This is a genomic window from Streptomyces sp. NPDC016469 (assembly GCF_040632905.1).
GTDB lineage: Bacteria > Actinomycetota > Actinomycetes > Streptomycetales > Streptomycetaceae > Streptomyces.
On sequence record NZ_JBEYCQ010000006.1, the window covers coordinates 248,175 to 302,301 of the forward strand.

Genomic DNA, 54,127 nt, shown 5'->3' on the forward strand with positions numbered 1-54,127 from the left:
TAGAAGGACACCTCGTAGCGGAAGTCGATCCGGGGCTGGACGAGCAGGGTGCCGTCGGCGCCGGGATCGAGCTCGGGCGTCGGCACGAAGCGCAGTCCCACCGAGTCCGCGCCCAGCTTCGGCTTCACGGCATAGCCCTCGGCGTGCGGCAGCAGCCCGAGGTCCGCCGCCCGGTCCACAGTGGGTATCACCGGGTATCCGGCCCGGCTCAGGTCCACGAGGTACTGCTTGCCCGCCATGTCACCGCGCCCGGTCAGCGGGTTGTAGACCCGGGTGCCCAGCTCCAGGGCCCGCGCCCGGAACGCCTCGTACGCCTCCTGGTAGTGCAGGACCGGACCGCTGTTGCGTACGACGACGGCGTCGAAGCCGTCCAGGAGGGCGGCGGCGTCGCGCGGGTGGCAGAGCGCGAGGTCGAAGTCCTCGCGGAGGCGGCCCGTCAGGCGGATGTCCTCGTCGCAGTAGCGCCGGCCGCGCGCCTCGTAGGCGAGGTCGGTGACGAAGAGGACGGACGGGCGCGGGACGGCGGGCATGGCGTTTCCCCCGGGGGCGGCGGTGGTACGGGACCCGCCCATCCTCGCTGGCCCGGCCCCGTACCGGCTCGCCGCCCCCGTCCTCAGCGGATGTGGCGCCCCGAGATCGCCCGCGCGATGACCAGGCGCTGGATCTCGCTGGTCCCCTCGAAGATCGTGTAGATCTTCGCGTCCCGGTACATCCGCTCCACCGGGTGCTCCCGGCTGTATCCGGCGCCGCCCAGGATCTGGACGGCCTTCTCCGTCGCGGCCACCGCGAGTTCGCCCGCACGGAGCTTGGACATCGAGCCCTGACCGGCGTCGAAGGTGCGGTCGTTGCGGGCCATCCACGCGGCCTGCCAGATCAGCAGCCGTACGGCCTCGATCTCGGTACGGAGGTCGGCCAGGGCGAACGCGATCGACTGGTTCTCGATGATCGGCCGCCCGAACGCCTCGCGCTCCCCGGCGTACTCCAGCGCGTATTCGTACGCGGCGCGCGCGATGCCCAGCGCCTGGGCCCCGACCGTGGGGCGGCTGACCTCGAAGGTGGCCATGGCGGCCTGCCCCTTGGCGGTGGAGCCCTCGCGGGCGCGGGCGAGGCGGGCGTCCAGCTTCTCCTTGCCGCCGAGCAGGCAGTGTCCCGGCACCCGTACCTCGTCCAGGAAGACGTCCGCCGTGTGCGAGGCACGCAGCCCCAGCTTCTTGATGGTGCGGCTCGCCGCCAGGCCCTTCGTGCCGGGCGGCACGATGAACGCGGCCTGCCCCCGTGCGCCGAGTGCCGGGTCGACCGAGGCGACGACCACATGGACCTCGGCGATGCCGCCGTTGGTGATCCACGCCTTCTGGCCGGAGATCACCCACTCGTCCTTCGCCTCGTCGTACCGGGCCTTCGTGGTCATCGCGGAGACGTCGGAGCCGGCCTGCGGTTCGGAGACGCAGAACGCCGCGACCTTCGGCTCGTCCTCGTCGCCGTAGCACTGGGGCACCCACTCGGCGAGCTGGTCCGGGGTGCCGGACGCGAAGATCCCGGCGACGGCGAGCGAGGTGCCGAACAGGGCCATGCCGATGCCGGCGTCGCCCCAGAACAGCTCCTCGTTGGCAATCTGGAGGGAGAGCCCCGACGGGTCGCCGTACATGTCGGCCAGCGACTCGAACCCGTAGAGGCCGATCCGGGCCGCCTCCTGGATGACCGGCCAGGGCGTCTCCTCGCGGGCGTCCCACTCGGCCGCCGCCGGGCGCACCACCTGGGCGGCGAAGCCGTGCACCCAGTCGCGCAGGTCCTGCTGCTCCTCGGTGAGCGCGAGGGAGAAGTAGCTCATCGGCTCACGCCTTCGGGATGTCGAAGTAACGGGTGAGCCCCGAGGCCAGGCCGACGTCACCGGCCACCTTCAGCTTGCGCATCATGAACATCGTGATCGGGTTGCCGTTCCCGGAGACCAGTTTCAGGAACTCCGCGTCCGCCATGACCAGTGTCGTACGCGGCTCCGCGTCCGAGCGGCCCTCGCTGACGGTGCAGGTGCCGTCCGCGATCGAGGTCTCGTAGACCACCTCCGTGTCACCGGTGATCTTCCAGCGGATCAGCGCCTTGAGCGCCCCGGCCGCCTCCGGGCGGAACTGCTGCCTCATCCGGCCGAAGACCTCGCCGAGCACCCGGGCGCGCAGCTCCCCGTGCATGATCTCGGCGAGCTGCTTGGCTGACAGCCCCTTCACGATCCTTGCGAACTCCTCGGGGGAGACGGCCGCGAAATCGAGGGCGGCCAGTTCGTCGGTGACCTTGCCGCTGCTGTTGTCGGCCACGCCAGTTCCTTACTCTGGAGTAAACTTACTTTTGAGTAAGGTAAGGGCGCGGCGGTCTCTTCGCAAGGTGCGCGAGCGGGCCGTTCCGCGGGGTCACCAGGCGGAACCGGGGCGCACCACGAGCCGGGGATGGTGGGCGGCGAGCACCTTGTTGGCGCGGGCCAGTTCGGACAGGGCCTGCTCGCGGTCGGCCTGGTCCTCGACCTCCAGCCGGGGGCCCCGGAACCTGCGCACCTCCCGCGCGGCGCACTCGGCGTCGAACTCGGCCTGGAGGATGTGCGCGGGGGTGCAGGCGCCGATGAGCGCGGCGATGCGGTCCGGGATGGGGACGGGGACGAGCAGGTGCGAGGCGGTCATGGGGGGTTCCCTCTCGATGGTGGCCAGGAGGTCGGGCGCCGGCCCGCCGGGTGGGCGGACCGACTCCACTCCATATAACGAGACGCAGTTCCTGGTTTCTCGTTGAGTACGTCTCCGTGTGGCAACCGTTTGGGAATGACCGGCTATTTCCCCTTACCAGCAAGTAGGTTGACTTCGCGTGAAGTGCTCGTCGGGACGAAGGTGCGTCGCGCGCTGTTCAGATGGGTGTGTCGTTGCTGCGGGCACGCAGCTGCATGGCGCGGAGCACGGTCTCCGTCGAGAACCGCGCCTCGGGATCGACCAGTTGATCGCCGAAGATCGATTCCAGGTTGCGCATCCGGTAGCGGACGGTCTGGGGGTGTACGTCGAGCAGTTCGCCCATCTGGGCCGCCGTGCCGCGGGTGTCGAGCCAGATCCGCAGCGTTTCGATGAGCCGTTCGCGCCGGTTGGCGCTGATGTTGGCCATGGGGGCGAGTTCGCGGCGCGCGAGCTGGTCGAGGAGGACCGGATCGGAGAGCAGCCACAGAGTGATGAGGTGGTCGTCGCAGAGGATGGCCGGCGCGTCGTCTATGACGCCCGCGTCCACGAGTTCCAGCACCCGCCGGGCCCAGCGGATCGAGTCCGAGGCCAGCGACGAGGGGACGGTCAGGCCGATGGCGGCGCGGACGCCCGGAAGCGCGTGCTCCAGCATGCGTCTTCGCATGTCGTCGAAAGGGCCCGGGATCAGTAAGTGCGGCTGCGGATCGGCGAAGTCGACGAGTACGTCACGGTCGATCGCCAGCCGGTCCAGATCGGGGGACGGGCGCACGGCGACGAGCGTCACCTCGTCCGGCAGCGTCCAGCCCGTCTGCTCGCACAGCTCGGCGATGGCCACGCGCGGCACCGGGCGCCCGGCGAGGATCAGGTGCAGCAGCCTGCGCCGCAGGGTGTCCGTGTGGTCGTCGGAGGCCGACCTCACTTCCAAGTACCCCTCGCGCGACAGGGCTTCCAGCTCGTCCACGTAACTGAACAGCGCGTCCGCGAACGTCAGCATCATGGTGGGGGAGAGGTTGTAGCGCCTGCCGATCTTCTTGGCCCGGCGCAGAGCCACGCGGGCGCCCAGCCGGTACGCCCCCTGCAGCTGGTCCAGGCTGCGCCCTTCGTACGCCTCGAACCGGCCGAACCTGCGGCACATCTCGTCGCGCAGGGCGGAGGGGGCGGCCGGCTCGGCCACCTGGTCCACGAACACGGAGATGCTCTGCTCGACACCGACCCGGATGCCCTGGCCGTACGGGCCGTCGAGGAGTCGCGCGTACTCGGGGTAGGCGCGGGTCACCTCAAGGCCGATCTCCTTGATGAGGCTGGGAAGTTCGGGCCGCACGATCGTGGCGAACTCCTGCGGCAGCGGTCCCAGCGGCTCTCCCAGCTCCGAGGGTTGCGCGACTCCCGGCATACCTTGACCCCTTCTTGCTCTTCGGCGCCCGATGGGGGGTGACGGACGGAGAGCGCTCCCACCCGTTCTCAGGTGCGTACCAACGTCGGCTGCCGAAGATAGTCCACGTATGTGGCTCTGAACACAGGCAGGACAAGACGAAATGTATGGGCCATGTATCGGTTGTTTTCGGCCACCGTTACGGTGGGCCTCCGCGCTCGCGACCGACTCGCGGATCACTCGTGCGGTGCTGATGCGGGGGCCCGGATTCCGGTAATGCGGCGGTGGCTCCGCCGCATGGTCCCTGCTCCCCGAACAATTTCGTTCTCGCTATTCGCGGTGAATTCCGCTGGGCCGGCGGGGGGAAGTCAAGGGCGTGGCGGGGCGACCGGTGCGCGGAGCGGAGGTGGCGGGGGAGGCCGTACGGTAGGGCCGTGACGTGGGGCGTTGGGTCGAGCGGGGTGCCCTTCCGTCATCGGGTGAGCAGGAGTGGGCACCCCGGCTCCGGGAGAACTGCTCACTTCTCGATAAAAAATCCACGCGCCGTACTCGCCTCGCAAGCAATTTCTGAGGGAGAGCGATGATTGTGGAGATTCTTTGTTCCAGCATGTTGCGGAGCGACATTACTCGCCCGTAGCGTCATCGCCGAACGCAAGAGGTCGAGCAGTCCGTCAGGCCGGACTGCCACATTCCTGTCTCGTGACCCCCCACTCCGGGAGCGCCGCTTACCCGGCCGGAAGTGGCCCCCCGGTGTAGGTCACACACCCTCGAAGGGAACCGGATTCCGTGAACACCCTTGCACGTAGAGCCGCCATCATCGCCACCGCCGCCGGCGCCGCCCTCGGTATGGCGGCCACCTCGGCCTCCGCCGGCGCCACGGCCTCGTGGTCGGCCACCCCGAACGGCGCGTACACCGCCAGCGCGAGCAACCCCACGCTGACCGTCCCCGCCGCGACCCTGACGTGTGCCTCCTCCAGCGTGACCGCGGGCAACGTCGCCGCGACCAGCGCCACGGGAGCCAACATGGCGACCATCGGCACCATCGGCTTCACCAGCTGCACGGTCGGTGGCATCAGCTTCACCGTCTCCATGACCGCGACGCCGTGGACGATCAACGTCACCGGGGTGGATCCCTCCAACGCCAACCGGGTCAAGGGCAACGTCACCGGCATCTCCGCCCACATCAGCGGCTTCGGCTGCGCCGCCGACTTCAAGGGCAAGGCGTACGGGTACTACGACAACAGCACCGGCAGGCTGGTCATCGACGGTTCGGGCACGGAGCTGAAGGCGTCCAACGCCAACTGCCTCGGCCTGATCAACAACGGCGACGTGGCCTCCTTCAAGGCCTCGTACCTCGTCAAGGTGACCTCGACGGGCACCTCGCCGAAGATCACGACGCCGTAAGGCGTAGCAGCACACGGGTACGGGCCGGCCGCGGAGCCTCTTCGCGGCCGGCCCGGCCTTCGTGATACCGGCGCTCGCGGGCGGGCGCCACAGCAGTTGTACTACCGATCGCACCCGTGGAGGACAGGCCCGATATGCACACTCAGATACCCGTGGCCCGTGCGGGGCGTTCCGTGAGGGTCGCCTCCGTCGCCGGTCTCGCCCTGCTCGCAGGCCTGTTGTCCGGCGGAGGTTCGGCCGCCGACGAGAGCACCGGGCCGGCCGGCTTCTCAGCATCCTGTGGCGCCGAGGACGGCGACGCGGGCACCGTCACGGCAGCGGTCGGCGTCTCGGTGGACGTCCCGGCCACCGGTGAGGCCGGCCGGCCGGTACAGCCGGGGCCGGTGACGCTCACCGTCACCCTCTCGCGGGCGGATCTCGCCGGCCTCTTGCCGGAAGGCGCCGAGGCGTTCGTGAGCCGCGCGTCGCTCAAGGTGATGGTCGCCCAGAACGGCGACTCGGCAGAGGCCTCTTGGGAGCTGCACGCGCCGAGCACTCTCCTTCCCGCCGACGGTGACGTAGTGCTCGTCCACTCCGGTGATGTCCCCTACGTGACGCTGGGGTCTGCGGGCGACGTCGACTTCTCGGTCAAGGAATTGAAGATTGAGCTGCGGTCCGCCACGGCGGAGCCCGAGAAGACCACGCCGCCTCTCACCACCATGACGTGCCGACTGGACGAGGGCGAGGACGGACACCTCGCGACCACGCGTGTGACTGACGGCCCCGGTACCGGGCCGTCGGGCACCCCCGAGACGTTCCCCACTCCGGCAGGTGGCTCCGGCCGGGCGAAGGACAAGGACATCGCGGTCGAACCGACGGACGCTGAGGACGAAGCGGACCCCGACTACTGTCCGGTCGAACCGCCGGTGGGAGAGATGGACTCCAGCAAGGCACCACAACCCTCGCCAGGCCGTCCTGTCAATGTGATCGAGCTCCCGGGTGCTTTCATGTGTGCCAACGTGCTGGGTCTCGCCAATGTACAGAAGCTGAATGGGGCCATGGTCGTCAATGATCCCGATCACCCGGCGCTCATCTCTGTGCTGTCGACGAAGCGCATATCAAGCCGAGAGGCGGACGACTGGGAGGATCCGGAGGGCCGCGGACGCTACCTCCGCATCGACAACCTCGCGAACATCGATCTCCCGGACGCCGATTCCACCTTTCTCACCTTCGGCTTCCAGCCGGTGACGGCGAAGGTGTCCTTCGAAACCGGACCCATGACCATCTCCATAGGCAACATCGGTTACGACCTCGACGCCGCGTTCTCCACGGTCTACTTCAAGCAGTCCCTGCGCATCCACGACGTCAAAGTCAACGGCACGCCGTTGGACGTGGGAAACAATTGCAGGACGGTGAAGCCGTTCGAGGTCGTACTGAACGGCGGGTCAGCGTATACGAACGTGGCCCTGGGCGGACGCCTGGACGGCGAGGTCACCATCCCGCCCTTCTCCGGCTGCGGCACGGGCGGCGAGGACTTGAACCCGCTGTTCACCGCCGCGATCTCGGGCCCGGGCAACCGGATCTTCATGAACCAGGCTCCGACCTGCTATCCCGCTTTCCCCGAGAGCTCCTACTGCCCGCCCGCTCCGGCGGAACTGCCCGGCACGAAGCCCAAGTCGTAGCCCGCCGCCCGACTGCCTCATGCCGAAGGGGCCACCTCCGCGAGGGAGGTGGCCCCTTCGGGCTCCGGTCGCGAGGACGGCTACCGCGCCGCCGAGTGCCAGTACTGCGACATGACCTTGCCCGCGTTCGGGGCGATGTCACCCGGGGCGCCCATCGCCGCAACGTCGGTCTGCGCGTTGTTCAGGGTGACGCTGTTCTTGCCCGCGGCCGACGGCAGGCCCGTCTTGAGGTTGACCGCCCAGTTCAGCGAGCCGAGGAGGCCGCAGCCGTTGGTCCCGGGGACCGCGTACGTCGTGTCGGTCTGAGTGGCGCCCTGGAGGCTGAGCCGGCTCATCGGGCCGTTCGGATCCGGGGTTCCGTCACCGGCGAAGTTCTCGCTGGTGACGGCCGGCTGGCTCAGGTTCTGCGGTTTGAGCAGGATCGGGTCCGAGGAGGAGCCGATGTAGCACTTGTCGCCGAGGAGCGGGTTCTCCAGGTGGATGCGGACCGGGAGGGTGATGATCGGCTTGCCGGTGGTCGCGCCCGCCAGGAGCTGGAAGCCGGTCGGAGTGTTGACCGACTCGATGGTCGCCGTCACCCGGTTCAGCTTCACATCGGTGAGCGTGTTGCAGATGCCCGTGATCACGGGGATGTCGCTGGGGCACATCAGGCCGAGCAGGCCGCCCGGGACCTTCGCGGAGTCCGCGACGAGTGCTCCGTCCTTCGGGGAGACGACGGTCGAGACGGCGCCCGGGTGGTTGACCACGCCGATCTGGAGGTCGCTGGCGCCGAAGGGCACCACGGTGTTGCCCAGCTTGATGGAGCCGCTCGCCGAGTGCGAGGAGACGCAGATGGCGATGTCCGTCGCCCCGTCGGCCGCCAGCATGGCCGGGTCGTCCACCGGGCAGCGGCTGAAGGGCGCCCAGTCGCCGTTCAGCGTGGTGGCGGCAGTGGCCGACCCGATGGAGGCGACGGCGGCGAGAGCGGTGAAGGAGGCCAGCAGCCCCACACGTACCCGGTTCGAGGTTCTCATGTCTTCCCCTTGTTTCCGATGTGCGCAGCGAATTGAGCACGGAATGCGGAATGCGGGTGCCGGGACGCGTCGGACGGGGCCGGAACGAAATCCCATTCACCGAGCCGTGAGGTTACTGGCGGGAAACACCGGGACACAATCCCGCCGTATGAGAATCTATGAACGGGACCCGCATCTCCGTAAGGGATGAGTACGGGACCCGGCCTTCTTGTCACTTGGTGCGCAGGCCCTCGTGGGTGCCGCAGCGACTCCGGCCGGCCGGACATGCGGAATCCCGGCTGTCACTTGTGCATTCGAGCCGGTCCCGAGCGCTTCTCGATGCGCCGGCCGGCGTACGGGGCGCGTCGATCGACCCCGGAAGTTGTCACTCTGCGACAGTTTTTCCGGCCGACCTGCTCAGTCGATGAGAAATAACCAACCCCTTCACGCTCTCGCGCGAAAACTTGATGACCTGGTATTGCGGCCCAGGTTACTCACCCGTAGCGTCGCCTCCGTCAGCAACTCCTCCGGCGCGTCCGGAGATTGCTCACCCGTCGGCAGGGAGCCCGGACACGCGTCCGGCCCCCTGGGCCGCGGGGTTCCGGCCTGCACCGACGGACGGCAGTGCGCAGTACTTCACAAGATCGGAACCGGAATTTGTCATCCGATGACAAACGGTCCGGATCTTTGCGAACGGGCTGCTCAAGGGCTTGTCCTGGCGGTGCCGGTGAACTTAACGTGCGCCCCTCAGCGCATTTCTGTCACTTCGTGAGCGCACGCAGGAGGTGGGATGGGAATCGAAGTAGTGGTCGAAGGACTCACCAAGTCTTTCGGCAAGCAGAACATCTGGCAGGATGTGTCGCTCACGCTTCCCGCAGGCGAGGTCAGTGTCATGCTCGGCCCGTCCGGGACGGGGAAGACAGTGTTCCTCAAATCCATCATCGGCCTCCTCAAACCTGAGCGCGGGCGCGTTCTCGTCAATGGCGTCGACATGGTGAACGGCTCCGAGCGGGACATCATGGAGACCCGCAAGCTCTTCGGTCTCATGTTCCAGGACGGCGCCCTTTTCGGGTCGATGTCGCTTTTCGACAACATCGCGTTCCCGCTCCGGGAGCACACCCGCAAGAAGGAATCCGAGATCCGCCGCATCGTCATGGAGCGGATCGACGTCGTGGGCCTCCTGGGCGCGGAGAACAAGCTCCCCGGTGAGATATCCGGCGGCATGCGCAAGCGCGCCGGCCTCGCCCGCGCCCTCGTCCTGGACCCCCAGATCATCCTCTGCGACGAACCGGACTCCGGCCTCGACCCGGTCCGCACCGCGTACATCTCCCAGCTCCTCGTCGACCTCAACGCGCAGATCGACGCGACGATGCTCATCGTCACCCACAACCTCGACATCGCCTCCACCGTGCCGGACAACATGGGGATGCTGTTCTGCCGCAACCTCGTCACCTTCGGGCCGCGCGAGGTCCTGCTCACCAGCGACCTGCCCGTCGTCAACCAGTTCCTCGCCGGCCGCTGCGAGGGGCCCATCGGCATGTCCGAGGAGAAGGACGCCGCCACCCTCGCCGCCGAGGAGCTCAACGGCTACGGCCAGGGCATCAGCTCGGCCAACGCCCCGCGCACCGTCGTCCCCCAACTGGAGCCCACGCCCGGCCTGCCGGTGCGCCAGGGCGCCCTGCGCCGCCGGGAACGCGTCATGTCGATGCTGGGCGAGCTGCCGGAGGCCGCCCGTACCGCCATCCTCAACAGCTACAGCCCCGCCATGGGCGGTGGACGCCGGTGACCGCCCCCATGCCCGTACGGCCCCCCGACGAACCGGAGCCGGTGGACCGGGCCCCGGAGCTCGCGAAGACTCCCGAGGCCCCGCGCCCCAGCAAGCTCGCCGCGCCGTTGCGCGAGACCGGGCGGCTGTTCGCGCTGGCCGGCACGGTGACCCGGGAGACCTTCCGACGGCCTTTCCAGGTCCGGGAGTTCATCGAGCAGTTCTGGTTCGTCGCCAGCGTGACCATCCTGCCCGCCGCCCTCGTGTCCATCCCGTTCGGCGCGGTCATCGCCCTCCAGGTCGGCTCGCTCACCCAGCAGCTCGGCGCCCAGTCCTTCACCGGCGGCGCCAGCGTCCTCGCCGTGATCCAGCAGGCCAGCCCGATCATCGTGGCCCTGCTGGTCTCCGGGGCCGCCGGGTCCGCGATCTGCGCCGACCTCGGCTCGCGGAAGATCCGCGAGGAGCTGGACGCCATGGAGGTCATGGGCGTCTCTCCCGTGCAGCGCCTGGTCGTCCCGCGCGTGCTCGCCACCATGCTCGTCGCCGTCCTGCTCAACGGCCTGGTCTCTGTCGTCGGAACCCTCGGCGGCTACTTCTTCAACGTGATTCTGCAGCACGGCACCCCGGGCGCGTACCTCTCCAGCTTCTCCGCCCTCGCCCAGCTGCCCGACCTCTACGTCAGCGAGGTCAAGGCGCTGATCTTCGGCTTCATCGCCGGGATCGTCGCCGCCTACCGCGGCCTCAACCCGCGCGGCGGCCCGAAGGGGGTGGGCGACGCGGTCAACCAGTCCGTGGTCATCACCTTCATGCTGCTGTTCTTCGTGAACATGGTCCTCACGGCGATCTACCTGCAGATCGTCCCCGCGAAGGGGAGCTGACCCATGTCAATGCTCGGCTGGCTCGACAGATCCGGTGACCAACTCACCTTCTACGTACGGGCACTGATCTGGATTCCGCGCACCCTGCGCCGCTACCTCAAGGAGGTCCAGCGGCTCCTGGCCGAGGTCGCCTTCGGCAGCGGCGGCCTCGGGGTCGTCGGCGGCACCATCGGCGTCATGATCGCCATGACCCTGGCCACCGGCACGGTCGTCGGGCTCCAGGGATACGCGGCCCTCAACCAGATCGGCACCGCCGCGTTCACCGGCTTCATCTCCGCGTACTTCAACACCCGCGAGATCGCCCCGCTCGTCGCCGGACTCGCCCTCTCCGCGACCGTCGGCGCCGGCTTCACCGCGCAGCTCGGCGCCATGCGCATCAACGAGGAGGTCGACGGCCTCGAATCGATGGGCGTGCGCTCGATGCCCTACCTCGTCACCACGCGCATCATCGCCGGGGTCGTCGCGATCATCCCGCTCTACGCGATCGGGCTGCTCTCCTCGTACGTCGCCTCCCGCTACGTCACCGTCCTGTTCAACGGACAGTCGGCGGGCACGTACGACCACTACTTCAACCTCTTCCTGTCCCCGACCGACGTGCTCCTGTCGGTGCTCAAGGTGCTGATCTTCAGCGTGATGGTGATCCTCGCCCACTGCTACTACGGCTTCCACGCCACCGGCGGGCCCGCCGGGGTCGGGGTGGCCGTCGGCCGGTCCGTACGGAACGCGATCGTGCTGATCAGCGTCACCGACTTCTTCCTCTCGCTCGCCATCTGGGGCGCCACGACGACGGTGAAGGTGGCCGGCTGATGACCTCACGCGCCGCCCGGGCCACCGCCCGCAGAACCGCCGGAGTCGCCCTCTTCCTGGTGCCCGCCGTCCTCATCTGGGTCTCCGTCTCGGTGTACGAGAAGGACTTCACGCACGACGCGACCGTCACCGTACGCACATCGAGCGTCGGCAACGAGATGCACGAGAACGCCGACGTGAAGCTGCGCGGTGTGGTCGTCGGCCAGGTCCGAGACATCGCCGCCGACGGCGACGGGGCCCGGCTCACCCTCGCGATCGAGCCCGACAAGCTGGACCGCATCCCGGCCGACGTCTCCGCCCAGATGCTGCCCACCACCCTCTTCGGGGAACGGTTCGTCGCCCTCGTACCGCCCCCCGTGCCCTCCACGAAGACGCTCGGCGCCGGCGACGTCATCCCGCAGGACCGGTCCAGCAACGCCATCGAGCTGGAACAGGTCCTCGACAACGTCCTGCCGCTGCTCACCGCCGTGAAGCCGGAGAAGCTGTCCGCCACCCTCAACGCGGTCTCCACCGCACTCCGGGGCCGGGGCGAGAAGCTCGGCGACACCCTGGTGAAGCTCGACGCCCACCTGATGCGGTTCAACCCGCAACTCCCCACGCTCAACGAGGACATCAAGGAACTCGTCAAGGTGAGCCGGCTCTACGCCGACTCCGCCCCCGACGTCCTGGACGCCCTCACCGACTTCACCACCACCAGCGGCACCCTCGCCGAACAGCAGGCGAACCTCGCGAACGTGTACGGCTCCACCACCGCGTCCGCCCGCGATGTCACCGCCTTCCTCCAGCGGAACAAGGACAACCTCATCCGGCTCGCCGCCAGCGGCAGGCCCACCCTGGAGACCCTGGCGAAGTACTCCTCGGAGTTCCCCTGCACCCTGCGCACCGTGGCCAACTTCGTGCCGGCCATGGACAAGGCGCTCGGCAAGGGCACCGACCAGCCCGGCCTGCACGTGACCCTCAAGACCGTGCCGTCCAAGGGGAAGTACGTCGCCGGCAAGGACACCCCGGTCTACAACGCCACCGGCGGACCGCACTGCTACTCCATCCCGTACGTCGGCCAGACCGTGCCCACGGCCGACGCCAGGACCGCCGCCGACACCCCCGGGGCGGACCCGGAGCCGGCCACGCCGGTCGAGGTCCCCGCGGCCGACCCGTCGCTCGGCATGCCCAACTCGCCGCAGGAGAGCCGCCTCGTCAACGAGCTGGTCGCTCCCTCACTGAAAGTCCGGCCGCAGGCCCTGCCCGAGTGGAGCAGCGTGCTCATCGGCCCGGCCTTCCGCGGTGTGGAGGTGAAGCTCAAGTGAAGCGCCGTTCCCTCGCGGGACCGCTCGCGAAATCGATCGTGTTCATCGTGGTGACGAGCCTGGCCACCACGGTCCTGGCCCTGTCCATCGCCAACTCCGGTGTGGGCGAGACCCGTTCGTACAAGGCCCGGTTCACCGACGCCACCGGACTCATCGTCGGGGACAGTGTCCGCGTCGCCGGAGTCAAGGTCGGCCAGGTCGAGTCGGTGAAGGTCGCCGACCGCCGGGTCGCCGAGGTCTCCTTCAGCGTCCGCAGGAGCAAGAAGCTCCCGGCCTCCGTGACCGCGTCGATCAAGTACCTCAACATGGTCGGCCAGCGCTACATCGACCTGGACCAGGGCGCGGGCCCCGTCGGCGAGAGCTTCGCCCCGGGTGCCACCATCCCGCTGTCGCGGACCACTCCGGCGCTCGACCTCACCCAGCTCTTCAACGGCTTCCAGCCCCTCTTCGAAGGGCTCTCGCCGCCCGACGTCAACGAGCTGGCCGGCTCCATCGTCCAGGTGCTCCAGGGCGAGGGCGGCACCGTCGACTCCATCCTCCAGCACGTCGGCTCGCTGACCGGCACGGTCGCCGCCAAGGACAAGGTGATCGGTGAGGTGATCAAGAACCTCAACTCGGTCCTGAAGACCGTCAACGACCGGGAAGCAGGCTTCAACGACCTGGTCGACACGCTCCAGGCTCTCGTCACCGGCTTCGCCGGGGACCGCAAGCCCCTCGGCGAGGCCGTCACCGCGATGGGCGCGCTCACCACGGTCACCGCGGACCTCTTCGAGGACGGCCGCAAGCCCCTCAAGGACGACATCAAGCAGCTCGGCCGGCTCTCCGGGAACCTGGCCGACAACACGCCGGAGATCGAGAACTTCCTGCGGAAGACCCCGGCCAAGATGGAGGCCATCAGCCGCCTCACCTCGTACGGCTCCTGGCTCAACCTCTACCTCTGCGAGGCCAGGATCAGCGGCGTGACGACGAGCGACGGCAGCACCCCGCCGACCGGCATCGAGATCACCCAGCCGAGGTGCCTGTCATGATCAAGCCGATACGCCACCGCAACCCCGTCGCCGTCGGCATCGTGGGCCTGCTCCTGCTCGCCCTCCTCGGCTTCGGCGCCTACCGGGCCGACTCGCTCCCCTTCATCGGCGGCGGCACCACCTACAGCGCCGACTTCACCGAGTCCGCCGGACTCGGTGAGGGCGACGAGGTCCGCATCGCCGGCGTCAAGGTCGGCAAGGTCACCGGCGTCTCCCTGGACGGCGCCAAGGTGAAGGTCACCTTCAAGGTCAAGGACGCCTGGATCGGCAACGCCAGCACCGTCGGCATCGCCATCAAGACGCTCCTCGGCGAGAAGTACCTCGCCGTCGACCCGCTCGGCGACTCCCCGCAGGACCCGGACGAGCGCATCACGGCCTCCCGCACCACATCCCCGTACGACGTCACACAGGCGTTCAACGGACTGGGCGAGACCATCGGCGAAATCGACACCGAGCAGCTCGCCAAGAGCTTCGAGACGATCTCCGCCACCTTCAAGGACTCCCCGCCCGACGTGAAGAGCGCCGCCAAGGGGCTCTCCGCGCTGTCGAAGACCGTCTCCGAACGCGACGCCCAGCTGGCCACCCTGCTCAAGGGCAGCAAGCAGCTCACCAAGACCCTCGCCAACAAGAAGAGCGGCTTCGAAACCCTCCTGGACGACGGCAACCTGCTCCTCGGCGAGATACAGGCCCGCCGCGACTCCATCCACCTGCTGCTCACCGGCACCCGCGACCTGGGCACCCAGCTCACCGGTCTCGTCTCCGACAACAACAAGCAGCTGAAGCCGACCCTCAAGGCCCTCGGCTGGGTCACCGCGGTGCTCAAGAAGAACCGCAAGAGCCTCGACCAGGTGCTCGCGCTCGCCGGCTCCTACAACCGGCTCGTCGGCAACACCCTCGGCAACGGCCGCTGGTTCGACAACTACGTCTGCGGGGTCGTCCCGAAGAACTACCTGCCCGCGAACACACCCCCGGCGACCGGCTGCATGCCTCCGAAGCAGGAAGGCGGGCACTGAGATGAGACTCACCCGCGTCATCGGCATCGGCGCCGGCCTCGTCGTCGTGGCCGTCGCCGCCACCTCCGGGGTCTCGGCCCTGGAGGAGCAGGGCGGCACGACCGTCACCGCGTACTTCGACCGGGTCACCGGTGTCTACGCCGGGTCCGACCTGCGCATACTCGGCGTGCGCGTCGGCCGCGTCGAGTCCGTGGAGCCGCGCGGCAAGGACGTCAAGGTCGTCCTGCACATCGACAAGGGCATCAAGGTCCCCAAGGGCGCCCACGCCGTCGTCGTCGCGCCCAGCCTGGTCGCCGACCGGTACGTCCAGCTCGCCCCCGCCTACACCGGGGGAGCAGCCATGGAGGACGGCGCCCAGCTCCCCGCCGCCGACAACGCGGTCCCGGTCGAGGTCGACCAGCTCTACGCCTCCATCACCGAGCTCTCCACCGCGCTCGGCCCCGACGGGGCGAACGCCGAGGGGGCCTTCGCCGGTCTCCTGGACACCGGGGCCAAGAACCTCAAGGGCAACGGCAAGGACATCGGCGACTCCATCGAGCAGTTCGGCAAAGCCACCAAGACCCTGGACAAGTCGAGCGGCAACCTCTTCGACACGCTGTCCTACCTCCAGACCTTCACCACCATGCTGAAGGACAACGACGGCAACGTCCGCGCCGCCGAGGAGCAGCTGAACTCCGTCACCGGCTTCCTCGCCGACGACAAGAAGAACCTCGGCGCCGCACTCAAGGAACTCGGCACCGCACTCGGCCAGGTGAAGACCTTCATCAAGGACAACCGGGGCGAGCTCAAGAAGAACGTGGACGCCCTCGTGCCGATCACCCAGGCCCTCGTCGACCAACGCGCCTCGCTGGCCGAATCGATGGACGTCCTGCCGCTCTCGGCGGGCAACGTCCTCAACGCGTACGACCCCGAGCACCGCACGCTCAACGGCCGGACCAACCTCAACGAGCTCAGCATGGGCGGCCCGCTCCTCGAACCCACCCTCGCCCTCCAGGGGCTCTCCCCGGTGGACGCCGAACGGCAGAAGGCCCTGCCCGCGCTGCCGCTCCCGGCCGTGGGCACGGTCTACGGCACCCCGAAGGACGCCGGAGACGCCAAGGGCGGCGAGGACGCCACGGACACGAAGGGGGCGAACCGATGAACCGGAGACCGCGCAGACCCGCGGCCCTCGGGACCACGGGCGGACCGGCACTCGTCGCGCTCGGCCTGTGCTGCACCCTGTTCGTCACCGGATGCGGAGCCCCGCACTTCTCCGGCATCGAGGACCTTCCGCTGCCCGGCGGGGCCGACCTCGGCGACGACCCGTACGAGATCACCGCGGACTTCGGGGACGTGCTCAGCCTGTCCCCGCAGTCCTCGGTCAAGGTCAACGACGTCCCCGTCGGCCGGGTCACCAAGATCTCGCTGGCGCCCGACGGCTGGCAGGCCCGGGTCACCATGAAGGTCAACGGGAAGATCGACCTGCCCGCCAACGCCTACGCCCATCTGGAACAGTCCAGCCTGCTCGGCGAGAAGTACATCCAGCTCACGCCGCCCGCCAAGGGCAAGGAGCAGGGCACCCTCGCCGACGGCGACCGCATCCCGCTCACCCGTACCAACCGCAACCCCGAGGTCGAAGAGGTCTTCGGCGCCCTGTCCCTGCTCCTCAACGGCGGCGGCGTCCAGCAGCTCAAGACCATCACCACCGAGCTCAACAAGGCCCTGAGCGGGCGAGAACCCCAGGTCAAGTCCATGCTCCACCGGGTCGACAAGCTCGTCACCAACCTGGACGACCACCGCGGCGACATCACCGCCGCGCTCGACGGCGTCAACCGGCTCTCCAGCACCCTCGCCGGCCGCAAACAGCAGGTCGGCACCGTCCTCACCAAGCTCAGCCCCGGCATGAAGGTCCTGGAGAAGCAGCGCGGCTCGCTCATGACGATGCTCCGCTCCCTGGACACCCTCTCCGACGTCGCCGTCACCACCATCAACCGGAGCAAGGCGGACACCATCGCCGACCTCAAGGCCCTCGCCCCCACCCTGCGCGCCCTCGCCGACTCCGGCAACGACCTGCCCGACTCCCTCCAGGTGCTGCTCACCTACCCGTTCACCGACGAGGTGCTGCGCGGGGTGAAGGGCGACTACCTCAACGTGTACCTGGACCTGACGGCCGAACCCGGCACCCGGATCATCCCCGCCTACGACCCCGACGCGGAGACCCCGCCCGTTCCGCCCCAGGCGGTCGCCGGCGCCGGACTGCCACTGCCCCTTCCCGCGACGTCGGCGCCGACGACGAGCCGGCCCACGGACCCGAAGGGAAGCAACTGATGATCACCCTCGCCACCCGGCTCAAGAACATCGCCTTCCTCATCATCTCCGTCCTGGTGCTCGGCTACCTCGGCGTGCGCTACGCCGACCTCGGCCATTACGTCGGCATGCGCGACTACTACACCGTCAACATGCAACTCCCGCGCACCGGCGGTCTCTTCACCCACTCCAACATCACCTACCGAGGGGTGTCGGTCGGCCGGGTCGGCGCCATCGAACTCACCGACGACGGCGTCGAGGCCGAGCTGCGGATCAACAAGTCCGCACCCCGCATCCCCGACGACCTCAAGGCGGTTGTGGCCAACCTCTCCGCCGTCGGCGAGCAGTACGTCGACCTGCGGCCGACCCGCACCGAGGGCCCCTACCTCGCGAACGGCTCGGTCATCGACGAGGCGGAGACCACCGTCCCGGCGCCCGTGACCAACGTCCTCACCAGCGTCAACGACCTCACCTCCTCGGTCGACCTGGAGTCCCTGCGCACGGTCGTGGACGAGTTCGGCACCGCGTTCAGCGGGCGTGGCGACGACCTCCAGGTCCTCCTGGACACCGGCAGCGAGTTCGTGGACGCCGCCGACGACGCGCTGCCCGTCAACACCAGACTGATGGAGGACGGCAGGACCGTGCTGCGCACCCAGGTCGAACAGGGCGAAGCGCTCAAGGGGTTCGCTTCCGGCGCCAAGGAACTGGCCGCCCAGCTCAAGGGGTCCGACACCGATCTGCGCAAGCTGATCGCCGCCGCCCCCGACGCGACGAACCAGATCAGCGGCCTGCTCCGGGACGTCGAACCCAGCTTCGGGGTCGTCGTCGCCAACCTCCTCACCACCTCCGACGTCGCCGTCACCCGCCAGCGCGGCCTGGAGGAACTGCTCGTGAAGCTGCCCGCCGTCACGGCCGCCGGAGCCAGCGCGGTGGACGAGGACGGCGCCCGGTTCGGCATGTCGGTCACCTTCTTCGAGCCGCTGCCCTGCACCGCCGGCTACGAGGGCACGACCTACCGCAACGGCCTCGACCTCTCACCCGCCCCCGCCCTCAACACCAAGGCCCGCTGCACCGCCTCGCCCGGCACCGGCGTCGACGTCCGGGGCAGCGCCAACGCCCCGACGGGCGGCCCGCTGCCCGAACCGGCGACGGCCGGCGCGCTGACCCTCGGGGCCACCGCGGACGAACGGCTGCCCGGAGCGCTCGGCGCCGTGACCGAAGCGGCACCGGAGGCCCGGGGCATGGCCGGGCTGCTCGGCCTGGGACAGGAGGACGGCGAGTGAACCCCCGTACGCGAAGCCTCGGCGGCTGGGCCCTCCTCCTGATCGCCGCCCTCGTCTGCGCGCTGGGCGGCTGGTCGTACGCCCAGGCGCGCGGCGACGGCGACCTGGCCTATGCCAAGAGCCGCGACGCCGCCCTCGCGGACGGGCGGCAGGCCCTGGCCCGGCTCAACACCCTGGACGGCAAGGACGCGACGAGCGTGGACGCGGGCCTCGCCGGCTGGCTGGGGTCCGCCACGGGCCCGCTGTACGACCAGCTGAAGCGGACCCGGAAGAAGGACGCCGCCGACCTCGAGAGGTCCGGCGCCACCGCGCGCGGCAAGGTCACCGACGCCGCGCTCACGGAGCTGGACGAGCGGACCGGCACCGCGCTGATGATCGCGACCGTCGACGTCGAGGTCACCCCGCGCACCGGCAAGGCCGGCACCGAACGCAAACGCTTCGAGGCCACGCTCGCCCGGACCGGGGACGGCTGGAAGATCAAGGCGCTCACGGCGCTCGGCATAGGGAGCGGCGCATGAGCACGAACGCGGACGTCGAGGAGAAGCCGGAGACCGCGGCCGTCGAGCCGCCCGAGGACACCGACGACACCGGCACCCGCCCGGCCCGCCGGTGGCCGCGCGTCCTCGCCGGTGTCCTGGCCGTCGCCCTGCTCGCCGCCGGGGTCGTGATGTACGTGGCGGGGAGGCAGCTGCGGGACACGCCCGCCACGTCCAACCGGGCGCTCACCGACAGCGCGGCGACCGCCCAGGTGGCCGGCGAGGTCACCAACGCCCTCGACAAGGTCTTCTCGTACAGCCCCGAAGGCACCGCCGCCACCAAGGCGTCCGCGCAGAAGCTGCTCGCGGGCAAGGCGCTCCAGCAGTACGCGGCGCTGTTCGGCCAGGTCGAGAAGCAGTCGGCCGACCAGAAGCTCACGCTCACCACCCATGTCGTGCGCGCCGGGGTGACCCGGCTCACGCCCGACAGCGCGCACCTGCTCGTCTTCCTCGACCAGGTCTACGAGCGCGAGGGCAAGGCGGCGAGCAAGGCGGCCGCACAGCTCTCGGTCACGGCCCAACTGCGCGAAGGGCACTGGACGATCGTGGAGATCACCTCCCGGTAGCCCGCGGAAAGCACCACCGCACCACGGAGCACGGACAGCACAGCACGGCGGGACCGCCGGCAGGGAGAGGCAGCGATGGCACGGGTAGCGATGACGAGGAATCCGCTGGTGGCGGCGGCGATCGTGCTGACGGTCGCGGCGGCCGGCGCCGCGGGCTGGGGCGGGGTGTCCCGGTACCAGGCGGGGCACGACAGCTCGGCTGCGTACGCCCAGACCCGCGACGAGGTCCTGGCGGCGGGGGAGCAGGCCGTGCAGAACATGAACACACTCGACCACGCGCAGCTGGAGAAGGGGCTCGACAGCTGGGAGGACTCCACCACCGGGGACCTGCACCAGCAACTGGTCGAAGGACGGGGCGGGTTCGAGAAGCAGATCCAGGAGGCGAAGACCGTCAGCACCGCGAAGGTGCTGGCCGGCGCGGTCACCGAGCTGGACGACCGGGCCGGGAAGGCCGGGGTCATGGTGGCGCTCCGGGTGACCGTGACCGCGCCGAAGGGCAAGCCCGCGGTGAAGGAGAGCCGGATGCTCGGCCAGCTCACCCGCACCTCCGACGGGTGGAAGCTCAGCGCCCTCGGCCAGGCGCCCGTCGGCAACACCGCCGGCTGACACCCCCGCCCCCCGCACCGAGAGGAACCCGGACATGTCGACCACCCGTCACCTGGTCAACCGTCAGCGCCGCCTGGCCACCGTCGCCGCCGCCGAACGCGCCGCGACGGCCGCCCCGCCCCGCCCCCGCACCGGGCGAGGCCCGGACCCGGAGAAGCCCGACGCCACGCGGGACACGGTGGTCCCGGAGGGCGAGACGGACGAAGAGGACGAAGAGGAGGGCGAGCCGGAGACCAGGAAGGCCACCGCCCGGCGCCGGCCGCGCCTGCCCGCCGTCCTCTGTGTCCTCACCCTGCTCCTCGGCGCCGTGGCCGCCTGGGCGTTCACCTCGGCGGCGAGCCTGCGCGACGATCCCAGCCGGCAGAACACGGCCCTGACCGACATCAGCCGCACCAGCGAGGTGAAGGGCCAGATCACCGAGGCCGTCGGCGCGGTCTTCTCGTACGACTACGCCTCACCCGCCAAGTCCGAAGCGGCGGTGACGAAGTACCTGACGGGCAAGGCGGTCCAGCAGCACGAGGACATGCTCGCCGAGGTCCGGGCACAGGCGCCGAAGCAGAAGCTGGTCCTCACCACGACCGTCACCGACAGCGGCGTGGAGATGCTCGACGGCGACCGGGCCCGGCTGCTGATCTACGCCGACCAGCGCAACACCCGTACCGGCAAGTCCGAGGAGACCACGTACGCGGCGGCCATGTTCAGCGTGGACGCCGTCCGCAAGGGCGGCAGCTGGCGGATCTCCGCGATCGACACGTTCACCCGGTGACCCAGGCGACCCACCAAGGAGAGCACGCATGAGGTTCAACGGCACCATGCGCCGAGGACTCGGCAGCACCGCCGCGGCCGTCGCCGCGATGGCCGCGCTCACGGCGTCCCAGGCACCCCAGCTCGTCGCGCACGAGGGCACCCCGAAGCACCGTCAGAAGACGGACGACGTCGTCTGGTCGGAGGTCCCCAACGACGACTCGTACCACACCGAACTCCCGCCGCTGAAGAGCCCGAAGCCGCCGAAGAAGGGCGAGAAGCAGAGCCCCGCGGCCAGGCAGTCGTGGGCCGAGGCGGGCATCCCGGCCACCGTGCTCGCCGCCTACCGCAAGGCGGAGGCGACGACGCGGCGCAGCGACCCCGGCTGCCGGCTGCCCTGGCAATTACTGGCGGCGATCGGCAAGGTCGAGTCCGGGCACGCGGCCGGCGGCCGGGTCGACAAGAAGGGCACGACCGTCTCGCCGATCCTCGGTCCGGTCCTCAACGGCGCCGGATTCGCCAACATCGCGGACACCGACGGCGGCGCCTACGACGGGGACCCGACGTACGACCGGGCGGTCGGCCCGATGCAGTTCATCCCCTCGACGTGGGCGCACTGGGGCCGTGACGGCAACGGCGACGGGCGCCGGGACCCGAACAACGTGTACGACGCGGCGCTCGCGGCCGGGGCCTACCTGTGCGCGGGGACGCGCGATCTGTCGATCCCCTCCGACATGAACCGGGCGGTCCTCAGCTACAACCACTCGGAGACGTATCTGCGTACGGTGCTCTCCTGGTACGAGTTCTACCGCAAGGGCATCCACCCGGTCACCGACGGCATCGGACCGATCCCCAGGAGCCCCGGCGCCGGCAGTCCCGGCAAGCCCGAGCACCCCGTGGGCAGGTCCGGAACCGATGACGGCGGTGGCATCGAGGTCGGCCCGCAGCCCACTCCCAGCACCCGCCCGACCGCACCCGGCACCCACGACCCCGGCCCGGGCACCACGCCCGACCCCGACCCGACGGACACCACCGGTCCCTCGCCCGACCCCACGGACACCGGCTCCGCCACCCCGGACCCGAGCACCACCCCGGACCCCGGCCCGACCACCACGAAGCCGGACCCGGGCTGCACGGCCACCCCGACGCCCGACCCGACCGACACCACCGAGCCCACCGGTTCCCCCTCGCCCGGCCCCACGGAGACCGCGGCCCCCTGCACCACCCCCACCCTGCCGCCCACGGCGGACTGATACCCGGGCGGCGGCCGGGTGTTCCGAAGGGCTCAGCCGCCGCCCGCCAGCACCTGGCCGAGGTCGTAGCGCACGACCTCCTCCAACTGCGCGTACGTGCAGCCGGCCGGCGTACGGTCGGGCCGCCAGCGGCGCCACTGGGCCGTGTGCCGGAAGCGGTCGCCCTCCATGTGGTCGTACGCCACCTCGCACACCCGCTCCGGCCGCAGCGGCACCCAGGACATGTCCTTCTTGCCGGACCAGCGGCTCGGGGCGCCCGGCAGCCGGGCGCCCAGGTGCGCCTCGGCCTCGGCCCAAGCGCGCCACGGGTGGTCGTCGGCGTCGGTCAGGAGGGGTTCCAGCTCGGTGACGAGTTCCGCGCGGCGCTTCATGGGGAAGGCCGCGCACACCCCGACGTGCTGGAGCGCGCCGCCGTCGTCGTACAGGCCGAGCAGCAGTGAGCCGACGACCGGGCCGCTCTTGTGGAAGCGGTAGCCGGCCACCACGCAGTCGGCGGTGCGCTCGTGCTTGATCTTGTACATGGCCCGCACATCCGGCCGGTACGGCGCGTCGAGCGGCTTCGCGACGACCCCGTCGAGCCCCGCCCCCTCGTACCGCTCGAACCACTCCTCGGCGCGGGCCGGATCGGTCGTGGACGGGGCCAGGTACACCGGCGCCGACGCCCCGGCGAGCGCCGCCTCCAGTACCCTGCGCCGGTCCGCCTGCGGGGTGTCGAGGAGCGAGTCGTCGCCCAGCGCCAGCAGGTCGAAGGCGATCAGCGCGGCCGGGGTCCGCTCGGCCAGCAGCCGCACCCGGGAGTCGGCGGGGTGGATGCGCTCACTGAGCCGGTCGAAGTCGAGCCGGCCGTCGTGCGCGACGACGATCTCGCCGTCCACCACACAGCGCTCCGGCAGATTCTCCCGCACGGCGGTGACCACTTCGGGGAAGTACCGGGTCAGCGGCTTCCCGGTCCGGCTGCCGATCACCACCTCGTCACCGTCCCGGTGCACGATCGCCCGGAAGCCGTCCCACTTCGCCTCGTACTGCATGCCCGGCGGGATCCGTTTCACGGACTTGGCGAGCATCGGCTTCACGGGCGGCATCACCGGCAGGTCCATGGACCGATTGTGAACCGTACGGCGACCGGAGTCTCCCGATATGCGGCATATGTGTGCCCGGCCTACCGTGGCCGACATGGCAGCAGCGGGCACAGCGGTGGAGCTGGACGCGGCCGGGCGGGCGGTCCGGCTGTCCCATCCCGACAAGGTCTACTTCCCGGAGAAGGGCTACACGAAGAGGGACGTCGCCGAGTACTTCCTCGCGGTCGGCCCCGGCATTCTGCGCGCCCTGCGCAACCGGCCCACGACCCTTCAGCGGTTCGTGGACGGAGTGGAGGGCGAGTTCTTCTACCAGAAGCGCGCCCCCAAGAACCTCCCCGACTGGATCCCCACCACCGAGATCGCCTTCCCGAGCGGGCGGTCCGCCCGGGAGATGTGCCCCACCGAGGTGGCCGCCGTCCTCTGGGCCGCCAACCTCGGTACCCTGACCTTCCACCCCTGGCCGGTCCGGGGCGGCGACACCGACCACCCCGACGAACTCCGCATCGACCTGGACCCGCAGCCCGGCACCGGTTACGCCGACGCGGTCCGCGCCGCCCATGAGCTGCGCGGCGTCCTGACGGAGCACGGGCTGCGCGGCTGGCCCAAGACGTCCGGCGGGCGCGGCATCCACGTCTTCGTGCCCATCGAGGCGCACTGGACGTTCACCGAGGTGAGGCGCGCGGCCATCGCGGTCGGGCGCGAGCTGGAGAGCCGGATGCCGGACCGGGTGACCACCGCCTGGTGGAAGGAGGAGCGCGGCGAGCGGATCTTCGTCGACTACAACCAGACCGCCCGCGACCGCACGATCGCCTCCGCCTACTCCGTACGGCCCTTCCCGCACGCCCCGGTCTCCGCCCCGCTGCGCTGGGAGGAGCTGGACGACGCCGAACCCCGCGACTTCGACCTCCGCACCATGCCCCTGCGGTACGCGGAACTCGGCGACGTGCACGCCGACATGGACCAGGAGGCGTTCCGCCTGGACTCGCTGCTCGAACTCGCCGACCGCCACGCGAGCGACGGCGGCCCCGGCGACCTGCCGTACCCGCCCGAGTACCCGAAGATGCCGGGCGAGCCGAAGCGCGTGCAGCCGAGCCGCGCCCGCCGCGAGGAGTCCTGAAGATGAGTGACGGGCCCGGCGCGGAGCACGGGGCGCACGGACGGCCGCTGACCCGGAGCCAGAAGTGGCAGGGCTTCAAGGAGTCCCCGTACTTCCCGGCGATCGTCCTGCTGTTCATCCTCTCGGCCGCCGCCGGGCTCTTCGCCGGCTCCTACACGTACGCCATGGCCAACCCGACCCCGCACCGCATCCCCACCGCCGTGGTCAGCGAGCCGGACACCGCGCGCGGCCGGGAGTTCGTCGCCGGGATGGACAAGGCCCTCGACGCCTCCCTGGTCATCCGCGTCTACCCGACGGCGGCCGCCGCGCGCGAGGCCCTGGAGGAGCAGGAGGTCTTCGCCATCGTGCGGTCCGGTGCCCGGGGCGTCTCCCTGGACGTGGCCGCGGCCTCCGGGGCGGCCGTCGCCCAGCTGCTCGCCGAGTCCGCCGTGAAGGTGGGCGACGCGCTCGGCATCCCGGTGGCCGTGCAGGACGTCAAACCGCTCCAGAAGGGCGACCCGCGCGGGCTCGCGCTCTTCTACATCTCGCTCGCCGCCGTGATCGTCGGCTTCGTGGGTGCCATCCAGCTCAGCGTGCACGCGCGCACGCTGATCCCGCTGGAACGGATCGGCTTCACGATCCTCTACTCGCTCCTGGGGGCCTTCGCCATCGCCGCCGTGGTCGACTGGCTGCTGGGGGCGGTCGACCTGCCCTTCGTGGAGTCCTGGCTGATCCTCGCGTACACGATGTTCACCTCCGGCATGGTCTTCACCATGTTCAACACGTTGATCGGCCGCTGGGCGATGCTGCCGACCTGGGGCGTCATGGTGCTCCTGGGCAACCCGTCGTCCGGCGGAGCCGTCTCCTGGCCGCTGCTGCCCTCACTCCTCGGGCACATCGGCCGCTGGCTGCCCCCGGGCGCCTCCGTCAACGCCCAGCACACCGCCGTCTACTACCAGGGGCACCAGCGCGTCTTCCCCTACCTGGTGCTCGCGGTCTGGGCACTTGTCTCGTGCACCGTCTTCTGGGTGTGGCGCCACCGGCACCCCGGCGGCCGCGAGCACATGCCGCAGCACGCGGCGACGGTCACCTGATCGGGTAGGCGTATTTCGCGACTCGCCCAGAGGCTTTGCGGGCCGGGCCGGACTTTTTCCTTACTGTGGGTAAGCGATTGCGCCGGGTCCGTCACGGACCGTCGCCGCATCCTCGGCAGCACCCGTCAGCAGTGGGGAGTTCGACATGGACCGCAGAAGTTTCAGCCGGCGGATGCTGATGGGCGGCGGGGTCGCGGCGGCGGCGGGGGTGACATCGTTGTCCCTCCCGGCTCCCGGCGCCGCCGCTCTGCCCCACCGGCTCCGCCGGGCGCCCGCCGGGGGAGTGGTCCGGCACATCCGCATGTACGCGGAGAAGCTGCCGGACGGCCGGATGGGCTACGGGCTGGAGAAGGGCAGGGCCACCGTGCCCGGCCCGCTCATCGAGCTCAACGAGGGCGACACCCTGCACATCGAGTTCGTCAACACCCTGGACGTGCCGGCCGGGCTCCACGCGCACGGGGTCGACTACGACATCGCCAGCGACGGCACCCGGATGAACCACAGCACCGTCGAACCCGGCGCCACCCGCACGTACACCTGGCGCACCCACACACCCGGCCTGCGCCGCGACGGCACCTGGCAGCCCGGCAGCGCGGGCTACTGGCACTACCATGACCACGCCGTCGGCTCCGACCACGGCACCGGCGGCATCCGTGAAGGGCTCTACGGGCCGCTGGTGGTCCGGCGCCGGGGCGACATCCTGCCGGACAAGACGATCACGATCGTCTTCAACGGCATGTCGATCAACAACACCCCGGCCGGGAAGAGCCCGGACTTCACGACCACGCTCGGGGACCGGCTCGAGGTCGTCATGATCACGCACGGCGACTTCTACCACACCTTCCACATGCACGGTCACCGCTGGGCGGACAACCGTACGGGCATGCTCACCGGGCCGGACGACGCGAGCCGGGTGGTCGACACGAAGATCGTCGGCCCGGCGGACTCCTTCGGCTTCCAGGTGATCGCGGGCGAACACGTGGGCGCCGGCGCCTGGATGTACCACTGCCATGTGCAGAGCCACGCCGACCGGGGCATGGGCGGCATGCTCCTCGTCGCCGACCGGGACGGCACCGTCCCCGGACACCACGGGTAGCACCCTCAGGGGCGGGCCGCGGTGCCGAGGCGCCGCTGCTCCTCCTCGACGATCCGGCGGGCCAGCTCGCCCTCCGAGACGTCCACCGCGTCCGGCGTCGCCTCGGCGACATCGCTGCGCCGTGCGTACGCGTCGAACAGCCGCTCCTTGCGGGCCACGATCTCCAGCATGCGCTGGTCGATGCTGTCCGTGGCGAGCAGCCGGTGCACCCGGACCGTCCGTATCTGGCCCATCCGGTGGACCCGGGCCACGGCCTGGTGCTCCGTCGTCGGCTTGATCTGCGGTTCGCACAGGATGACGACGGACGCGGCCTGCATGTTCAGCCCGACTCCGCCCGCCTGGATCTGGCACAGCAGCACCGCGTGACCCTCCGCCGCCGCGAACGCGTCGACCATCTCCTGGCGCCGGGCCGCCGCCACGCTCCCCGACAGCGGTCCGGACACCCCGTCACCGAGCGCCCCGCGCACCGTCTCCAGGACCTCGCGGAAGTACGAGAACACCACGACCTTCAGACCGTTGCCCGCCGCCTCCGCGACCAGCTCGCGCAGCCGGTTCAGCTTGGCGGAGGTCTCCGGCCGGGCGTACGCCGCCCGGCGCATCCGCATGAAGTGCCCGGCGGCCACCGCCTCCCGGTACGCCGGCAGGTCCCCCTCGCTGAGCTCCTCCCACTCGTCCACCTGGACCACGGCGGGCAGTTCGGCGAGGACGTCCTCCTGATTGCGCCGCAGATAGGCGGGGGCCACGGCGCGGCGGAACGCCTGCGAGCCCGCCGCCCCGTGGCCGGCGCCGACCGCAGGGGCCAGCTCGGGCCGGAGCTGACGGACGAGGCTGCGGAACTCCTCCACCCGGTTCTCCATCGGGGTGCCGGTCAGGAACAGCACCCGGTCCGTGCGCCCCGACCAGCCGGAGACCGCGCGCGCACGGCGGGTCGCCGGGTTCTTCACGTAATGCGCCTCGTCCACCACGAGCATCCCGGGCCGCACCCCGCTGTCCCCGGCGTCCGGCAGGGCGTGCAGCGCGTCGAAGCTGGTCAGTGCGACCCCGCCGGACTCCCGCCACTCCGCGAACGCCTCCCGCCGCTCGGGGCCGTGCACCGGCAGCGCGCGGAGCGTGGACCTGGCCCGGACCTCCCGGGTCCAGTTGATGAGGACGCTCGCCGGGCACACCACCAGGAAGTGCGTCTCCCCGCCCGCCGCGAGGTGCGCCAGGGCCGCGATGGCCTGGACGGTCTTGCCGAGCCCCATCTCGTCGCCCAGGATCACCCGCTTCTGGACGAGTGCGAACCGGGCACCGAACGACTGGTAGCCGCGCAGGGAGACCCGCAGCCGGGCGTCGTCCAGCCGCAGCCCGCGCACCCGGTCCGCCATCCCCGACGGCAGGAACCCCTCGGCCGCGTCCCGGTCGGGCCCCGAGCCGGAGAGCTCCGCGAGCAGGCTGTAGTACTCGGCGGACCGCAGTTCGAAGTCGACCCAGGCGGCGGCAGGGGACCCCGGCTCCCGCAGCAGATCGGCCGACACCTGGGCGAACAGCGGCGGCAGCCCACGCTCCACCGCGTCGGCGACGGCCGCCCGGACCCCGGTCACGGCCTCCCGCACCCCGGCCCGCGACCGCCGTCCGGCGAACAGCATCCGCAGCCGCCCCCGCGCCGGACCGGCTGCCGTCAGAAGCGGCTCCAGGCGCCCGGCCAGCGCCCGCGCCCCGGCCACCGCCCGCCGCGCGTCCGGACCCGCTTCCACCAGCCCGTACAGCGCGCCGAGCAGCGCGGTCACGGCCTCGTTCCGGTCGTCCACGTCCATGCGCACCGCGACGGTGTCCCGCACCGCGTGCGCGATCCCGCCCGCCGCCGCCAGCGCCTGGTCGGCCGTCTGCGCACCGACGCCGGGGATCTGGCGGAGTTCGTAGCGGTTGGCGCCGTACACCTGGCCGACCGTGGTGAAGCCCGCCTGCTCGATCGCGCCGAGGCGCAGCCGGCCCTCGGTGACGTCCTTCAGCCGGGAGACGGGGATGGCGGCGAGATCGGCGCGCACCAGGGCGTCGAGCAGGGGGTCCAGGCACGTCCGGACGGCGGTGAGGGCCCGGGTGTGGTCGGCGAGGACCCCGCGTGCCGCGTCCAGCAGGGCGTCGGCGCGGACGAGTGTTTCCCGGGCGGCCCGCCCGGCCGGTGCCCCGCCCTCGGTCATGTGCGTTCCTCTGTCTCCGCGACCCCCGCCGCTCTCCGCGCACGGTGGCTCATATCGTCCCATGCGGCGCCGGCACCCCGGCCGGGCGGACGCGCCATTGACGCGGCGTTGATCAGTCGTTTATCGCGGCACGGCACTGTGGCCGTCATGCTGATCAACACCGCGACCGACCCCGCCTTCTCCTGGCAGGAGACAGCACTGTGCGCCCAGGCGGGCCCCGAGTTCTTCTTCCCTGCCCCGGGCAGCTCCACCCGTGAGGCCAAGCAGCTCTGCAACGCCTGCGAGGGGCGGCAGGCGTGCCTGGAGTACGCCCTCGACAACGACGAGCGCTTCGGCGTGTGGGGCGGCCTGTCCGAGAAGGAGCGGGATCGGCTGCGCAGAGTCGGCCGCGAGCGGGCCTGAAATCCCGCTGTACGTGCGAGACTTCGGCCTCCACCGTTTCCGTCCACGGCCGTCGTGACCGTGGTGGAACCCGCGTCGACCTGGAGGAGAAGCCGAGTTGAGCGAGTACGACTACGTCGTCGTCGGGGCGGGTTCGGCCGGCTGCGTGCTGGCCGCGCGGCTGTCCGAGGACCCCACCGTGCGGGTCGCGCTGGTCGAGTCGGGCGGACCCGACCGCAAGCAGGAGATCCGCGTCCCGGCCGCCTTCCCGCAGCTGTTCAAGACCCCGTTCGACTGGGACTTCAGCACGGTGAAGCAGCCCGCGCTCGGTGGCCGCGAACTGTTCTGGCCGCGTGGCCACACCCTGGGCGGCTCCTCCTCGATCAACGCCATGATGTGGGTACGCGGCCACCGCGACGACTACGACGCGTGGGCCGGGGCCGCCGGGCCGGACTGGGGCCACGACGCGATCGTGCCCTGCTTCCGGCGCGCCGAGCGCTGGTCCGGCCCGGCCGGCGAGGGCACGGTGTACGGCACCGGGGGCCCGCTGCACATCGCCCCGCCCCGCAGCCCGTCCCCGCTGACCGCCGACTTCGTCACCGCCTGCCGCGAGGACGGCCTGACGTTCCTGCCCGAACTGAACGCGCCCGACCACAGCGGGGTCGCCCTCACCCCCGTGAACCAGCGGCGCGGGCGGCGGTGGAGCGCGGCCGACGGCTACCTCGGACCGGCGGCCCGCCGTGCCAATCTGGACATCCTCACGCACACCCGCGTCCGCGCCCTCACCTTCGACGGCGACCGGGCCACCGGAGTGGAGACCGAGGTCTCCGGGACGCTCACCGCCCGCCGCGAGGTGATCCTCAGCGCCGGCGCCATCTGCTCCCCGCACCTCCTGCTGCGCTCGGGCATCGGCGACCCCGGCGAACTGCGCCGCGCGGGCGTCGCGGTGCGCGCCGCGTCACCGGACGTCGGCCGCAACCTCCAGGACCACCTGTCCTTCGCGGTCACCCTGCGCTGCCCGCGCCCGGTCACCATGACCGGCGCCGACACCCCGGTGAACATCGCCCGCTTCCTGCTCGCCGGACGCGGACCGCTCAGCTCCAACCTGGCCGAGGCCGTCGCCTTCGTACGCAGCGCCTCCGCACCGTCCGCCCCGGACCTGGAACTGATCTTCGCCCCGGCCCCGTTCATCGACCACGGGCTGACCCCGCCCACCGAACACGGCATCACGATCGGCGTGGTCCTGCTCCAGCCCGAGAGCACCGGCCGCATCACCCTGGACACGGACCACCCGGACCCGCGCTCCGCCCTGCGCATCGACCCCGGCTACCTCGCGGCCGGCACCGATCTGCGGCGCATGATGGACGGCGTCCGCCACGCCGAACGGCTCTTCGCCCACAGGGCTCTCGCCCCGCACACCTCGACGCCCATGGGCCACTACCCGGGGGAGGTGGACGACGACCGCCTGGCCGAGGCGATCCGGACCGGGGCGGAAACCCTCTACCACCCCGTCGGCACCTGCCGGATGGGCGAGGACCCCGGATCGGTCACCGACCCCCGGCTCCGGGTGCGCGGCGTCCGGGGCCTGCGGGTGGTCGACGCCTCGGTCATGCCGCGCATCACCCGGGGGCACACCCACGCCCCCACGGTCGCCATCGCCGAGAAGGCGGCCGAACTGATCAGGCAGGACGCCCGGATCTAGCGGGCGCCAGGGGCCGCCGCAGGGCCCGGATCACGACGGGATACGGAACATCTCTCCGTACATCTTCCAGGTCAGCGGCGGCTCCAGGTCCAGGTTCTCGTCCTCCAGGAAGACGCGCTGCGCGGTGTCGATGCGCGAGGTGTCGTGCTGCTGGTTCTTCTTCGACTTCATCACGGCCCGCGCGGTGTCCAGGAAGATGTCCAGATACGCCGACTCGTCACCGCCCTCCGTGACCGTGTCCGCCTCGGCCAGCGCCGCCTGCCGGATGCCGTAGAAGGAATCCGCCTCGTGCCCGGGGCCCTGGAGCACCATGGTGTCGAAGTAGATGAACTGGCCCAGCGCGCCGAGGCCGTCCAGCTTCGCCAGGCGCACCGCCGGCTCGAAGTACTGCTTGTCGCGCACCTCTTCCTGCGCCTTGCGGAACGCCGGGTCCTCGGCCGCCTTCTTCCACGCGCCCGTGAACCCGGGGTCCAGGCCCTCGTGCGACCCGGTCCCGTCGACCTTGCGCAGCGCGGGGAGATACGGGGCGAGCGGATTGTCCGGGTGGTCCTTCGTGAACGCCTCGACGAACGCGAGCATGTCGTGCGTACCGGAGCAGAATCCGACGAGACCGGCCGCGTAACCGGTGCCGTCGCCGCTGTCCTCGATCGTCGCGTACTGCGTGCGCCAGTCCAGTGTCGAGCCCTCCGCGCTGGCCAGCAGCTCCCACGCGATCTCGCGCATCCTCGGCGCGGCGAGCCCGGCCGGCTCCCGGCCGACCCGCTCATCCATCTCCGCGCGCTCCTCGTCGTCCGCCGCCGCGAACGGATCCGGGTTCACCGGACCGGTGGCCGAAGCCTCGGCGGCCTTGGGGGAGTCCGTGGGCAGCCCGGCGTCGTCGCCGCCGGGGTTGAGGACGAGGGCGACGGCTATCGCCAGCGGCGCACCGATGAGGACGAAGCGGGTCACAGATTTCACCGGCACAGCGTACGGTCCCGGCCGCCCCCGGGCGGCACACCCCCGCACGGCAGAATCGCCCCATGACCGATGCCCTGCTGAAGGCCCTCGATCCGCTCCCGTACCCCCGGCGCATGCGCGAACTCGCCGCCCGGACACGCGTCCTGTCCGCTTCGGGGGAATTGCGCCCCGTGCTGGACGCACTGGACGGGGGCGGCCCGTACGAGCGGGGCCTCGCCGTCGTCGCGGCGGCCGTAGGCGGCGACGCGGAGTGGATCAGCGCGCACCTCGCCGACCCGGACCCCTTTGTGCAGGGCCACGCCCTGCGGGTCGCCCGGAGCCTCGGCGTCCCGGACGAGGCGTACGAACGGGCCCTGGACGACCTGCCCCGCACCGCGCGCCGCCGCCTGCTGCGGGCCGTCGTCCACGACCGGCGCACCGAACTCGCCGTCCGCCTCGTCGATCGGGTGCGCGCCGACTGGGGCGACGCCGAGGCCGCCGGGCTGCCCCGCCGGCACCGTTGCCCGGCTGCTGCCCGAGCTGCTGTACGCCGTACGCGGCTGGAGCGGCCTGGGACGCCGTCACCCCGGCCCCCTCCTGGACGCCGTCGAACGCCAGCTCGCCGAACTGCCCGAGCCGCAGCGCCCGGAGTGGTGGCAGCGGTACGCACCCGGGATCGCGGCCACCGTCGCCGCCCGGCCCGTCCGCGTCCTCGATCTGCTCGACCGCTTCGGCCCCGCCACCCTGCCGTGGCCCCTGGCCCGCCGCCTCGGCGCCCTCGCCGCCGCCGACCCGGCCCGGACCGCCCGGCTGCTGCTGCGCCCGGAAACCCGGCCGATGCTGGAGCGCGGCGCGCGCGGGGTGCCCGACGCCGTCCTGGTCCGTCTGGCCCGCACCGCGCCCGAAGGGCTCGTCGTGGAGCTGGGCCGCGCCATGGCCCAGGACTCCGCCGGCCTCGCCCGGCTCCTCACCGCCCTCCCGCCCGGCCGGCGCACCGCCCTGCACACCTCGGTCACCGCCGGACGCGGCCCCGGCGGCCCCGCCGTCGACGCGACCCTCCTCGACGCCCTGCCCCGCAGCGGTGTCGCCGACGAGGCCCGCCGCATGGCCGGCCGGGCCGTCGAACGCGGTGAGGACTGGCACACCGTGCTGCTCGCCGAGTCCTACCTCCCGGCCGCCGAGGTGTGGGACCGGCTGCTCGCCGCCACCCGAAGGCCGGCCGCCGCCGACCGGGCCCTCGTCTGGCCGCTGCTCGTCCGCAACGCCGGGCGCACCGGCGCGCCCGGCCCCGTCGCCGTACTCCTGGACGACATGGCCAGGCTCCGCAACGAACAGGACCCCGTCCGCTCGGCCGCCCTCCTCGCCCTGGCGGGCATCCCGGCCGGACTGTTCACCGAGGCCGTGGAACCGGCCCTGGACCGGATCGCGGCCGACGCCGTCGAGGCCCGGGACTCCTCCTACGCCACCCGGCACGCCCTGAGCACCCTCGCCGTGCGGCTGCTGCGCGAACACGCCGTCACCGGCCGTCGCGCGTTGGTCAGCTGGTCGCTGCGCACCCTGGTCCGGATCTCCGGCAACACCGGCGGCGCCGACCTCGGACGGCTCGACCGCACCCTGCGCGGGGGCCAGGAGCACGACGTGTTCGAGGCCCTGCGGCCCTGGCTGGAGGCGGGCGCGGAGAAGAGCGACTACGGGCTCGCGTTCGCGCTCGTCCGGGCTCTCGGCCGCCGCGCGGCCGGGCTGCCCGAGCTCCAGGACCTGCTGTGGCAGGCGATCCGCTTCGGCTCGGTCACCACCGCGCGGACCGCCGTCCGGCTGTGGCTGGAACCGGACGCGGACCGGGGCCGGCGCGTCGAACGGCTGCTCGCGCTCGACCCCTCGGCCGGCACCCTGCCCGAGGTGCTGGCGGTCCTCACCCACACCCGGACCGACCTCCTCGACCCGTACCTCGCGACCCCGCCGCCGCACGGCCGCTTCCTGACCCCCGGCCGCCCCTGGACCGTCCACCCCGGGCCCGAGATCCGCCGCTGGGTGCCCCGCCAGCACCGCGCCGCCGAACGCGCCCTGCGGCACGCGGCGCGCGACGGGAAGCTGCCGCTCCACGGGCGGGCGCGCGCCGTCGCCGCCCTGGCCCGCGTCCCCGGGACCGGGGCCGACGCACTGGGGGAGTGGACCGGCTCCGACGACGTCGTGCTCGCCGAGGCCGCGCTCACCGCGCTCGGCCGCACCGACCGCGCCCCCGAGACGCTGCCCGCCCTGCTCGCCCACGCCGGCGACGACCGCGCCCGGGTCGCCGTCTTCGCGGCCGGCCGCGCGTCCCAGGACGTGCGCCCCTCGGTCCTCGCCCCGATGCTCCGCGCCCGGCTGGCCCCGGGCACCGGCAAGGTCACCAGCCGCAAGGAGGCCGTCCGGCTCGCCGTGGCCCGGCTGCCCCGGGAGACCGCCGCCGACCTGGTCGCCGAGGGCTACGAAACCCCCGACCAGCACCCGGACGTCCGGGCCGCCTGCGTGGCCGGGGCCATCGGACTGCTCGGCGACGCGCGGATGTGGCGGCTGCTCGGGGACGCGGCCGCCGGGCCCGCCGTGCTGCGCACCGCCGTCCTGCGCGTGCGGCCCATGGACCTGCCGGGCGCGCACCGCACGGGCTACGCGCGCCTGGTGCGGGAGGTGTGCGGCACGGACGACGAGGAGCTGGCCGCCGCCGCCCACGCCGTGGTGGCCAGCTGGATACCGTGGGAGCCGGGGATCTGCGAGGTGCTGGCCGCCGCCACGACGGACCTGGCCCGCCGCCGCTCCTGGCGCTCGGCAGCCGACGCGCTGGCCGGTGCCGCCCCCGCCGTCTCCGGGGAGGCCGCGCGGGCGCTGATGGACGCGCTGGGCACGCTCACGGACTCCGTCGCCATGGACGACGCGGGCAGCGACCGCGACCGGCCCGAGCGGCAGCGGGCCGTGCACCTGGTGAACCGCCTCGCGTCGGCTGCCGGGGCGCGCGCCGACGCGACCCTGCGGTCCGTCCTCGCCGCCGCCGGTGACCGGCTGGCCCGGCACCGTGATTACGTACCGCAGGCCGCCGAGCTGCTGGCCAGGGCCGTGGACCCGGCGAGCGACGCGGACGCGCTGCACGCCGCGCTGGACCGCATCGCCCTGCTGGTCACCGGCCGGCCCGTGCTCGCCGCTCGCATCGCCCTCCTGTACGGCACGCACCACGGGGTCACGCAGGGCGAGGACGGGGCGGCGACGCTGCTCGCGGTGGCGGGGCGCCTCGCCGAGGACGGCGGCCTCGCGCACGGCCTGCTGGCGGTGCGGCTGGTCGCGGCCGGCGGGCGGCACACGGGGTGGACCGGGCCGTGGCGGACCCAGCTGCGGCTGCTGCGGCGCCACGCGGAGGCGGAGGTGCGCGACGCGGCGTACGCGGAGGTGACGGTCCGGGAGTGAGCGGTCTCCCGGAGCGCCGTCCCCGCGCGGTCGGCCAGGGCCTTCCGGACACGTCCTACGCGCGGGCGGCCATCCGGGCCTTTCGGGCGGCCAGCTTCTCGTCGAACTTCGCCGCCTCGGTGTCCAGGCCGTGCATGTACAGGCCCAGCTCCTCCTGCGCCTTCAGGCCGTCCGGGCCGAGGCCGTCGATGTCGAGCACCTTCAGATAGCGCAGCACCGGCTGGATGACGTCGTCGTGGTGGATGCGCATGTTGTAGATCTCGCCGATCGCCATCTGCGCGGCGGCCCGCTCGAATCCGGGCATGCCGTGGCCCGGCATCCGGAAGTTCACGACGACGTCGCGCACCGACTGCATCGTCAGGTCCGGCGCCAGCTGGAACGCCGCGCCCAGCAGGTTGCGGTAGAACACCATGTGCAGGTTCTCGTCGGTCGCGATGCGCGCCAGCATGCGGTCGCAGACCGGGTCGCCCGACTGGTGCCCGGTGTTGCGGTGCGAGACACGGGTGGCCAGCTCCTGGAAGGCCACATAGGCCACCGAGTGCAGCATCGAGTGCCGGTTGTCGGACTCGAAACCCTCCGCCATGTGCGCCATCCGGAACTGCTCCAGCTTGTCCGGGTCGACGGCGCGCGAGGTGAGCAGGTAGTCCCGCATCACAATGCCGTGCCGGCCCTCCTCGGCCGTCCAGCGGTGCACCCAGGTGCCCCAGGCGCCGTCGCGGCCGAAGAGCGTGGCGATCTCGTGGTGGTAGCTGGGGAGGTTGTCCTCGGTGAGGAGGTTGACCACGAGGGCGATCTTGCCGATGTCGGTGACCTTGGACTGGTCGGCCTGCCACGCCTCGCCGTCCTCGAAGACGCCGGGGAAGTTGCGCCCGTCGGAGAAGGGGACGTACTCGTGCGGCATCCAGTCCTTGGCGACCTTGAGGTGCCGGTCGAGTTCCTTCTCGACCACCTCTTCCAGGGCGTACAGGAGGTGGGCATCGGTCCATGCCTGGGAACTGGCGAGGTGGGGAGAAGTAACGGTCACGGGGGCTCCTGGGGACGGGAGGACTACCTACGGCTTCGTAGGTTACGAGACCGTAGGTTAAAGCGGCGGTAAGGCTCTGGCCAAGCCCGGACGGGCGAGCGTCGCTCGCTCTGTGTGACCGGAGCGCGAAGGCGGTGTGCGCCGGGCCCGGCGCACACCCCCCTTGTTGCCGCGTCAGAGCCCGGTACGCACCTCCTCGGCCGTGGTCTCCCGCAGCTCGCCGTCGAGCAGCAGCCAGCGGGTGATCCCCAGCGCTTCCAGGAACGGCACGTCGTGACTGGCCACGACGAGCGCCCCCTCGTACGCCTCCAGCGCCTCGGCCAGCCGTCGTACGCTCGCCAGGTCGAGGTTGTTCGTCGGCTCGTCCAGCATCAGCAGCCGGGGCGCCGGCTCGGCCAGCAGCAGCGCGGCCAGCGCCGCCCGGAACCGCTCTCCGCCCGACAGCGTCCCCGCCGCCCGGTCCGCCCGCGCACCCCGGAAGAGGAAGTGCGCGAGCCTCGCCCTGATGTGGTTGTTGGTGGCGTCCGGAGCGAACCGCGCCACGTTCTCCACCACGCTCAGCCCGTCGTCCAGCACGTCGAGCCGCTGGGGCAGGAAGCGCAGCGGGACCTCGGTCACCGCATCGCCGGACACCGGGGCCAGCTCTCCGGCGAGCGTACGGAGCAGCGTGGTCTTGCCCGCCCCGTTGCGCCCCACCAGCGCGATGCGCTCCGGACCGCGCACCTCGTACTGCCCCCGCACCCGTGCCCCGTACGCGAGTTCCAGATCACGCAGGACCAGCACGCCCCGGCCCGGATGGACCCGGGTGTGCGGCAGCTCGACCCGGATCTCGTCGTCGTCGCGGACCAGCTCGACGGCGTCGTCCAGGCGCTCCTTGGCCTCGGCCAGTCGCTCCGCGTGCAGGATCCGGTGCTTGCCCGCGGACTCCTGCGCGGCGCGCTTGCGCGCCCCCATGACGATCTTGGGCTCGCGCTTCTGCTCGTACATCTTCTGCCCGTACCGCTTGCGCCGGGCCAGTTTCACCTGCGCCTCGGCCAGTTCGCGCTTCTGCCGCTTCATGTCCGCCTCGGCGACGCGCACCATGCGCTCGGCCGCCTCCTGCTCGACGGCCAGCGCCTCCTCGTACGCGGAGAAGTTGCCGCCGTACCAGGTGACGGTGGAGTCGCGCAGGTCGGCGATCTGGTCGACCCGGTCCAGGAGTTCCCGGTCGTGGCTGACGACGACGAGCACCCCGTGCCAGGCGTCGACCGCCGCGTACAGCCGCTGTCTGGCGTACACGTCCAGGTTGTTCGTCGGCTCGTCGAGCAGCAGCACATCGGGCCGGGCCAGCAGCAGCGCGGCCAGCCGCAGCATCACGCACTCGCCTCCCGACATCTCGCCGATCGTCCGGTCGAGCCCGATGTGGCCGAGGCCCAGCCCGTCGAGGGTGGCCCGGGCCCGCTCCTCGACGTCCCAGTCGTCGCCCACGGCGGCGAAGTGCTCCTCGCCGACGTCACCGGACTCGATGGCGTGCAGCGCCGCGCGGACCGTGTCGATCCCGAGCGCCGCGTCGACGCGCAACTCCGTGTCCAGGACCAGGTTCTGCGGCAGGTAGCCCACTTCGCCGGACACGCTGATCCGGCCCTCGGTGGGCGCGAGTTCCCCGGCGAGCAGCCGGAGCAGGGTCGATTTCCCGGCCCCGTTGAGGCCGATGAGCCCCGTGCGGCCGGGGCCCACGGAGAGATGGAGGCCGTCCAGGGCCCGGCCGCCGTCGGGCCAGACCAGGGAGAGGGCGGAACAGGTGATGTGGGCGGTGGGGGTAGACATGAGGAATCTCCCGGTTGCGAGGAAGGACAGGGCAACGGGACGAGACACCGGCCACTGGCGTTCGGCGCATTCCGGAAGGAATTCCGGGATGACGGAAGGAAGGCCCTGGTCACGGAGGACGGCTCGGAGAGCTGAGGTCGCACTCGGGCGCGCGGACACGGCAAAGGCCGGTCATGGCATGCGACACGGTGTCTCGGGACCTCAGACCTTCAACGGCCCGCTCCAATCGGCGACGACGAGGACACCGGAGAAGTTACGCGGGGGGCCGGGGAGGGAGCAACCGGATTAACGGGCCCCGCGCAAGCGGGTCGCGGACTCAGCAGGGGCCGAACAGCTCGGTCAGATTCCGGTCCAGGTCCAGGAACCGGTGCTCGTGACCGCAGGGCACCAGTTCCTCGGCCCGCCGCAGGAACCGCCGCAGATCCGCGGTGCGCACATGCACCATGGCGATCCCCTCGGCGGCGTGGAACTCCAGCACCGTACGGTCGTAGCCGAACGGCCTGACCCGGACGTCCCCGAGCCCGGACGGGACCTCCATCCCGGCGGCGAGCAGGTCCCGGGAGAACTGCCAGGACACCTCCGTCCCTTCCAGCGTCGCCGGCGCCGGGAACGCCATGCGTACGGCGAAGGGGTCCGCCCGGTCGTAGCTCAGGACGGCGGGCAGCGTCTCCATCTGCGGCGCGGACGCCACCATGCGGGCCTGTACGGACTGTTCGATGACCGTGGACACGAACCTGCTCCCTCTCGCGACCGGACGAACGGTTCCCGGCATACGGAGAGACGACGGAAGCCGCCGATCCGTGCACCGGGAGGCGGCGTGAGCTGTATCACCGCACACCGCTGCCTGTTCACGTGCCCCGTTCCGGCCGGAGCACCCCGGCCGGCCGCATTTCAGAGCTGCTGGCGGTACGGGGCGAGCGCGTCCGAGGTCTTGGTGGCGATGAACTCGGTGATCCGGTACGCGCAGACGCCCTCGACCACGAACGGGTCGGTCGCCGTCAGCCGTTCGATCGCCGCCCGGTCGTCCCCGACCGCGAGTATCACCCCGCCGTCCCGGGGGTTCTTGCGCCCGGAGGCGATGAACACCCCGGCCTCGTACTGCTGGTCGAGCCAGACGACGTGCGCGCTCAGCAGCGCGTCGACGCGGTCCAGCGGGGCGGTGTAGGACAGCTCAAGTACGAACATGATCTCAGGCTAGCGGCGGGGGTGTTGGAGGCAGCACCTAGGGTGGGTCCACCATGAACGCGCTGCAGATGCCCTCCGACGCCGCCGAGGCCCGTGCCCTCCAGGACGCCCTGCGCGGGCGGGTGGTCCTGGACGAGCCGGGCCCGCCGCCGGGGACCGGCCGGGTGACCGGGGTCGACGTCGCCTACGACGACGAGCGCGACATCGTGGCGGCGGCGGCCGTCGTGCTCGACGCCGCGACGCTGGAAGTGGTGGAGGAGGCGACCGCGGTCGGCCGGGTCAGCTTCCCGTACGTCCCGGGGCTGCTGGCCTTCCGCGAGATCCCGACCGTCCTGGCCGCCCTGGAGAACCTGGCCGCCGACCCCGGGCTCGTCGTCTGCGACGGGTACGGCAGGGCCCACCCCCGCCGCTTCGGGCTCGCCAGCCACCTCGGCGTCCTCACCGGGCTCCCGGTCATCGGCGTCGCCAAGAACCCGTTCACCTTCACCCACGAGCCGCCCGGCCCGGAGCGCGGGGACCAGTCGCCGCTGCTGGACGGGGCGGAGGAGGTCGGCCGGGCCCTGCGCACCCGGGCCGGCACCAAGCCGGTCTACGTCTCGGTCGGGCACCGCACCGGTCTGGACAACGCCGTCGCGCACACCCTCGCGCTGGCCCGGGACTTCCGGCAGCCGGAGACGACGCGCAGGGCGGACGCCCTGTGCCGCAGGGCCCTGCGCGACGCGACGGGCTGAAGGGGCGCGCCCGCTCAGCGCACCGCCGCCACCCGGAACCGCAGCCCGGCCGCGACCAGCCGCTCCAGCAGCGCGTCGCTCATCGCGGCAGCCGTCGTGACCTGCCCCGACGTGGTGGGCAGCTCGTCCAGCGCGAGGCACAGCGCGGACTCCGCGAGCATCTTCGCCGTCTCGTCGTACCCCGGATCGCCGCCCGACACCTCCGTGTACACCCGCCGCCCGCCGCCCTCGCCGACGAACCGCACGGTGAACCAGCTGCGCCGCCTGCGCTCCGCGTCCGGGCCGGCCCCGGGCTCGTAACGGCCCATCAGCCAGTCCCGCGCGGCCGGCAGCTGCGCGGCGCCGAGCAGGAGGCCGAGCGCGGCCGTGCCGCCGAGCGCCACGGGCAGGTGCTCGACCGAGGCGTAGTGGCGGTAGCGGAAGTCGGGGCCGTAGCGGGGCAGCGCCCTCGCCGAGCGGGCGACGACCCGCGCGTCGAGCGTCGGCAGCGGAAGCGCCCAGGTGCCGGTCTCCGGGCTGAAGCGCGGGCGGCCGAGCGGGGCGTGGACGCGGCGGCCGGCCAGCCGGGGTTCGTACAGCCGGCGCTCCTTCGCGGCGCGCGCCGTCTGCGCGCCCCGGCCCATCGCGGTGAGCGCCGAGGCGAACGTACCGCCGGAGAAGACGGCGTTGCTGCGGACGAAGCCGTCGATCCGCAGCGGCACGTCCTCGGGCAGCTGCCGGACCGTGAAGTAGGCGCCGAGGTCGTGCGGCACGGAGTCGAAGCCGCAGGCGTGCACGATGCGGGCGCCTGTCTCGCGGGCCCGGGTGTCGTGCGCCACGTACATCCGGTCCACGAACTCCGGCTCGCCCGTCAGGTCCGTGTAGTCCGTCCCCGCCTCCGCGCAGGCGGCGACCAGCCGTTCCCCGTACCAGACGTAGGGGCCGACGGTCGTGGCCACCACGTGCGCGGACTCGGCCAGCGCGCGCAGCGAACCGGCGTCGGCCGCGTCCGCCTCCAGCAGGGGCAGGTCCGCGCAGCGCGGATCGAGTGCGGTCAGCCGGGTGCGCAGCTTCTCCAGCTTGGCGCGGTCGCGTCCGGCGAGGGCCCAGCGGCAGCCGTCGGGGGCGTGCCGGGCCAGATACTCGGCGGTGAGCGCGCCCACGAAGCCGGTGGCGCCGAAGAGGATGACGTCATAGGGGCGTGCGGGCCCGTTCTGCCTGTTCACGAAAGCCTCCACGGAGGACGGCGCCGGATGGAGCGAGCAGAGGTTAGCGCGGGTGTCGTGGCGGTGTGCGGGCGGGAGGGGGTCATGGGGGAGTATCCATGAATATCCGCGAAAAGAACTAAGCGCTTGCTCGGCCCAGGGGGTTGTGCGGAGCGCGGTGCGTTCTTAGCATCATCGATGTTACATCAGTTGTGTCATACCGCTGGGGGCTCGATGGCGACAACAGGAAACGGCCCGCGCGGCCCGCTCGGCGGCCTGCGGGTGGTGGAGCTCGCCGGCATCGGCCCCGGCCCGTTCGCCGCGATGCTCCTGGCCGATCTGGGCGCCGACGTGGTGCGCGTCGACCGCCCCGGCGGCGCCGGACTCGGCATCGACCCGGCCCGCGACCTCACCAACCGGAACAAGCGCTCCGTGCTGGTGGACCTCAAGGCCCCGGACGGCCCGGACACCGTCCTGGACCTGGCCGCACGCGCCGACGTCCTCATCGAGGGCTACCGGCCCGGCGTCGCGGAACGCCTCGGCGTGGGCCCCGAAGCCTGCCTGGCCCGCAACCCGAAACTGGTCTACGGCCGGATGACCGGCTGGGGCCAGCACGGGCCGCTCGCCGAGCGCGCCGGGCACGACATCGCGTACATCGCGCTCACCGGCACCCTCTCCATGATCGGCCGGCCGGACGAGCCGCCCACCGTCCCCGCCAACCTGGTCGGCGACTACGCGGGCGGCTCGCTCTACCTCGTCGTCGGCATCCTCGCCGCCCTTCAGCACGCCCGGACGCCCGGCGGCACCGGACAGGTGGTCGACGCGGCGATCGTGGACGGCGCCGCCCACCTCGCCACGATGATCCACGGCATGCTCGCGGCCGGCGGCTGGCAGGACCGGCGCGGCGCCAACCTGCTGGACGGCGGCTGCCCGTTCTACGGCTCGTACGAGACCGCCGACGGGCAGTACATGGCGGTGGGCCCGCTGGAGCAGCGGTTCTACGACGATTTCGTCGGGCTCCTCGGCATCGCGGACACCGCCCCGGACCGGAACGACCTGGCCCGCTGGGACGAGCTGCGCGGCGCCGTCGCGGACCGCTTCCGCACCCGCACCCGCGCCGAGTGGACCGAGGTCTTCGACGGGTCGGACGCCTGCGTCGCGCCCGTCCTCTCGCTCCGCGAGGCCCCGCACCATCCCCATCTCGCCGCCCGCGCCACCTTCGTGGACCACGGCGGACTCACCCAGCCCGCGCCCGCGCCCCGCTTCTCGGCCACGCCCACGTCCGTGCGCACCTCTCCCGCCCTGCCGGGTGCGGACACCGAAGCCGTCGCCGCCGACTGGGACGTGCCCGGCCTGCGGACCACCCGGAAGGACACCACCCCCTGATGCAGCGGCAGATCTTCACCGAAGAGCACGACGCGTTCCGCGAGACCGTGCGCACCTTCCTCGCCAAGGAGGTCCTTCCGCACTACGAGCGGTGGGAGAAGGACGGCATCGTCTCGCGCGAGGCATGGCGCGCCGCCGGCCGGCAGGGCCTCCTCGGCCTCGCGGTGCCCGAGGAGTACGGGGGCGGCGGCACCACCGACTTCCGCTACAGCGCGGTCCTGGCCGAGGAGTTCACCCGGGCCGGCACGCCCGGACTCGCGCTCGGGCTGCACAACGACATCATCGGCCCGTACCTCACCGGCCTCGCCACCGACGAGCAGAAGCGGCGCTGGCTGCCCGGCTTCTGCAGCGGCGAGACCATCACCGCCATCGCCATGACCGAACCCGGGGCCGGCTCCGACCTCCAGGGCATCCGCACCACCGCCGAGGACAAGGGCGACCACTGGCTGCTCAACGGTTCCAAGACCTTCATCTCGAACGGCATCCTGGCCGACCTGGTGGTCGTCGTCGCGAAGACCACCCCGGAGGGCGGCGCCAAGGGCCTCTCGCTGATCGTGGTCGAGCGCGGTGCGGAGGGCTTCGAGCGGGGCCGCAACCTCGACAAGATCGGCCAGAAGTCCCAGGACACCGCCGAGCTGTTCTTCAACGACGTGCGCGTCCCCAAGGAGAACCTGCTCGGCGAGCGCGACGGCGCCTTCATCCACCTGATGACCAACCTCGCCCAGGAACGCATGGGCATAGCCGTCGCCGGGATCGCCGCCGCCGAACACCTCCTGGAGATCACCACTGCGTACGTCAAGGAGCGCGAGGCGTTCGGCCGGCCGCTCGCCAAGCTCCAGCACGTCCGCTTCGAGATCGCGGAGATGGCCACCGAGTGCGCCGTCACCCGGGCCTTCCTCGACCGGTGCATCGTGGACCACTCCGACGGCACCCTCGACGCGGTGCACGCCTCGATGGCGAAATGGTGGGCGACCGAACTGCAGAAGCGCGTCGCCGACCGCTGCCTCCAACTCCATGGCGGCTACGGCTACATGAGCGAGTACCCGGTGGCCAGGGCGTTCACCGACGGCCGTATCCAGACCATCTACGGCGGCACGACCGAGATCATGAAGGAGATCATCGGCCGCTCGCTGCTCGCCTGACCCGCCTCCCGAACACCGCTCGCGCCACCACCCTCGAAAGGCAGCTGTCTTGAGTACCGAAGCATTCGTCTACGACGCGATCCGCACCCCGCGCGGCCGCGGCAAGGCCAACGGCGCCCTGCACGGCACCAAGCCCATCGACCTCGTCGTCGGCCTGATCCACGAGATCCGGAACCGCTTCCCCGGCCTGGACCCGGCCGCTGTGGACGACATCGTCCTCGGCGTGGTCAGCCCGCTCGGGGACCAGGGCTCCGACATCGCCCGGATCGCCGCCATCGCGGCCGGCCTGCCCGACACCGTCGCCGGCGTCCAGGAGAACCGCTTCTGCGCCTCGGGCCTCGAAGCCGTCAACCTGGCCGCCGCCAAGGTGCGTTCGGGCTGGGAGGACCTGATCCTCGCGGGCGGCGTCGAGTCGATGTCCCGCGTGCCGATGGGCTCCGACGGCGGCGCCTGGGCGATGGACCCGATGACCAACTTCGAGACCGGCTTCGCCCCGCAGGGCATCGGCGCCGACCTCATCGCCACCATCGAGGGCTTCTCCCGCCGCGATGTGGACGAGTACGCCGCGCTCTCCCAGGAGCGGGCCGCCGAGGCGTGGAAGGACAACCGCTTCGCGCGGTCCGTCGTCCCCGTCAAGGACCGCAACGGCCTCGTCGTCCTCGACCACGACGAGCACCTGCGCCCCGGCACCACCGCCGACTCGCTCGCCGCGCTCAAGCCCTCCTTCGCAACGATCGGCGAGATGGGCGGCTTCGACGCGGTGGCGCTCCAGAAGTACCACTGGGTCGAGAAGATCGACCACGTCCACCACGCGGGCAACTCCTCCGGCATCGTGGACGGCGCCTCCCTCGTGGCCATCGGCAACCAGGAGACCGGCGAGCGCTACGGACTCACCCCGCGCGCCCGTATCGTCTCCGCCGCCGTCTCCGGATCCGAGCCGACCATCATGCTCACCGGACCCGCCCCCGCCACCCGCAAGGCGCTCGCCAAGGCCGGGCTGACCATCGACGACATCGACCTCATCGAGATCAACGAAGCCTTCGCCGGGGTCGTCCTGCGCTTCGTCCGGGACATGGGCGTCTCCCTCGACAAGGTCAACGTCAACGGCGGCGCCATCGCGCTGGGCCACCCGCTGGGCGCCACCGGCGCCATGATCCTCGGCACCCTCATCGACGAGCTGGAGCGCCGGGACAAGCGCTACGGCCTCGCCACCCTGTGCGTGGGCGGCGGCATGGGCATCGCCACCGTCATCGAGCGTCTCTGACCGTCCCCTTTCCTACGGAGAAGACACACCCATGACCGAGAGCACGACCATCCGCTGGGAACAGGACGAGACCGGCGTCGTCACCCTCGTACTGGACGACCCCAACCAGTCCGCCAACACGATGAACCAGGCGTTCAAGGACTCCATCGCGGCCGTCGCCGACCGCGCCGAGGCCGAGAAGGACTCCATCCGGGGCATCATCTACACCTCCGCCAAGAAGACCTTCTTCGCCGGCGGCGATCTCAAGGAAATGATCAGGATCGGTCCTTCGAGCGCGCAGCTCGCGTTCGACACCGGCACCGCCATCAAGAACTCGCTGCGCCGCATCGAGACCCTCGGCAAGCCCGTCGTCGCCGCCATCAACGGCGCGGCCCTCGGCGGCGGTTACGAGATCGCGCTCGCCGCCCACCACCGCATCGCCCTCGACGCGCCCGGCTCCCGCATCGGCCTCCCCGAGGTCACCCTCGGCCTGCTCCCCGCGGGCGGCGGCGTCACCCGCACCGTACGCCTCATGGGCATCGCGGACGCCCTCCTCAAGGTCCTCCTCCAGGGCACCCAGTACACCCCGCGGCGCGCGCTGGAGAACGGCCTGGTCCACGAGGTCGCCGCCACGCCCGAGGAGATGCTGGACAAGGCCCGCGCCTTCATCGACGCCCACCCCGAGTCCCAGCAGCCCTGGGACGTCAAGGGCTACAGGATCCCCGGCGGCACCCCGTCGCACCCGAAGTTCGCCGCGAACCTCCCGGCCTTCCCGTCGAACCTGAAGAAGCAGATCGCGGGCGCGCCCATGCCCGCGCCGCGCAACATCCTCGCCGCCGCCGTCGAGGGCTCCCAGGTCGACTTCGAGACCGCCCTGACCATCGAGGCCCGGTACTTCACCGAGCTGGTCACCGGCCAGGTCTCCAAGAACATGATCCAGGCGTTCTTCTTCGACCTCCAGGCCGTCAACTCGGGCGCCAGCCGCCCCAAGGGCATCGAGGAGCGCCAGGTCCGCAAGGTCGCCGTCCTCGGCGCCGGCATGATGGGCGCGGGCATCGCGTACTCCTGCGCCAAGGCCGGGATCGACGTCGTCCTCAAGGACGTCTCCGCCGAGGCCGCCGCCAAGGGCAAGGCGTACAGCGAGAAGCTGCTCGACAAGGCGCTGTCCCGGGGCCGTACGACCGAGGCGAAGCGCGACGAGCTGCTGGCCCGGATCACCCCGACCGCCGAGGTCGCCGACCTCGCGGGCTGCGACGCCGTCATCGAGGCCGTCTTCGAGGACACCGCCCTCAAGCACAAGGTGTTCCAGGAGATCCAGGACGTCGTCGAGCCCGACGCGCTGCTCTGCTCCAACACCTCCACCCTCCCGATCACCGTGCTCGCCGAAGGCGTCTCGCGCCCCGTCGACTTCATCGGGCTGCACTTCTTCTCGCCGGTCGACAAGATGCCGCTGGTCGAGATCATCAAGGGAGAGAAGACCGGCGACGAGGCGCTGGCGCGCGCGTTCGACCTGGTCCGCCGGATCAGGAAGACCCCGATCGTCGTCAACGACTCGCGCGGCTTCTTCACCTCACGGGTCATCGGCCAGTTCATCAACGAGGGCGTCGCCATGGTCGGCGAGGGCGTCGAGCCCGCCTCCGTCGAGCAGGCCGCCGCGCAGGCCGGCTACCCGGCCAAGGTGCTCTCCCTGATGGACGAGCTGACCCTCACCCTGCCGCGCAAGATCCGCAACGAGACCCGCAAGGCCGTCGAGGAGGCGGGCGGCACCTGGCCCGGTCACCCGGCGGACGAGGTGATCGACCGGATGGTGGACGAGTTCGGCCGCCCCGGCCGCAGCGGTGGCGCGGGCTTCTACGAGTACGACGAGACGGGCAGGCGCACCCGTCTGTGGCCGGGCCTGCGCGAGCACTTCACCAAGGCCCGGACGGACATCTCCTTCACCGACATGCAGGAGCGCATGCTCTTCTCCGAGGCGCTGGACAGCGTCCGCTGCCTGGAGGAGAACGTCCTGATCACCGTCGCCGACGCCAACATCGGCTCCATCATGGGCATCGGCTTCCCGCCGTGGACCGGCGGCGTGCTCCAGTACATCAACGGCTACGAGGGCGGCCTGCCCGGCTTCGTGGCCCGCGCCCGGGAACTCGCCGAACGCTACGGTGACCGCTTCCTGCCGCCCGCGCTGCTGGTGGAGAAGGCGGAGAAGGGCGAGACCTTCCACGACTGACCCGGCGCGCGGAGCGCCGTACCGCCGCTCCCGGCGGTACGGCGCTCCGCGCGTTCACTCGGCGGTGAACGCCGCCCGCAGCTCCTCCTTCAGCGACCGCTGGAACGCGGTCACCAGGGCCTGGAGCACCATCGGCTGCATGTGCGCGGACAGCGACTTCATCGTCCTGAGGTGCTCGGGGTCCGTCTCCCGCTGCCGGTACGGGTTCCACACCTCGTCCCGGAAGAGCCGGGTCAGCTCCTGCGCGGCGGACCGGGTGTGCTCCATCAGAACCGTACGGGCGGCGAGGATCGTCTCGTGCGCGATCGGCACGTCGAGCAGTTCCACGCCGAGCCGCAGCAGCCCCGGGTCCAGCCGGAAGACCCCGTCCTCGGGCGCCGACCGCTCCAGCACCCCCATCGCGGCCAGCCGGTCGAGGTCCTGGTCGCCGAGCGGCCGCCCGGCCCGCCGCTCCAGCTCCGCCCGCGAGGCGTCCTCCGCCGAGTCCGGCGCCCAGGACGCGACGAGGGCCCGGTGGATGGCCAGATCGTGGGCGCTCAGATCGGGCGGCAGCTGCTCCAGGTACCGTTCGATCGCGGCGAGCGTCATGCCCTGGTGCTGAAGCTCCTCGATGAGCGCCAGCCGCGACAGGTGGTCGTGCCCGTAGTGCCCGACCCGGCGCGGCCCGATCACCGGGGGCGGCAGCAGCCCCCGGGTGCTGTAGAAGCGCACCGTCCGCACGGTCACCCCGGCGCGAGCCGCCAGCTCGTCGACGGTGAGCTTCGGCTCCTCGGCCTCGGTCGCCATGTCCGCTCCTCGTGTCCGGTGCTGCGCCCCACTCGGTGCAACAGTATTGCTGTCTCACCACCGATGTGAAAGTGGCAACGAGTCACTGTCAGTGTCGCCCCCTAGCCTGAACGCATGTCCGAGATCACGTACGTACGGGGGGACGCGACCGCCCCCCGGGGCAAGGGCGTCAAGGTCGTCGTGCACGTCTGCAACGACCTCGGCGGCTGGGGCAAGGGCTTCGTCCTGGCCCTCTCCCGCCGCTGGCCCGAACCAGAGGCCGCGTACCGCAGCTGGCACCGCGAGCGCGCGGGGAACGACTTCGGCCTCGGCGCGGTGCAGTTCGTCCAGGTCACTCCGTTCGTGTGGGTGGCGAACCTGGTGGGCCAGCGCGGCATGCGCCGGGGCAGCAAGGGCGTCCCCGTGCGCTACGAGGCCATCGACAGGGGGCTCGTTGCCGTCGCGGACCGGGCGCTGGAGCTCGGTGCCTCGGTGCACATGCCCCGGATCGGCTGCGGCCTCGCGGGCGGTACGTGGTCCCGGATCGAGCCGCTCATAACGACCCGGTTGACGGACCGGGGGCTGTCCGTGACCGTGTACGACTTCGACTGAGAGCAGGGCGCTGCGTTTCCGCCGCTACCGCTGAACGGCCCCCTCTCCGGCGTACGGTCGCGTGGCGGATAGCCTGACCGCCGTCGAACCGGGCGGTGGGCAGGGGGAGGTCCAGTGGCGGACGCCGAAACGGGGCAGGGCGGGGCCGGCCGGCACCCGGGGACGCGGCCGGGCGAGCCGTCGGACGCGTCGCTGCTGACCCTGCTCGGGCTGGGCCCGGACGAGGACGCGGTCTACCGGCTGCTCGTGGACCGGCCCGAGAGCGAACCGGAGGCCCTCTCCCGGCACATGGGCGGGGTCCCGGTACAGGGCGCCCTCGACTCCCTCGTCGAGCGCGGGCTCGCAGGCGCCGACCGGTCCGGGCCGGGCGGACCCGTCCGCTACCGGGCGGTCCCGCCCGTCCTCGGCCTCGGGCCGCTGCTGGAGTCCCGGCGCTCCGCACTGCACCGGGTCGAGTCGCTGGTCGGGGACCTGTCCGAACGGCACCGGGCCGCGCAGACGTACGGGGCCGGCGCCCCGGTGGAGGTGCTGTCCGGCCCGGCGGCGATCCGGCGGCGCCTGGTGACCATGCAGCGTCACGCCAGGAGCGAGGTGTGCACCTTCGTGCCGGCCAGGCACATGCCCGAACTGCTCAGCTTCGAGGACAACCACGAGGAGGCGGACGCCGAGATGATGCGCCGGGGGGTCACCGTGCGCAGCGTCGTCGAGCGGGCGTGGCTGGAGCATCCGGCGACCGCGGACCTGGTGGACGCCTGCCTCGCCCAGGGGCAGCACATATCCGTCACGGACCGGCTGCCGACCAAGCTCGTCATCGTGGACCGCCGTATCGCCCTGCTGCCGCTCGATCCGGACCGGGAGAGCGAGCCGGTCGCGCTCGTCGTCCACCGGACCGGTCTCCTCACGGCCCTGGTCTCGCTCTTCGAGGCGCACTTCGAGAGGGGGCGGCGGCTCGTCCCGCCCGGCGGGGACGGGGACGCCGAGTCGCCGGTCGCGGCGGTCGACCGGCAGATCCTGGCCCTGCTCCACGTCGGTCTCACCGATGCCGCCATCGCTCGCCAGCTGGGAATGGGCCACCGGACCGTGCAGCGCCGGCTGCACACGTTGATGGACGAGGTGGGCGCCGCCACGCGGTTCCAGCTCGGCTGGCACGCCGCCCGGGCGGGCTGGCTGTCCGAAACATCGGACAACTCGCCTGCACAGCCACATTCCTGAGGCGCAATTACGCCACGGCGCCTTCGCGCCAGAGCCATCCCCTTCTCACGTCGCGCTCCATGGCGAACGATCGGCATGTCAACGTCCGGGCCGCCTCCGCGGCTCGGACGCAGGTGTGCGATGGGGAGGTCCAGTGAGACGAACGAGCGCGTTGCGGATGCTGGCGGCCGGGGTGGTCGCCACCGCCACCGGCGCGGCGCTGATGGCCGCGCCGGCCTGGGCGGACGACACCGCCACGGCCCCGCCGGCGGACCCGGCGGGCGTGGCGCCCGCCATGACCCAGGGCCTGGACAAGGCCCCCCGGGCGGGCACCCCGGCCCAGGCGGCCCGGGCCCACCTGAAGGCTCATGAGGACACGTACAAGGTCCCGGTCTCCGAGCTGGCCACGGTCAGGACCACCAAGGACGGCGAACAGTCCTCCGTACGCTTCCAGCAGAAGCACGAGGGCGTCCCGGTCTTCGGCGCCGAGTACGCGGTGCAGACGCAGGCGGCCGGCGGCGGCCAGCAGGTGACCTCCGCCACCGGCACGCTCTACACCGATCTCACGGTCTCCACGACGCCCACGGTGAGCGAAGCCACCGCGAAGCATCGGATGTTCTCCCTCGACCGCGGCCTTTCCGGCGTCACGGGTGCGAGGACCGAGGCGCACGGTCTGACCGTGCTGCCCGACGCCCGGGGCGGCAGGCTCGCCTGGCACTTCACCGTCACCGGTGGCAAGGCCGACGGCAGCCCCCTGCGCCAGGAGGTGTACGTCGACGCCCGGGTGGGCGGCATCGCCCTCTCGTACAACAACATCGACGCAGCCGATGCGTCCCCCGCACAGGGGACGGGCGTACGCGTCGACGGCAGCGAGGCGAAGCTGGAGGTCAACAAGGAGACGGACGGCTCGTACTCGCTCGCCGACTCGACGCGCGCCATGTATCCGCTGACCGGCGGCCAGATACGTACGTACGACGCGCACCGCAAGGACTACAACCTCGTCGCGGGCGGCCCGGTCACCGACGACATCACGCTGGGCACATCGGCGAGCGACCGTTTCGACGGCGCCAACACCACGTCGGGCGCGGTGGACGCGCACCTGAACGCGGCGAAGGTCTACGAGTTCTACAAGGATCGGATCGGCCGGGACGGTGTCGACGGCAAGGGCGGCACGATCTATTCGGTCGTCAACGTCTCGGCGAACGGCAAGGACTATGCAAACGCCTTCTGGGACGGCTCCAAGATGGTCTACGGCCACATGGACGGCGTCCCGCTCTCCGTCGGCCTGGACGTCGTCGGGCACGAGATGACACACGGTGTCACCGAGCACTCCGCCGGGCTCGTCTACCTCAACCAGTCGGGCGCCCTCAACGAGGCGATATCCGACTACTTCGGCAACGCCATGGAGACCGCCGACAAGGGCGTCGCGATGAGCGACCCGGCCTCCGGCCTCATCGGCGAGTACCTCTGCAACGGCACCAAGCCGCTGGAGGAGTGCGCCCTGCGCGACCTGAACGACGGCCGCGACGCGCAGAAGGACTACCTGCCCATCACGCTCGACATCGACAACGGCGGGGTGCACTACAACTCGACCATCGTCGGCGGCGCGCTGTGGGACATGCGCAAGGACATCGACAGCAAGCTCGCCGACCGGATCGTCTACCGGGCCGCGCAGAACTACCTCACCCCGCTGTCCGGCTTCACCGACATGCGCAACGCGGTCACCCTCGCCGCCAGGTCCCTGCACGTCTCCAAGGCCGATCTCGCCGCGATCGGAGAGGCGTTCGACGGCCACGGCATCGAGAAGGACTGGGAGCACAAGGGGAGCACTCAGGACGGGACCACCATCGGCGCCGGCGTCCTGCCCGCGTACGAGGTCTACAGCGGGGTCGACGAGCAGGCCGCCCAGATCAACGGCAACGTCTACGCGATCAGCCACGGCGACGCCATCGCCTGGGACCGGGGCAGTGCCGCCTTCGGCATCACCGTGGGCCGCTTCGACAAGAAGCCGGTGCGTGAACTGGCCCAGAAGGACGCCTACCTGCTCGACCCCTCGCTGGACGACGACCGCATCGCCTTCACCCGCATCACCGCCGACTCCATCGGCATCTACGGGACCGGCGCCAAGGGCCAGGGCGCGATCAAGAAGCTGGTCGACCGCCCCGACGCGGACGAGACCGAGCCGGTGACCGACAACGGAGCGCTCGCCTACATCAGTACCACCGCCGACGGCGAGCAGGACGTCATGCTCCGCACGGCCGGCGGCCGCACGGTCAACCTGACACCCGAGTCCGGTACCCGCGCCGCCCGGCTCGCGATGAAGAACGGCCATGTTGCCTGGGCGGGCGGTGACGGCGACACCCTGTACCTGTACGACGTGGCCAAGGGCACCACGCAGAACCTGCGCATCCCGGGCTGGCTCTTCAACTACGTCTCCGACATCCAGTTCACGTCCGACCGCGTCTTCTGGCGGGAGACGGGCGGCTTCCTGATCCCGAGCACCAGCTTCCGGTCCGCCCCGCTCGACGACCTGTCCGCCGCGGTCAAGCCGGCGTACCCGAAGAGCACCGCCATGGCGCAGTTCTCGGTCAACGACGACTACTTCGCGTATTCGACCTACGACATGTGGGGCGCCCTCGGTTCCTGGACCGGTCCGGGCAAGGTCTACGTCTCCACGACCGCCGACCTCCTCGCCGGCTCCGACAACTTCCGCCGGGTCTCCTGCTCCTCCGGCGCCCAGCTGGCGCCGTCGCTCGGCACCGGGCAGCGCGTCGCCTGGCTGGACACGAGCGCCGCGTCCACCGACGTCGTGACGCGCGGCTCCTTCGCGGGAAGCTGCGACTAGCCGCCACCGGAACGGCGGGGCGCCCACCGCGGGCCGGTGGGCGCCCCGCCGCGCTGGTACGGGGGTACGGAACATGTCACTCTGTTCCGGCTCCTATCGTGGGGCGATCCGGAGGAACGGGAGGGCCCATGACGGCACGCGGTACCGGCGGGGCGCCCCCCGTTCCGGAGACCGGAGGGCCCGGTGCGCCCGCCGACGCGCTGGGGGAGCAGATCCTCGACGCGGCGCGCGAGCAGTTCATGACCTTCGGGCTGCGCCGCTCCACCGTGGACGACGTCGCCAAGCGCGCCGGTGTCTCGCGGGTGACCGTGTACCGGAGGATCGGCAACAAGGACAGCCTGGTGTCCGCCTGTCTGCTGCGCGAGTACCGCAGGTTCGTGGAGGAGGTGGACGAGGCCGTCGCCGCGCTGCCCACCCCCGAGGACCGGCTGGTGGAGGGCTTCGCCGCCGTGCTGCGGCACATTCGCGAACACCCGCTCATCGGCGGGCTGCTGCGCCTGGAGCCCGAGACGATGCTGCCTTTCCTGACCGTGGGGAGCGGCCCCGCCTTCCTCGCGATCCGGGGCTACCTGGCGGGCCGGCTGCGCGAGGTGCGGCGGCTGGAGGGCGGTCCGGAGACCGACCCGACCCCCGTCGCCGAGCTCATGGTGCGGATCACCGTCTCCTTCCTCCTCAACCCGGTCAGCTGCTTCGAACTGGACGACGACACCCAGGTCCGCGACTTCGCCCGCCGCTGCCTGGTCCCCCTGCTGGCCGCCTGAGGGGGAGCGCCCACCCCCCGCCGGACCTGGCCCGCCCCCTCCCTATGCTCCGGGCATGAAATTCTTCGGAATGCGCGCCGGACGTACGAAGCGGTCTCCCGCCGTCCGCGCCGCCGAGCTGTACCAGGCCGGGCGCTACGCCGAGGCCGAGGCCGAGGCGCGCGCCGTGGCCCGGTCACGGCCCCGCGACCGGGAGGAACTCCTGGTGGCGCTGACCGTGGCCGCCGTCTCGACCGGCGCCCAGGGCCGTCACACCGAGGCCGTGGCCGCGTTCGACGAGGCGTTGTCGGTCTCCCGCAAGCTCTTCGGCGCCGGCCACTGGCAGACCCTGAAGCTGCGTTCCGACCGCGCCCAGCAGCTGGCCTCGCTGGGCCGGTTCACGGAATGCGTGGCAGAGAGCGAGGCCGTGGTCCGCGCGGCGGCAGAGGCCACGCACCCGGAGGCGCGGAACGTGGCGGGCGCGGCCACCAACGGCGTCGTCTTCGCTCTCAACGCCCAGGGGCACCACGTGAAGGCCGAGGCCCTGGCCCGTGAAGCGCTGGCGGAGCTGCGCGAGCCGCACCGGATCCGCCTCGTGCTCCAGCTCGGCGTGGCCCGCAGCCTCAACGGCCAGGCACGCCACGAGGAAGCGCTCGCCGAAGCCGCGAACGCCGACGAGCTGCACCGCGCCCTGCCCGAGGCGCAGCGCGGCCCGGAGGCGGGCGCCGTCGACCTGGTCACCGGTACCGCCCTGCTGGGCCTGGGCCGCGTCACCGAAGCCCGCGCCCGGGCCGAAGCCGCCCACGACGCCTGCCTGGCCTCCTTCGGCCCTGACCACCGCCGCACTGGG

48 protein-coding genes (1 of these 48 running past the window's edge) are annotated in these 54,127 nt (G+C 71.6%); 32 read left to right on the top strand and 16 right to left on the bottom strand.

Going from position 1 to position 54,127, the window contains the following annotated elements:
* From ABZ565_RS09205 to ABZ565_RS09225, 5 genes are all read right to left on the bottom strand, one after another.
* Positions 1 to 530, bottom strand: partial view of a hypothetical protein gene (locus ABZ565_RS09205; RefSeq protein WP_361022496.1) — the 5' portion only. Its footprint begins 298 nt before the window's first position; 530 of the gene's 828 nt are visible here — the first part of the coding sequence; its start codon is at positions 528 to 530; its stop codon lies beyond the left edge, outside the window.
* 83 nt (positions 531 to 613) lie between these two features.
* On the bottom strand, positions 614 to 1,828 hold the full coding sequence (locus tag ABZ565_RS09210; protein WP_361022500.1) for an acyl-CoA dehydrogenase family protein: 1,215 nt from the start codon (positions 1,826 to 1,828) through the stop codon (positions 614 to 616).
* Between the two features lie 4 nt (positions 1,829 to 1,832).
* On the bottom strand, positions 1,833 to 2,306 hold the full coding sequence (locus ABZ565_RS09215) for an SCP2 sterol-binding domain-containing protein (RefSeq protein WP_361022503.1): 474 nt from the start codon (positions 2,304 to 2,306) through the stop codon (positions 1,833 to 1,835).
* Between the two features lie 93 nt (positions 2,307 to 2,399).
* Positions 2,400 to 2,663, bottom strand: a complete 264-nt coding sequence (locus tag ABZ565_RS09220) for a hypothetical protein (RefSeq protein ID WP_361022506.1) — start codon at positions 2,661 to 2,663, stop codon at positions 2,400 to 2,402.
* 217 nt (positions 2,664 to 2,880) lie between these two features.
* Positions 2,881 to 4,095 carry a helix-turn-helix domain-containing protein gene (locus ABZ565_RS09225; protein ID WP_361022509.1) on the bottom strand — a complete coding sequence of 405 codons (1,215 nt, stop codon included), beginning with the start codon at positions 4,093 to 4,095 and terminating at the stop codon, positions 2,881 to 2,883.
* A gap of 765 nt (positions 4,096 to 4,860) precedes the next feature.
* On the opposite strand from ABZ565_RS09225, the gene ABZ565_RS09230 reads away from it, so the two are divergent.
* Entirely contained in the window at positions 4,861 to 5,478 is a 618-nt protein-coding gene (locus tag ABZ565_RS09230) for a hypothetical protein (RefSeq protein WP_361022512.1), read from the top strand.
* Between the two features lie 173 nt (positions 5,479 to 5,651).
* The gene (locus ABZ565_RS09235; protein ID WP_361022515.1) at positions 5,652 to 7,139 is read left to right on the top strand and encodes a DUF6801 domain-containing protein; all 1,488 of its coding nucleotides are present in this window, start codon (positions 5,652 to 5,654) and stop codon (positions 7,137 to 7,139) included.
* Positions 7,140 to 7,219: 80 nt separating this feature from the next.
* On the opposite strand, the gene ABZ565_RS09240 is transcribed toward ABZ565_RS09235, so the two are convergent.
* A complete protein-coding gene (locus ABZ565_RS09240; RefSeq protein ID WP_361022518.1) occupies positions 7,220 to 8,152 on the bottom strand; it encodes a hypothetical protein in 933 nt (310 codons plus the stop codon).
* A 769-nt stretch (positions 8,153 to 8,921) separates the two neighbouring features.
* Between ABZ565_RS09240 and ABZ565_RS09245 the strand changes: the two genes are divergently transcribed.
* The 14 genes from ABZ565_RS09245 to ABZ565_RS09310 all read left to right on the top strand — a co-directional run bounded on the left by ABZ565_RS09245 (position 8,922) and on the right by ABZ565_RS09310 (position 22,200).
* The gene (locus ABZ565_RS09245; protein WP_361022521.1) at positions 8,922 to 9,917 is read left to right on the top strand and encodes an ATP-binding cassette domain-containing protein; all 996 of its coding nucleotides are present in this window, start codon (positions 8,922 to 8,924) and stop codon (positions 9,915 to 9,917) included.
* On the top strand, positions 9,914 to 10,774 hold the full coding sequence (locus ABZ565_RS09250) for an ABC transporter permease (protein WP_361022524.1): 861 nt from the start codon (positions 9,914 to 9,916) through the stop codon (positions 10,772 to 10,774). Before ABZ565_RS09245 ends, ABZ565_RS09250 begins: the two co-directional genes overlap by 4 nt.
* 3 nt (positions 10,775 to 10,777) lie before the next feature.
* Complete coding sequence (locus ABZ565_RS09255) at positions 10,778 to 11,581, top strand: ABC transporter permease (RefSeq protein WP_360850431.1); 804 nt, start codon at positions 10,778 to 10,780, stop codon at positions 11,579 to 11,581.
* Positions 11,581 to 12,885, top strand: coding sequence for an MCE family protein (locus tag ABZ565_RS09260; protein WP_361022527.1), 1,305 nt, complete (start codon positions 11,581 to 11,583; stop codon positions 12,883 to 12,885). Before ABZ565_RS09255 ends, ABZ565_RS09260 begins: the two co-directional genes overlap by 1 nt.
* Complete coding sequence (locus ABZ565_RS09265) at positions 12,882 to 13,913, top strand: MCE family protein (RefSeq protein WP_361022530.1); 1,032 nt, start codon at positions 12,882 to 12,884, stop codon at positions 13,911 to 13,913. The genes ABZ565_RS09260 and ABZ565_RS09265 overlap by 4 nt, the downstream gene beginning before the upstream one ends.
* Complete coding sequence (locus tag ABZ565_RS09270; protein WP_361022533.1) at positions 13,910 to 14,926, top strand: MCE family protein; 1,017 nt, start codon at positions 13,910 to 13,912, stop codon at positions 14,924 to 14,926. Before ABZ565_RS09265 ends, ABZ565_RS09270 begins: the two co-directional genes overlap by 4 nt.
* Before the next feature lies 1 nt (position 14,927).
* Entirely contained in the window at positions 14,928 to 16,067 is a 1,140-nt protein-coding gene (locus ABZ565_RS09275; RefSeq protein ID WP_361022536.1) for an MCE family protein, read from the top strand.
* Positions 16,064 to 17,233 carry an MCE family protein gene (locus ABZ565_RS09280; protein ID WP_361022538.1) on the top strand — a complete coding sequence of 390 codons (1,170 nt, stop codon included), beginning with the start codon at positions 16,064 to 16,066 and terminating at the stop codon, positions 17,231 to 17,233. Before ABZ565_RS09275 ends, ABZ565_RS09280 begins: the two co-directional genes overlap by 4 nt.
* Positions 17,233 to 18,495: an MlaD family protein gene (locus ABZ565_RS09285; RefSeq protein ID WP_361022541.1), complete on the top strand. Its 1,263-nt coding sequence runs from the start codon at positions 17,233 to 17,235 to the stop codon at positions 18,493 to 18,495. The genes ABZ565_RS09280 and ABZ565_RS09285 overlap by 1 nt, the downstream gene beginning before the upstream one ends.
* Positions 18,492 to 19,013, top strand: a complete 522-nt coding sequence (locus ABZ565_RS09290; RefSeq protein WP_361022544.1) for a hypothetical protein — start codon at positions 18,492 to 18,494, stop codon at positions 19,011 to 19,013. Before ABZ565_RS09285 ends, ABZ565_RS09290 begins: the two co-directional genes overlap by 4 nt.
* Positions 19,010 to 19,597, top strand: coding sequence for a hypothetical protein (locus ABZ565_RS09295; RefSeq protein WP_361022547.1), 588 nt, complete (start codon positions 19,010 to 19,012; stop codon positions 19,595 to 19,597). The genes ABZ565_RS09290 and ABZ565_RS09295 overlap by 4 nt, the downstream gene beginning before the upstream one ends.
* A 75-nt stretch (positions 19,598 to 19,672) precedes the next feature.
* The gene (locus ABZ565_RS09300; protein ID WP_361022550.1) at positions 19,673 to 20,203 is read left to right on the top strand and encodes a hypothetical protein; all 531 of its coding nucleotides are present in this window, start codon (positions 19,673 to 19,675) and stop codon (positions 20,201 to 20,203) included.
* 34 nt (positions 20,204 to 20,237) lie between these two features.
* Positions 20,238 to 20,969: a hypothetical protein gene (locus ABZ565_RS09305; protein WP_361022552.1), complete on the top strand. Its 732-nt coding sequence runs from the start codon at positions 20,238 to 20,240 to the stop codon at positions 20,967 to 20,969.
* Between the two features lie 28 nt (positions 20,970 to 20,997).
* Positions 20,998 to 22,200: a lytic transglycosylase domain-containing protein gene (locus tag ABZ565_RS09310; RefSeq protein WP_361022556.1), complete on the top strand. Its 1,203-nt coding sequence runs from the start codon at positions 20,998 to 21,000 to the stop codon at positions 22,198 to 22,200.
* A gap of 32 nt (positions 22,201 to 22,232) precedes the next feature.
* On the opposite strand, the gene ABZ565_RS09315 is transcribed toward ABZ565_RS09310, so the two are convergent.
* Positions 22,233 to 23,297, bottom strand: coding sequence for an ATP-dependent DNA ligase (locus ABZ565_RS09315; RefSeq protein ID WP_361022559.1), 1,065 nt, complete (start codon positions 23,295 to 23,297; stop codon positions 22,233 to 22,235).
* Positions 23,298 to 23,394: 97 nt separating this feature from the next.
* Here ABZ565_RS09315 and ligD point away from each other — a divergent pair, with 97 nt between their 5' ends.
* The 3 genes from ligD (at position 23,395) to ABZ565_RS09330 (ending at position 26,565) form a co-directional block, all read left to right on the top strand.
* Entirely contained in the window at positions 23,395 to 24,396 is a 1,002-nt protein-coding gene (ligD, locus tag ABZ565_RS09320) for a non-homologous end-joining DNA ligase (protein WP_361022646.1), read from the top strand.
* Between the two features lie 2 nt (positions 24,397 to 24,398).
* Complete coding sequence (locus ABZ565_RS09325; protein WP_361022562.1) at positions 24,399 to 25,469, top strand: ABC transporter permease; 1,071 nt, start codon at positions 24,399 to 24,401, stop codon at positions 25,467 to 25,469.
* Between the two features lie 145 nt (positions 25,470 to 25,614).
* On the top strand, positions 25,615 to 26,565 hold the full coding sequence (locus ABZ565_RS09330) for a multicopper oxidase domain-containing protein (RefSeq protein WP_361022565.1): 951 nt from the start codon (positions 25,615 to 25,617) through the stop codon (positions 26,563 to 26,565).
* Positions 26,566 to 26,570: 5 nt separating this feature from the next.
* Here the strand turns inward: ABZ565_RS09330 and ABZ565_RS09335 are convergent, their stop codons facing one another.
* The gene (locus ABZ565_RS09335; RefSeq protein WP_361022568.1) at positions 26,571 to 28,745 is read right to left on the bottom strand and encodes a DEAD/DEAH box helicase; all 2,175 of its coding nucleotides are present in this window, start codon (positions 28,743 to 28,745) and stop codon (positions 26,571 to 26,573) included.
* 147 nt (positions 28,746 to 28,892) lie between these two features.
* Between ABZ565_RS09335 and ABZ565_RS09340 the strand changes: the two genes are divergently transcribed.
* The gene (locus tag ABZ565_RS09340) at positions 28,893 to 29,147 is read left to right on the top strand and encodes a WhiB family transcriptional regulator (protein WP_361022571.1); all 255 of its coding nucleotides are present in this window, start codon (positions 28,893 to 28,895) and stop codon (positions 29,145 to 29,147) included.
* Positions 29,148 to 29,244: 97 nt separating this feature from the next.
* Positions 29,245 to 30,828 (top strand): GMC family oxidoreductase N-terminal domain-containing protein, encoded by a 1,584-nt coding sequence (locus tag ABZ565_RS09345; protein ID WP_361022574.1) that lies wholly within the window; start codon positions 29,245 to 29,247, stop codon positions 30,826 to 30,828.
* A gap of 30 nt (positions 30,829 to 30,858) precedes the next feature.
* Here the strand turns inward: ABZ565_RS09345 and ABZ565_RS09350 are convergent, their stop codons facing one another.
* A complete protein-coding gene (locus ABZ565_RS09350) occupies positions 30,859 to 31,776 on the bottom strand; it encodes a chitosanase (RefSeq protein WP_361022649.1) in 918 nt (305 codons plus the stop codon).
* Positions 31,777 to 31,781: 5 nt separating this feature from the next.
* A complete protein-coding gene (locus ABZ565_RS09355; protein ID WP_361022577.1) occupies positions 31,782 to 32,084 on the bottom strand; it encodes a hypothetical protein in 303 nt (100 codons plus the stop codon).
* On the opposite strand from ABZ565_RS09355, the gene ABZ565_RS09360 reads away from it, so the two are divergent.
* Complete coding sequence (locus ABZ565_RS09360; protein ID WP_361022580.1) at positions 32,071 to 35,199, top strand: hypothetical protein; 3,129 nt, start codon at positions 32,071 to 32,073, stop codon at positions 35,197 to 35,199. The genes ABZ565_RS09355 and ABZ565_RS09360 overlap by 14 nt on opposite strands.
* A gap of 55 nt (positions 35,200 to 35,254) precedes the next feature.
* On the opposite strand, the gene ABZ565_RS09365 is transcribed toward ABZ565_RS09360, so the two are convergent.
* The 4 genes from ABZ565_RS09365 to ABZ565_RS09380 all read right to left on the bottom strand — a co-directional run bounded on the left by ABZ565_RS09365 (position 35,255) and on the right by ABZ565_RS09380 (position 39,214).
* Positions 35,255 to 36,223: an acyl-ACP desaturase gene (locus ABZ565_RS09365; RefSeq protein WP_361022583.1), complete on the bottom strand. Its 969-nt coding sequence runs from the start codon at positions 36,221 to 36,223 to the stop codon at positions 35,255 to 35,257.
* Positions 36,224 to 36,397: 174 nt separating this feature from the next.
* Entirely contained in the window at positions 36,398 to 38,029 is a 1,632-nt protein-coding gene (locus ABZ565_RS09370) for an ABC-F family ATP-binding cassette domain-containing protein (protein WP_361022586.1), read from the bottom strand.
* Between the two features lie 316 nt (positions 38,030 to 38,345).
* Complete coding sequence (locus ABZ565_RS09375; RefSeq protein ID WP_361022589.1) at positions 38,346 to 38,759, bottom strand: SsgA family sporulation/cell division regulator; 414 nt, start codon at positions 38,757 to 38,759, stop codon at positions 38,346 to 38,348.
* Between the two features lie 161 nt (positions 38,760 to 38,920).
* Positions 38,921 to 39,214, bottom strand: coding sequence for a YciI family protein (locus ABZ565_RS09380; RefSeq protein ID WP_361022592.1), 294 nt, complete (start codon positions 39,212 to 39,214; stop codon positions 38,921 to 38,923).
* 68 nt (positions 39,215 to 39,282) lie between these two features.
* Here ABZ565_RS09380 and ABZ565_RS09385 point away from each other — a divergent pair, with 68 nt between their 5' ends.
* The gene (locus ABZ565_RS09385) at positions 39,283 to 39,945 is read left to right on the top strand and encodes an endonuclease V (protein WP_361022652.1); all 663 of its coding nucleotides are present in this window, start codon (positions 39,283 to 39,285) and stop codon (positions 39,943 to 39,945) included.
* Between the two features lie 14 nt (positions 39,946 to 39,959).
* On the opposite strand, the gene ABZ565_RS09390 is transcribed toward ABZ565_RS09385, so the two are convergent.
* On the bottom strand, positions 39,960 to 41,150 hold the full coding sequence (locus ABZ565_RS09390; protein WP_361022595.1) for a saccharopine dehydrogenase NADP-binding domain-containing protein: 1,191 nt from the start codon (positions 41,148 to 41,150) through the stop codon (positions 39,960 to 39,962).
* A gap of 213 nt (positions 41,151 to 41,363) precedes the next feature.
* On the opposite strand from ABZ565_RS09390, the gene ABZ565_RS09395 reads away from it, so the two are divergent.
* From ABZ565_RS09395 to ABZ565_RS09410, 4 genes are read left to right on the top strand one after another with little or no spacing between them, the layout of a single operon-like run.
* The gene (locus ABZ565_RS09395; RefSeq protein WP_361022598.1) at positions 41,364 to 42,515 is read left to right on the top strand and encodes a CaiB/BaiF CoA-transferase family protein; all 1,152 of its coding nucleotides are present in this window, start codon (positions 41,364 to 41,366) and stop codon (positions 42,513 to 42,515) included.
* Positions 42,515 to 43,657, top strand: coding sequence for an acyl-CoA dehydrogenase family protein (locus ABZ565_RS09400; RefSeq protein ID WP_361022601.1), 1,143 nt, complete (start codon positions 42,515 to 42,517; stop codon positions 43,655 to 43,657). Before ABZ565_RS09395 ends, ABZ565_RS09400 begins: the two co-directional genes overlap by 1 nt.
* Before the next feature lie 49 nt (positions 43,658 to 43,706).
* Entirely contained in the window at positions 43,707 to 44,921 is a 1,215-nt protein-coding gene (locus tag ABZ565_RS09405; RefSeq protein WP_361022604.1) for an acetyl-CoA C-acetyltransferase, read from the top strand.
* 31 nt (positions 44,922 to 44,952) lie between these two features.
* Positions 44,953 to 47,124: a 3-hydroxyacyl-CoA dehydrogenase NAD-binding domain-containing protein gene (locus ABZ565_RS09410; protein ID WP_361022607.1), complete on the top strand. Its 2,172-nt coding sequence runs from the start codon at positions 44,953 to 44,955 to the stop codon at positions 47,122 to 47,124.
* 54 nt (positions 47,125 to 47,178) lie between these two features.
* On the opposite strand, the gene ABZ565_RS09415 is transcribed toward ABZ565_RS09410, so the two are convergent.
* A complete protein-coding gene (locus ABZ565_RS09415) occupies positions 47,179 to 47,910 on the bottom strand; it encodes a MerR family transcriptional regulator (RefSeq protein ID WP_361022610.1) in 732 nt (243 codons plus the stop codon).
* 114 nt (positions 47,911 to 48,024) lie between these two features.
* Between ABZ565_RS09415 and ABZ565_RS09420 the strand changes: the two genes are divergently transcribed.
* The 5 genes from ABZ565_RS09420 to ABZ565_RS09440 form a co-directional block, all read left to right on the top strand.
* Complete coding sequence (locus tag ABZ565_RS09420; protein ID WP_361022613.1) at positions 48,025 to 48,501, top strand: macro domain-containing protein; 477 nt, start codon at positions 48,025 to 48,027, stop codon at positions 48,499 to 48,501.
* 114 nt (positions 48,502 to 48,615) lie between these two features.
* Entirely contained in the window at positions 48,616 to 49,713 is a 1,098-nt protein-coding gene (locus tag ABZ565_RS09425; RefSeq protein WP_361022616.1) for a helix-turn-helix transcriptional regulator, read from the top strand.
* Positions 49,714 to 49,846: 133 nt separating this feature from the next.
* On the top strand, positions 49,847 to 52,537 hold the full coding sequence (locus tag ABZ565_RS09430) for a M4 family metallopeptidase (protein WP_361022618.1): 2,691 nt from the start codon (positions 49,847 to 49,849) through the stop codon (positions 52,535 to 52,537).
* A gap of 128 nt (positions 52,538 to 52,665) precedes the next feature.
* Positions 52,666 to 53,298, top strand: coding sequence for a TetR/AcrR family transcriptional regulator (locus ABZ565_RS09435; protein WP_361022621.1), 633 nt, complete (start codon positions 52,666 to 52,668; stop codon positions 53,296 to 53,298).
* A 55-nt stretch (positions 53,299 to 53,353) separates the two neighbouring features.
* Positions 53,354 to 54,127 (top strand): tetratricopeptide repeat protein (locus ABZ565_RS09440; protein WP_361022623.1); only part of this gene is annotated, 774 nt, incomplete at its 3' end.

Excerpts from the sequence above, each read along its gene's own strand:
- ABZ565_RS09210 (WP_361022500.1), bottom strand. The coding sequence starts at position 1,828 with ATGAGCTACTTCTCCCTCGCGCTCACCGAGGAGCAGCAGGACCTGCGC.
- ABZ565_RS09220 (WP_361022506.1), bottom strand. The coding sequence starts at position 2,663 with ATGACCGCCTCGCACCTGCTCGTCCCCGTCCCCATCCCGGACCGCATC.
- ABZ565_RS09225 (WP_361022509.1), bottom strand. The coding sequence starts at position 4,095 with ATGCCGGGAGTCGCGCAACCCTCGGAGCTGGGAGAGCCGCTGGGACCG.
- ABZ565_RS09240 (WP_361022518.1), bottom strand. The coding sequence starts at position 8,152 with ATGAGAACCTCGAACCGGGTACGTGTGGGGCTGCTGGCCTCCTTCACC.
- ABZ565_RS09245 (WP_361022521.1), top strand. The coding sequence starts at position 8,922 with ATGGGAATCGAAGTAGTGGTCGAAGGACTCACCAAGTCTTTCGGCAAG.
- ABZ565_RS09255 (WP_360850431.1), top strand. The coding sequence starts at position 10,778 with ATGTCAATGCTCGGCTGGCTCGACAGATCCGGTGACCAACTCACCTTC.
- ABZ565_RS09260 (WP_361022527.1), top strand. The coding sequence starts at position 11,581 with ATGACCTCACGCGCCGCCCGGGCCACCGCCCGCAGAACCGCCGGAGTC.
- ABZ565_RS09270 (WP_361022533.1), top strand. The coding sequence starts at position 13,910 with ATGATCAAGCCGATACGCCACCGCAACCCCGTCGCCGTCGGCATCGTG.
- ABZ565_RS09275 (WP_361022536.1), top strand. The coding sequence starts at position 14,928 with ATGAGACTCACCCGCGTCATCGGCATCGGCGCCGGCCTCGTCGTCGTG.
- ABZ565_RS09280 (WP_361022538.1), top strand. The coding sequence starts at position 16,064 with ATGAACCGGAGACCGCGCAGACCCGCGGCCCTCGGGACCACGGGCGGA.
- ABZ565_RS09285 (WP_361022541.1), top strand. The coding sequence starts at position 17,233 with ATGATCACCCTCGCCACCCGGCTCAAGAACATCGCCTTCCTCATCATC.
- ABZ565_RS09295 (WP_361022547.1), top strand. The coding sequence starts at position 19,010 with ATGAGCACGAACGCGGACGTCGAGGAGAAGCCGGAGACCGCGGCCGTC.
- ABZ565_RS09300 (WP_361022550.1), top strand. The coding sequence starts at position 19,673 with ATGGCACGGGTAGCGATGACGAGGAATCCGCTGGTGGCGGCGGCGATC.
- ABZ565_RS09305 (WP_361022552.1), top strand. The coding sequence starts at position 20,238 with ATGTCGACCACCCGTCACCTGGTCAACCGTCAGCGCCGCCTGGCCACC.
- ABZ565_RS09310 (WP_361022556.1), top strand. The coding sequence starts at position 20,998 with ATGAGGTTCAACGGCACCATGCGCCGAGGACTCGGCAGCACCGCCGCG.
- ABZ565_RS09315 (WP_361022559.1), bottom strand. The coding sequence starts at position 23,297 with ATGGACCTGCCGGTGATGCCGCCCGTGAAGCCGATGCTCGCCAAGTCC.
- ABZ565_RS09325 (WP_361022562.1), top strand. The coding sequence starts at position 24,399 with ATGAGTGACGGGCCCGGCGCGGAGCACGGGGCGCACGGACGGCCGCTG.
- ABZ565_RS09330 (WP_361022565.1), top strand. The coding sequence starts at position 25,615 with ATGGACCGCAGAAGTTTCAGCCGGCGGATGCTGATGGGCGGCGGGGTC.
- ABZ565_RS09335 (WP_361022568.1), bottom strand. The coding sequence starts at position 28,745 with ATGACCGAGGGCGGGGCACCGGCCGGGCGGGCCGCCCGGGAAACACTC.
- ABZ565_RS09340 (WP_361022571.1), top strand. The coding sequence starts at position 28,893 with ATGCTGATCAACACCGCGACCGACCCCGCCTTCTCCTGGCAGGAGACA.
- ABZ565_RS09370 (WP_361022586.1), bottom strand. The coding sequence starts at position 38,029 with ATGTCTACCCCCACCGCCCACATCACCTGTTCCGCCCTCTCCCTGGTC.
- ABZ565_RS09380 (WP_361022592.1), bottom strand. The coding sequence starts at position 39,214 with ATGTTCGTACTTGAGCTGTCCTACACCGCCCCGCTGGACCGCGTCGAC.
- ABZ565_RS09385 (WP_361022652.1), top strand. The coding sequence starts at position 39,283 with ATGCCCTCCGACGCCGCCGAGGCCCGTGCCCTCCAGGACGCCCTGCGC.
- ABZ565_RS09395 (WP_361022598.1), top strand. The coding sequence starts at position 41,364 with ATGGCGACAACAGGAAACGGCCCGCGCGGCCCGCTCGGCGGCCTGCGG.
- ABZ565_RS09400 (WP_361022601.1), top strand. The coding sequence starts at position 42,515 with ATGCAGCGGCAGATCTTCACCGAAGAGCACGACGCGTTCCGCGAGACC.
- ABZ565_RS09410 (WP_361022607.1), top strand. The coding sequence starts at position 44,953 with ATGACCGAGAGCACGACCATCCGCTGGGAACAGGACGAGACCGGCGTC.
- ABZ565_RS09415 (WP_361022610.1), bottom strand. The coding sequence starts at position 47,910 with ATGGCGACCGAGGCCGAGGAGCCGAAGCTCACCGTCGACGAGCTGGCG.
- ABZ565_RS09420 (WP_361022613.1), top strand. The coding sequence starts at position 48,025 with ATGTCCGAGATCACGTACGTACGGGGGGACGCGACCGCCCCCCGGGGC.
- ABZ565_RS09435 (WP_361022621.1), top strand. The coding sequence starts at position 52,666 with ATGACGGCACGCGGTACCGGCGGGGCGCCCCCCGTTCCGGAGACCGGA.